General features: G+C 44.7%; 50 protein-coding genes and 2 tRNA genes (2 of these 52 cut by a window edge). 23 read left to right on the forward strand and 29 right to left on the reverse strand.

Going from position 1 to position 57,671, the window contains the following annotated elements:
* The 3 genes from AB5627_RS03020 to AB5627_RS03030 form a co-directional block, all read left to right on the forward strand.
* Positions 1 to 2,055: the 3' portion of a glycosyl transferase gene (locus tag AB5627_RS03020; RefSeq protein WP_368369667.1), read on the forward strand. Its footprint begins 405 nt before the window's first position; 2,055 of the gene's 2,460 nt are visible here — the last part of the coding sequence; its start codon lies off the left edge, out of view; its stop codon occupies positions 2,053 to 2,055.
* 26 nt (positions 2,056 to 2,081) lie between these two features.
* Positions 2,082 to 2,594, forward strand: coding sequence for a hypothetical protein (locus AB5627_RS03025; RefSeq protein ID WP_022288158.1), 513 nt, complete (start codon positions 2,082 to 2,084; stop codon positions 2,592 to 2,594).
* Between the two features lie 99 nt (positions 2,595 to 2,693).
* On the forward strand, positions 2,694 to 2,915 hold the full coding sequence (locus tag AB5627_RS03030; protein WP_242843639.1) for a DNA-binding transcriptional regulator: 222 nt from the start codon (positions 2,694 to 2,696) through the stop codon (positions 2,913 to 2,915).
* 120 nt (positions 2,916 to 3,035) lie between these two features.
* On the opposite strand, the gene argF is transcribed toward AB5627_RS03030, so the two are convergent.
* The 9 genes from argF to AB5627_RS03075 all read right to left on the reverse strand — a co-directional run bounded on the left by argF (position 3,036) and on the right by AB5627_RS03075 (position 12,596).
* On the reverse strand, positions 3,036 to 3,950 hold the full coding sequence (gene argF / locus AB5627_RS03035) for an ornithine carbamoyltransferase (RefSeq protein ID WP_022288156.1): 915 nt from the start codon (positions 3,948 to 3,950) through the stop codon (positions 3,036 to 3,038).
* A 78-nt stretch (positions 3,951 to 4,028) separates the two neighbouring features.
* Complete coding sequence (locus AB5627_RS03040; protein ID WP_022288155.1) at positions 4,029 to 5,213, reverse strand: aspartate aminotransferase family protein; 1,185 nt, start codon at positions 5,211 to 5,213, stop codon at positions 4,029 to 4,031.
* 32 nt (positions 5,214 to 5,245) lie between these two features.
* Positions 5,246 to 6,103, reverse strand: coding sequence for an acetylglutamate kinase (gene argB / locus AB5627_RS03045; protein ID WP_022288154.1), 858 nt, complete (start codon positions 6,101 to 6,103; stop codon positions 5,246 to 5,248).
* Positions 6,104 to 6,137: 34 nt separating this feature from the next.
* Positions 6,138 to 7,394: a bifunctional glutamate N-acetyltransferase/amino-acid acetyltransferase ArgJ gene (gene argJ, locus AB5627_RS03050; RefSeq protein WP_022288153.1), complete on the reverse strand. Its 1,257-nt coding sequence runs from the start codon at positions 7,392 to 7,394 to the stop codon at positions 6,138 to 6,140.
* Between the two features lie 464 nt (positions 7,395 to 7,858).
* Complete coding sequence (gene argC / locus AB5627_RS03055) at positions 7,859 to 8,806, reverse strand: N-acetyl-gamma-glutamyl-phosphate reductase (RefSeq protein WP_022288152.1); 948 nt, start codon at positions 8,804 to 8,806, stop codon at positions 7,859 to 7,861.
* A 135-nt stretch (positions 8,807 to 8,941) separates the two neighbouring features.
* Positions 8,942 to 9,385, reverse strand: a complete 444-nt coding sequence (locus tag AB5627_RS03060) for a hypothetical protein (RefSeq protein ID WP_022288151.1) — start codon at positions 9,383 to 9,385, stop codon at positions 8,942 to 8,944.
* Positions 9,366 to 10,739: an argininosuccinate lyase gene (gene argH / locus AB5627_RS03065; RefSeq protein ID WP_022288150.1), complete on the reverse strand. Its 1,374-nt coding sequence runs from the start codon at positions 10,737 to 10,739 to the stop codon at positions 9,366 to 9,368. Before argH ends, AB5627_RS03060 begins: the two co-directional genes overlap by 20 nt.
* Positions 10,740 to 10,846: 107 nt before the next feature.
* On the reverse strand, positions 10,847 to 11,281 hold the full coding sequence (locus tag AB5627_RS03070) for a pentapeptide repeat-containing protein (protein WP_022288149.1): 435 nt from the start codon (positions 11,279 to 11,281) through the stop codon (positions 10,847 to 10,849).
* 79 nt (positions 11,282 to 11,360) lie between these two features.
* Positions 11,361 to 12,596, reverse strand: coding sequence for an argininosuccinate synthase (locus AB5627_RS03075; protein ID WP_022288148.1), 1,236 nt, complete (start codon positions 12,594 to 12,596; stop codon positions 11,361 to 11,363).
* Between the two features lie 474 nt (positions 12,597 to 13,070).
* Here AB5627_RS03075 and AB5627_RS03080 point away from each other — a divergent pair, with 474 nt between their 5' ends.
* The 4 genes from AB5627_RS03080 (at position 13,071) to AB5627_RS03095 (ending at position 16,176) form a co-directional block, all read left to right on the forward strand.
* Positions 13,071 to 13,607 (forward strand): flavin reductase, encoded by a 537-nt coding sequence (locus AB5627_RS03080; protein WP_022288147.1) that lies wholly within the window; start codon positions 13,071 to 13,073, stop codon positions 13,605 to 13,607.
* Between the two features lie 30 nt (positions 13,608 to 13,637).
* A complete protein-coding gene (locus AB5627_RS03085) occupies positions 13,638 to 13,835 on the forward strand; it encodes a ferredoxin-thioredoxin reductase catalytic domain-containing protein (RefSeq protein WP_022288146.1) in 198 nt (65 codons plus the stop codon).
* A 17-nt stretch (positions 13,836 to 13,852) separates the two neighbouring features.
* The gene (trxA, locus tag AB5627_RS03090) at positions 13,853 to 14,176 is read left to right on the forward strand and encodes a thioredoxin (protein WP_022288145.1); all 324 of its coding nucleotides are present in this window, start codon (positions 13,853 to 13,855) and stop codon (positions 14,174 to 14,176) included.
* 188 nt (positions 14,177 to 14,364) lie between these two features.
* Positions 14,365 to 16,176 carry a beta-L-arabinofuranosidase domain-containing protein gene (locus AB5627_RS03095; protein WP_022288144.1) on the forward strand — a complete coding sequence of 604 codons (1,812 nt, stop codon included), beginning with the start codon at positions 14,365 to 14,367 and terminating at the stop codon, positions 16,174 to 16,176.
* Positions 16,177 to 16,291: 115 nt separating this feature from the next.
* Here AB5627_RS03095 and AB5627_RS03100 read toward each other — a convergent pair whose 3' ends face one another.
* From AB5627_RS03100 to fabD, 14 genes are all read right to left on the reverse strand, one after another.
* Positions 16,292 to 17,122, reverse strand: a complete 831-nt coding sequence (locus tag AB5627_RS03100) for an AraC family transcriptional regulator (protein ID WP_022288143.1) — start codon at positions 17,120 to 17,122, stop codon at positions 16,292 to 16,294.
* Positions 17,123 to 17,300: 178 nt separating this feature from the next.
* Positions 17,301 to 18,260, reverse strand: a complete 960-nt coding sequence (locus AB5627_RS03105) for an ABC transporter permease (protein WP_022288142.1) — start codon at positions 18,258 to 18,260, stop codon at positions 17,301 to 17,303.
* On the reverse strand, positions 18,253 to 19,359 hold the full coding sequence (locus tag AB5627_RS03110) for an ABC transporter permease (RefSeq protein WP_022288141.1): 1,107 nt from the start codon (positions 19,357 to 19,359) through the stop codon (positions 18,253 to 18,255). The genes AB5627_RS03105 and AB5627_RS03110 overlap by 8 nt, the downstream gene beginning before the upstream one ends.
* The gene (locus AB5627_RS03115; protein ID WP_022288140.1) at positions 19,352 to 20,887 is read right to left on the reverse strand and encodes an ABC transporter ATP-binding protein; all 1,536 of its coding nucleotides are present in this window, start codon (positions 20,885 to 20,887) and stop codon (positions 19,352 to 19,354) included. The genes AB5627_RS03110 and AB5627_RS03115 overlap by 8 nt, the downstream gene beginning before the upstream one ends.
* Positions 20,888 to 21,040: 153 nt before the next feature.
* Entirely contained in the window at positions 21,041 to 22,192 is a 1,152-nt protein-coding gene (locus AB5627_RS03120; protein ID WP_022288139.1) for a BMP family ABC transporter substrate-binding protein, read from the reverse strand.
* 45 nt (positions 22,193 to 22,237) lie between these two features.
* Complete coding sequence (locus AB5627_RS03125; RefSeq protein ID WP_022288138.1) at positions 22,238 to 22,813, reverse strand: xanthine phosphoribosyltransferase; 576 nt, start codon at positions 22,811 to 22,813, stop codon at positions 22,238 to 22,240.
* A gap of 202 nt (positions 22,814 to 23,015) precedes the next feature.
* Positions 23,016 to 23,798, reverse strand: coding sequence for a hypothetical protein (locus AB5627_RS03130; protein ID WP_022288137.1), 783 nt, complete (start codon positions 23,796 to 23,798; stop codon positions 23,016 to 23,018).
* A 122-nt stretch (positions 23,799 to 23,920) separates the two neighbouring features.
* On the reverse strand, positions 23,921 to 26,461 hold the full coding sequence (locus tag AB5627_RS03135) for an EAL domain-containing protein (RefSeq protein ID WP_022288136.1): 2,541 nt from the start codon (positions 26,459 to 26,461) through the stop codon (positions 23,921 to 23,923).
* Between the two features lie 184 nt (positions 26,462 to 26,645).
* Positions 26,646 to 26,774 carry a hypothetical protein gene (locus AB5627_RS03140; protein WP_265290570.1) on the reverse strand — a complete coding sequence of 43 codons (129 nt, stop codon included), beginning with the start codon at positions 26,772 to 26,774 and terminating at the stop codon, positions 26,646 to 26,648.
* A gap of 29 nt (positions 26,775 to 26,803) precedes the next feature.
* Complete coding sequence (locus AB5627_RS03145; RefSeq protein ID WP_022288135.1) at positions 26,804 to 27,319, reverse strand: shikimate kinase; 516 nt, start codon at positions 27,317 to 27,319, stop codon at positions 26,804 to 26,806.
* A 26-nt stretch (positions 27,320 to 27,345) separates the two neighbouring features.
* Positions 27,346 to 28,194, reverse strand: a complete 849-nt coding sequence (locus AB5627_RS03150) for a shikimate dehydrogenase (protein ID WP_022288134.1) — start codon at positions 28,192 to 28,194, stop codon at positions 27,346 to 27,348.
* Between the two features lie 166 nt (positions 28,195 to 28,360).
* Entirely contained in the window at positions 28,361 to 28,840 is a 480-nt protein-coding gene (locus AB5627_RS03155) for a dCMP deaminase family protein (protein ID WP_022288133.1), read from the reverse strand.
* 18 nt (positions 28,841 to 28,858) lie between these two features.
* Positions 28,859 to 29,386, reverse strand: coding sequence for a hypothetical protein (locus AB5627_RS03160; RefSeq protein ID WP_022288132.1), 528 nt, complete (start codon positions 29,384 to 29,386; stop codon positions 28,859 to 28,861).
* 18 nt (positions 29,387 to 29,404) lie between these two features.
* Positions 29,405 to 30,328: an ACP S-malonyltransferase gene (fabD, locus tag AB5627_RS03165; protein WP_022288131.1), complete on the reverse strand. Its 924-nt coding sequence runs from the start codon at positions 30,326 to 30,328 to the stop codon at positions 29,405 to 29,407.
* 413 nt (positions 30,329 to 30,741) lie between these two features.
* On the opposite strand from fabD, the gene AB5627_RS03170 reads away from it, so the two are divergent.
* The 11 genes from AB5627_RS03170 to AB5627_RS03220 all read left to right on the forward strand — a co-directional run bounded on the left by AB5627_RS03170 (position 30,742) and on the right by AB5627_RS03220 (position 39,957).
* On the forward strand, positions 30,742 to 31,749 hold the full coding sequence (locus AB5627_RS03170; RefSeq protein ID WP_022288130.1) for a beta-ketoacyl-ACP synthase III: 1,008 nt from the start codon (positions 30,742 to 30,744) through the stop codon (positions 31,747 to 31,749).
* Positions 31,750 to 31,839: 90 nt separating this feature from the next.
* On the forward strand, positions 31,840 to 32,778 hold the full coding sequence (fabK, locus tag AB5627_RS03175; RefSeq protein WP_022288129.1) for an enoyl-[acyl-carrier-protein] reductase FabK: 939 nt from the start codon (positions 31,840 to 31,842) through the stop codon (positions 32,776 to 32,778).
* Between the two features lie 18 nt (positions 32,779 to 32,796).
* Entirely contained in the window at positions 32,797 to 33,531 is a 735-nt protein-coding gene (gene fabG, locus AB5627_RS03180; RefSeq protein ID WP_022288128.1) for a 3-oxoacyl-[acyl-carrier-protein] reductase, read from the forward strand.
* Between the two features lie 230 nt (positions 33,532 to 33,761).
* Entirely contained in the window at positions 33,762 to 34,994 is a 1,233-nt protein-coding gene (gene fabF / locus AB5627_RS03185; RefSeq protein WP_022288127.1) for a beta-ketoacyl-ACP synthase II, read from the forward strand.
* 15 nt (positions 34,995 to 35,009) lie between these two features.
* Complete coding sequence (gene accB / locus AB5627_RS03190; RefSeq protein ID WP_022288126.1) at positions 35,010 to 35,486, forward strand: acetyl-CoA carboxylase biotin carboxyl carrier protein; 477 nt, start codon at positions 35,010 to 35,012, stop codon at positions 35,484 to 35,486.
* Positions 35,487 to 35,506: 20 nt separating this feature from the next.
* Entirely contained in the window at positions 35,507 to 35,938 is a 432-nt protein-coding gene (gene fabZ / locus AB5627_RS03195; protein WP_022288125.1) for a 3-hydroxyacyl-ACP dehydratase FabZ, read from the forward strand.
* Positions 35,939 to 35,976: 38 nt separating this feature from the next.
* A complete protein-coding gene (locus AB5627_RS03200) occupies positions 35,977 to 37,347 on the forward strand; it encodes an acetyl-CoA carboxylase biotin carboxylase subunit (RefSeq protein WP_022288124.1) in 1,371 nt (456 codons plus the stop codon).
* Positions 37,347 to 38,225 carry an acetyl-CoA carboxylase, carboxyltransferase subunit beta gene (gene accD, locus AB5627_RS03205; RefSeq protein ID WP_118124127.1) on the forward strand — a complete coding sequence of 293 codons (879 nt, stop codon included), beginning with the start codon at positions 37,347 to 37,349 and terminating at the stop codon, positions 38,223 to 38,225. Before AB5627_RS03200 ends, accD begins: the two co-directional genes overlap by 1 nt.
* Entirely contained in the window at positions 38,218 to 39,033 is an 816-nt protein-coding gene (locus AB5627_RS03210) for an acetyl-CoA carboxylase carboxyltransferase subunit alpha (RefSeq protein ID WP_022288122.1), read from the forward strand. The genes accD and AB5627_RS03210 overlap by 8 nt, the downstream gene beginning before the upstream one ends.
* A gap of 110 nt (positions 39,034 to 39,143) precedes the next feature.
* Positions 39,144 to 39,377, forward strand: a complete 234-nt coding sequence (gene acpP, locus AB5627_RS03215) for an acyl carrier protein (RefSeq protein ID WP_038672418.1) — start codon at positions 39,144 to 39,146, stop codon at positions 39,375 to 39,377.
* A 175-nt stretch (positions 39,378 to 39,552) separates the two neighbouring features.
* Positions 39,553 to 39,957 carry a bis(5'-nucleosyl)-tetraphosphatase gene (locus AB5627_RS03220; RefSeq protein ID WP_046439839.1) on the forward strand — a complete coding sequence of 135 codons (405 nt, stop codon included), beginning with the start codon at positions 39,553 to 39,555 and terminating at the stop codon, positions 39,955 to 39,957.
* A 609-nt stretch (positions 39,958 to 40,566) separates the two neighbouring features.
* On the opposite strand, the gene AB5627_RS03225 is transcribed toward AB5627_RS03220, so the two are convergent.
* From AB5627_RS03225 to AB5627_RS03235, 3 genes are all read right to left on the reverse strand, one after another.
* On the reverse strand, positions 40,567 to 42,060 hold the full coding sequence (locus AB5627_RS03225) for a sodium:solute symporter (RefSeq protein ID WP_265290590.1): 1,494 nt from the start codon (positions 42,058 to 42,060) through the stop codon (positions 40,567 to 40,569).
* 241 nt (positions 42,061 to 42,301) lie between these two features.
* Entirely contained in the window at positions 42,302 to 42,406 is a 105-nt protein-coding gene (locus AB5627_RS03230) for a DUF3789 domain-containing protein (RefSeq protein WP_022288118.1), read from the reverse strand.
* 80 nt (positions 42,407 to 42,486) lie between these two features.
* The gene (locus AB5627_RS03235) at positions 42,487 to 43,635 is read right to left on the reverse strand and encodes an SLC13 family permease (protein ID WP_265290574.1); all 1,149 of its coding nucleotides are present in this window, start codon (positions 43,633 to 43,635) and stop codon (positions 42,487 to 42,489) included.
* 160 nt (positions 43,636 to 43,795) lie between these two features.
* Here AB5627_RS03235 and AB5627_RS03240 point away from each other — a divergent pair, with 160 nt between their 5' ends.
* The 3 genes from AB5627_RS03240 to AB5627_RS03250 all read left to right on the forward strand — a co-directional run bounded on the left by AB5627_RS03240 (position 43,796) and on the right by AB5627_RS03250 (position 48,159).
* Positions 43,796 to 44,416 carry a TetR/AcrR family transcriptional regulator gene (locus AB5627_RS03240; protein ID WP_270760338.1) on the forward strand — a complete coding sequence of 207 codons (621 nt, stop codon included), beginning with the start codon at positions 43,796 to 43,798 and terminating at the stop codon, positions 44,414 to 44,416.
* Between the two features lie 255 nt (positions 44,417 to 44,671).
* On the forward strand, positions 44,672 to 46,420 hold the full coding sequence (locus AB5627_RS03245; protein WP_265290591.1) for an ABC transporter ATP-binding protein: 1,749 nt from the start codon (positions 44,672 to 44,674) through the stop codon (positions 46,418 to 46,420).
* Positions 46,421 to 46,422: 2 nt separating this feature from the next.
* On the forward strand, positions 46,423 to 48,159 hold the full coding sequence (locus AB5627_RS03250) for an ABC transporter ATP-binding protein (RefSeq protein ID WP_022288112.1): 1,737 nt from the start codon (positions 46,423 to 46,425) through the stop codon (positions 48,157 to 48,159).
* A 61-nt stretch (positions 48,160 to 48,220) separates the two neighbouring features.
* On the opposite strand, the gene AB5627_RS03255 is transcribed toward AB5627_RS03250, so the two are convergent.
* Positions 48,221 to 53,989, reverse strand: coding sequence for a DUF3320 domain-containing protein (locus AB5627_RS03255; protein WP_368369668.1), 5,769 nt, complete (start codon positions 53,987 to 53,989; stop codon positions 48,221 to 48,223).
* Positions 53,990 to 54,224: 235 nt separating this feature from the next.
* Between AB5627_RS03255 and AB5627_RS03260 the strand changes: the two genes are divergently transcribed.
* Positions 54,225 to 56,975: a glycoside hydrolase family 3 C-terminal domain-containing protein gene (locus AB5627_RS03260; RefSeq protein WP_022288110.1), complete on the forward strand. Its 2,751-nt coding sequence runs from the start codon at positions 54,225 to 54,227 to the stop codon at positions 56,973 to 56,975.
* A gap of 146 nt (positions 56,976 to 57,121) precedes the next feature.
* Here the strand turns inward: AB5627_RS03260 and AB5627_RS03265 are convergent.
* A tRNA-Met gene (locus tag AB5627_RS03265) sits at positions 57,122 to 57,198 on the reverse strand.
* A gap of 150 nt (positions 57,199 to 57,348) precedes the next feature.
* On the opposite strand from AB5627_RS03265, the gene AB5627_RS03270 reads away from it, so the two are divergent.
* Positions 57,349 to 57,425, forward strand: a tRNA-Pro gene (locus AB5627_RS03270).
* A gap of 24 nt (positions 57,426 to 57,449) precedes the next feature.
* On the opposite strand, the gene AB5627_RS03275 is transcribed toward AB5627_RS03270, so the two are convergent.
* On the reverse strand, positions 57,450 to 57,671 hold the 3' portion of the coding sequence (locus AB5627_RS03275; protein ID WP_265290579.1) for a site-specific integrase. The gene runs 687 nt beyond the window's last position; 222 of the gene's 909 nt are visible here — the last part of the coding sequence; the start codon falls outside the window, past its right edge — the gene reads right to left on this strand; the stop codon is at positions 57,450 to 57,452.

Below are 57,671 nucleotides of genomic sequence, written 5' to 3' on the forward strand. Positions count from 1 at the left end.
AACGAGAGCAATGAAGAAAAAACATTCTCATTCTTCTCATTTGCAGAGTGGTGCCTTTGGGACGCTCAGGACGACTGCACAAACTTCCAGAGAAACTTCAGCACAGGTCGTGTTGAGGTAGTAGGTTCAACTATCTATCACAAGACAGAATACAGAGACAGAAGAGATCACTTTGCATTCTATACAGTAAATGACGAGATAGACGGCTATGATACAGACAGAGATTCATTTATCGGTCTTTATAACGGCTTCCATAACCCACAGGCTGTTGAAGCAGGCAAGGCTAACAACTCATTTGCAGACGGTTGGTCACCTATCGCTTCACACTACAAGAAGATAACACTTGCTCCGGGCGAGTCAAAGACTCTTGTATTTATCCTCGGCTATGTTGAAATGCCTGTTGACAAGAAGTTCGAGGCTGACGGAGTTACTATCAATAAGGAAAAGGCTCTCGCAATGATCGAGCAGTATAACACTCCTGAAAAGGTAGCCGCAGGTCTTGAAGAGCTCAAGGCAACTTGGGACAGACTTCTCAGCGTTATCAATGTTGACACACCTGACGATAAGGTAAACAGAATGGTAAATATCTGGAACCAGTATCAGTGCATGGTAACATTCAACCTTTCACGTTCCGCATCATATTTCGAGAGCGGTATCGGCAGAGGAATGGGCTTCAGAGATTCAAACCAGGATATCCTCGGTTTCGTTCATCAGATACCGGACCGTGCAAGACAGCGTATCATCGACATCGCTTCTACACAGCTTCCTGACGGCGGCTGCTATCATCAGTATCAGCCTCTTACAAAGAAGGGCAACTCCGATATCGTCGGCGACTTCTCAGACGACCCACTGTGGATGATCCTTTCAGTTTCCGCATACATCAAGGAAACAGGCGACTGGTCTATCCTTGACGAAATGGTACCATACGATAATGACGAGTCAAAGGCTAAGCCAATGCTCGACCACCTTAAGGTATCATTCTATCACATTGTAAATAACCTCGGCCCTCACGGTCTGCCACTTGCAATGAGAGCTGACTGGAACGATTGTATCAACCTTTCATGCTATTCTGATACTCCGGGCGAGAGCTTCCAGACTTATACAAACCCTAAGTTTGCAGCTGAGGGCGGCTACTCAAAGGTAGCTGAGTCTGTAATGGTGGCAACACTCTTTACATACACAGGCCCTAACTATGTGTCTATCCTCAAGCACCTTGGCAAGGACGATGAGGCTGCCGCAGCACAGGCTGAGATAGACAAGATGAAGAAGAACGTTATGGAATCTGCATTTGACGGCGATTGGTTCCTGAGAGCTTACGATTCCACAGGCGCAAAAATGGGTTCTAAGGAATGTGAAGAGGGTAAGATATTCATCGAGCCACAGGGCTTCGCAGTTATGTCTGAAATAGGCAAGGACGAGGGCGCTGACATCAAGACACTTGATTCTATCGACAAGTACCTCAATACAAAGTATGGTCTTGTTCTTAACAACCCTGCATACTCAAAGTATTATATCCAGTATGGTGAGATATCCACATACCCAGGCGGATATAAGGAGAATGCCGGTATCTTCACACACAACAATGCTTGGATAATCTGTGCAGAGGCATATGCAGGCAGAGGCGACAAGGCGTTCGAGTATTACAGCAAGATAGCTCCTGCATTCAACGAGGAGATATCTGATCTTCATAAGACAGAGCCTTATGTATACGGTCAGATGATAGCTGGTAAGGACGCAAGCAGATTCGGCGAGGGCAAGAACAGCTGGCTCACAGGTACAGCCGCATGGAACATGGTAGCTATCTCACAGTACATTCTCGGAGTACAGGCTGACTTTGACGGCTTGAAGATAGATCCATCTATCCCTCACGAGTGGGACGGCATGACAGCAACACGTCAGTACAGAGGTGCAACATACAACATCACTGTTAAGAACCCTGACCACGTTTGCAAGGGCGTAAAGAGCGTAACTGTTGACGGCAAGGCAGTAGAGGGCAATGTTCTCCCTGTAGCTGAAAATGGTGCAACAGTAAATGTTGAGGTAGTAATGGGCTAAGCCATACAAATTTTAAAGGCGAGATTATGTTTTTTGGAAAGACAAAGAAAAAAAATAAACCAACTACAATTGAGCATCCTGTATTAGGAACTTTGATTAAAAAAACAGATTGGTACACAAAGAAGAGCTTTATCATTACATTATGGGATAAAACTTTTGACCTGTATCTATGTATATACTCAAATCAAAAAGATGCTGTAATTTCATTTGAACAAGAAGAAGCAATCAGATATTATCTTGATAATCAGATTCAAATCGAACGAGATATTCAAAAAATGTTGTTGAATTTTTTTCACACTTCAGATTGTTCTTTGATTGAAAAGAGTATACAAATTGAAGGATTGAATTTTACAAGGAATGGAGCTATCAGCATTGGTTTAATATCTGATTTTTCTGATGAGTTTCTTGAAAAACATATTGGAGAAGATGTTATTTTTACAGATTCTTTTGGGATGTCAGTTTATCCGATTAAGGCAGTGCTTCCAAATGAGAAAGTATATTACAACTTCAATAATAAATACGAAGGAGACCAGCTTTAATATGAATGTGTTTGACAGCATAATTACTGGACTTAACGAGGCAGTTGACTACGAAAAAGGTAAAATTTCTGCTAAAAAACAACTCTTAGAATAGAGCCTTTGCCTGATATATCTGCTGAAGATATAAAAGCGATCCGAAAAAAGCTGGGATTTACGCAGGCGGTATTTGCCGCAGTGATCGGAGTTTCGACAAAAACTGTTGAGGCGTGGGAAACAGGTACGAACCAGCCTATCGGTCCTGCACGCAGAATGATCTCACTCATTCAGTTTGACCCAGAAATTCTGCAAAGCTACCATATCGTAAATGAAAATGTTATTTAACTATGACCGCAGTTCTTTGAGGACTGCGGATCTTTTTATCCCGTCACATCAAAGACCTTTTTGATGTGTTCAACACAAAAAAGCCGCCCACCAGCGTGGACGGCTTTTGTCATATGCGAATTATTCCTGCGGACCCATTACCTTGACCATAACGGCTTTCTGTGCATGAAGTCTGTTTTCAGCTTCCTCGAATATCTCATTTGCGTGAGCCTCGAATACCTTTTCTGTTATCTCCTCCTCACGGTGAGCAGGCAGACAGTGCTGAACCATTGCGTCAGCCTTTGCAACAGCCATGATATCGTCATTTATCTGATAGCCCTTAAATGCGATCTTTCTCTTCTCTGTCTCAGCTTCCTCGCCCATTGAAGTCCAAACGTCTGTGAACAGAACGTCAGCGTCCTTTGCAGCCTCAAGAGGAACGTCTGTCATTGAGAACTTGTCGCCGTAGCCCTTGGCAAATTCAAGAACCTCAGCAGCAGGCTGATAATCCTTAGGGCAAGCGATAGAAACTTCCATGCCTACCTTAAGTCCACCAACGATAAGCGAGTTTGCCATGTTGTTGCCGTCGCCTATGTAGCACATTTTCAGACCCTCGAAGCGTCCCTTGAACTCTCTGATAGTCATAAGGTCAGCAAGCACCTGACAAGGGTGGCAGAAGTCTGTCAGACCGTTTATTATTGGGATAGAGCCATATTTAGCAAGATCCTCAACCTCTTTCTGCTCAAAAGTACGGATCATGATGCCGTCAAGGTAACGTGAAAGAACACGGGCTGTGTCCTGAACAGGCTCGCCTCTGCCTATCTGGAGGTCACGGTTTGAAAGGAAAAGTGCCTGACCGCCAAGCTGATACATACCTGTTTCAAAAGAAACTCTTGTACGGGTAGAGGACTTCTGGAATATCATTCCGAGAGTTTTGCCTTTAAGAATGTGATGCTCGATACCGTTTTTGTTTTCGTATTTGAGCTGGTCTGCAAGATTGAGAATGTCGAGAATTTCCTCCTTGGAAAGGTCGAGCATTTTAAGTAAATGTTTCATAATATTTCCTCCGTAATTTGATTTTTATTTGGTATTGCGTATCAAACGGGCGAACACTGTTCGCACCTACACACTTTGTTATTTCTCGTCAAGAACTTTTTTCAGTATAGCAAGTCCCTTGTCTATCTGCTCATATGAGATATTCAGCGGTGGCAAAAATCTCAGCTTATCCTTTGCTGTGAGAATAAGAAGTCCGTTTTCAAAGCACTTGTTAAGCACATCAGCGGCTTTCTTTGTTTTGAGCCTTACGCCTATCATAAGACCAAGTCCGTCAACGCCTTCAACTTCGTCTATTTCTGCGAGCTTTTTTCTGAAATATTCGCCCTTTTTGCGAACTTCTTCAAGAAACTCAGGCTTTGTCACCTTGTCAAGAACTGCGTTTCCACCTGCACAGGAAATAGGGTTTCCGCCGAATGTTGAGCCGTGTGTACCCTTGCCAAGTACCTCGCTGCACTTCTTGTTAGCAAGGCACACGCCTATTGGAACACCGCCTGCAAGACCCTTTGCAAGTGTGGTTATGTCAGGCTTTACGTTGTAAAGCTCAGATGTTAGGAGCTTGCCGGTTCTGCCAACACCTGTCTGTACCTCGTCTGCGATAGTGAGGATATCCCTCTTTGCACACTCAAGCATGATAGTGTTCACAAAGCTCTGCTGAAGAGGTATAACTCCGCCCTCGCCCTGAACAAACTCGAACATTACTGCGCAAACCTTGTTGTCAAGCTTGTTGAGCTTGTCCATAAGATCGTCAATATCATTAGCGATAACATTCTCAAATCCACCAACGAACGGGAAGAAGTAGTTGTGGAAAACCTCCTGACCTGTTGCAGAAAGAGTGCAAAGCGTTCTGCCGTGGAAACTGTTTACAAGGGTGATGATGATATTTCTCTCAGCGTCTTTGCCGTATTTGTCAAAGCTGTATTTTCTTGCAAGCTTGATAGCGCACTCGTTAGCCTCTGCGCCCGAGTTGCCGAAGAACATTTTCTCATAGCCTGTTGCCTCGCAAAGTCTTTTTGCAAAGTCAGCCTGTACCTTTGTGTAATAGTAGTTTGAGGTGTGCTGTATCTTGTGTGCCTGATCGCAGATAGCGTTCACCCAATCCTCGTCGCAGTAGCCAAGGCTGTTTGTGCCGATACCGGAGCCGAAGTCGATATACTCTTTTCCGTCCTCGCCAACAGCCGTCTGACCATGACCGCTTTCCATAACAAGACCTATTCTGCCATAGGTCTGCATAACGTGTTCGTTGAACTGTTCTATGGTGTTCATTTTTATCACTCTTTTCAATATGTATTGATATTTTATATAAACTGTGTACCGATACCCTCGTTAGAGAGCAGCTCGATAAGTATCGAGTGCGGTACTCTGCCGTCAATGATAGTGGTCTTTTTAACGCCACGTCTTACGGCTTCAACACAGCAGTCTATCTTTGGTATCATTCCGCCGCTTATGATGCCTTTCTTTTTGAGATAAGGCACATCGCTGACGTTTACCTGTGGGATAAGTGTGGAATCATCGTCCTTGTCCTCCAGCAGACCAACTATATCCGTCATAAGGATAAGCTTTTCCGCTCTCAGGCAGGAGGCTATCCTAGCCGCCGCAGTGTCAGCATTGATATTGTAAGACTGTCCGTCCTCGCCAACGCCAACTGTGGAGATTATAGGAACATAACCGTTGTTAAGTGCGTCAACTATAGGCTTTGTTGTTACCTTTTTGATGTCGCCCACAAAACCAAGGTCAACTTCGCTGTCAAGCTTCTGCGCAAGTATCATCTGACCGTCACAGCCGCAAAGACCGAGAGCCTTTCCGCCATGAAGCTGCAAAGCGCAAACAAGCTCCTTGTTTACCTTGCCGCAAAGCACCATTTTAACGATATCTATAGTTTCAGCGTCAGTGTATCTCAGACCGTTTATGAACTTGCTTTCAATGCCGACTCTTTTGAGCATTGCATTTATCTCAGGGCCACCGCCATGAACAAGAACTACCTTTATGCCTACCTCGCTTAGAAGCACGATATCGCTCATAACAGCTTCTTTAAGCTCAGCGTTTGTCATAGCGTTGCCGCCGTATTTTACAACGACTATCTTGTCGTGGTATTTCTGAATGTGCGGCAGAGCGTCAATAAGTATCTGACTTCTGATTTTATTGCTTATGTCCATTTCTCATTCTTCTTTCCTATACTGATTTTATGTCTTAGCTTCTGTAATCGCCGTTTATCTTAACATAATCATATGTAAGGTCACAGCCCCATGCAGTGGCAGTGCCGTTGCCGTCGCCGATAGAAACGCTTATTGTGATCTCGTCCTCAAGAAGAACGGTCTTAGCCACTTCCTCAGAGAACTCTATGCCTGCACCATTGTGGCAAACGTGTATCTCTCCTGCCTTTGATGACAGTGAAACGTCCACCTTGTTTATGTCAAAATCAGCTTCAGCGTATCCAACAGCGCAGAGTATCCTGCCCCAGTTAGCGTCAGCACCGAACATTGCACACTTGAAAAGCGGCGAGCATATAACGCTCTTTGCAACGATTATGGCGGTGTCAAGGTCTTTTGAACCGGTAACAGTACATTCAAGAAGCTTAGTTGCGCCCTCGCCGTCCTTTGCGAGCATTTTAGTAATGTTCATCATAACGATATAAAGAGCCTTTTTGAACACCTCGTAGCTCTCACCCTCGGCTGTTATCTCAGGGTTTCCTGCAAGTCCGTTAGCCATAATAGCACAGGTATCGTTCGTTGACTGGTCGCCGTCAACAGACAGGCAGTTATATGTTATCTTGACGATATCAGTAAGAGCCTTTTTGAGCATTTCGGAAGATACAGCACAGTCCGTGGTGATAACATTGAGCGTAGTTGCCATGTTAGGGTGTATCATACCGCTGCCCTTGCCCATGCCGCCAACGTGGCAGATCTTGCCGTCAAGCTCAAACTCAACAGCCACTTCCTTTTTCACTGTATCAGTAGTCATGATAGCAATAGCGGCTTTTTCGTTTCCCTCATAGGAAAGTCCCTCATAAAGCTCGTCTATCTTAGCTTCGATAGGCTCGAGAGGGAGTATCTGACCGATAACGCCTGTCTGAGCGATAAGAATTTCCTCAGGCTTAACGCCCATTTTAGCGGCAGTCATCTCGCACATTTTGTAAGCCTTTTCCTCGCCGTCAGCGTTACAGGTGTTAGCGTTTTTGGAGTTGAGGATAAAGCCCTTAGCCTTGCCGCCTGTTTTAGCAAGATTTTTCTGAGAAACAGTAACAGGAGCACCCTTGACCTTGTTCTGAGTAAAAACGCCGGCGGCAGAGCACATAACGTCAGACTCCACAAGGCAGAGGTCAGGTTTTTTTGTAGGGTTTTCCTTTATGCCGCAATAAAGACCGTTAGCCTTAAAGCCCTTTGCAGCACACACGCCGCCGTCTACATACTTATAGCCGTCGAAATTTTTCTTTGATATCTCTTTCATATTCAAAACTCCTTACAAAATTTTCACACTAATTAGATCAGGACAGATTTTTTCTATTAATTATTTCTGTAGGGGCGAACAGCGTTTGCCCGCTTATTTTTTCCGCACTTTTATATTCGCACTCATTGGTCGGGGATTGCTCTCCTTTGTGGGGGAGCTTATTGTCGCCGTTGGCGAGTCATTTGAAGACGCTTCGCTGTTCAAATGACAAAAGCGGCGGAGTTTTGTTGGTTTTTAGGCTTGGTTGAGAAATTTTACTTCGGTTTGTTTTATTTTTTTGTCCGCCGCTTTTTTTAGACCGTACTTTTGTGGAGGGGGCTCTGCCCCCTGTTGGGTTTGATTTTGCTTTTGGCTTTATTTTGCCCCCGCTGGGGCTGCTCGCCCCCGTCCCTCGGCAGGGCTAACGCCGCCCTGCACCGGCGATTTTTTTGTGCGGTGCTTTTGGTTTGTTTTTTGCTTTTTTGTTATTCCAGCCCCGTTGCTTCGTTTATCCCCAACATTATATTCATATTCTGTATTGCTGCGCCGCTTGCGCCTTTTCCAAGGTTATCAAATCTCGACATAAGCAATATCTGATCCTCATTTCCGCAGACGAATATCTGCATATTATTTGTTCCTGCCAATGTATTCGCTGCGATAAATCCGTCAGGAAGCGTTTTTGTTCCACCAAGCTCCATTACCTTAACGAAATGCTGACCAAGATAATGCTCCGCCATTATTTCATGGATATTCTCAGGTGTATACTTTTTTGTCAAACATCTTGTCACCAGCGGCACAGAAACAACCATACCATTATAATAGTCATCCACTATCGGATTGAACATAGGCTTATATTTAAGTCCGCACACCGCCTGCATTTCAGGGATATGCTTGTGCTTCTGCCCAAGTGCATACTGACGTGGAGAATACATTTCCTTTGTTTTATTTTCGCTTTCCATAGCGGCTATCATTTTCTTTCCGCCGCCGCTGTAGCCTGAAACTGCGTGGCAGGTAACAGGATAATCCTCAGGAAGCACTCCTTCCTTTACGAGAGGATAAACAAGGCTTATAAAGCCGCTTGCATAACAGCCTGGGTTTGCAACTCTTTTTGAATTGCGGATATTCTCTCTATGCTTTTCAGAAAGCTCAGGAAAACCATAGTCCCAAGCAGGGTTTGTTCTGTGGGCGGTAGAAGCGTCTATTATCCTAACATCAGGGTTTGTGCAAAGTGAAGCCGCCTCTATTGCCGCTGCGTCAGGCAGGCAGAGAAAAGTGATATCCGATGAGTTTATCATCTTTGCTCTCTCGTTCACGTCCTTACGCTTTTCCTCGTCAATGAGCATTATCTCAACGTCATTTCTGTTCTGAAAACGCTCATATATCTGAAGTCCCGTTGTTCCCTCTTTGCCATCAATAAAAACTCTTGTTTTCATTTTTCTTCATATCCTTCTATAAAACTTTATGATTTTGTCTGTCAATAATCTGTATGCTCATGCAAATGCAAACTTTTGTAGGGGCGAACAGTGTTCGTCCGTTTGGCTGACAGCTCTTTAGCCGTCTGCATACTTTTAATTATCGTCCAAAATGTTCTTGTATTCAGGTTCTTTTTTCAGCTTTTTACGCTTTTTATCTTCCTTTGCGGCGTTTATTGCGTCCTTATCCGCAAAGCAGTTTCCAATACCTGCGGCAAAGCCTGCGGTCAACACAGTGAGTACGATAAAGTTCGGCACTACCGACCTTGCTTCCTCCACGAAGATATATTCTATCACCGAAACCCCTATCATCACAGGCGCAACATACCATTTCAAGCCGTAGTTCTTAGCGTGTCGGTAGCAAGTCCACCATGTACACACAGGGTACACCACCGTAAATCCCACCGCAAACAGCGGATATATCACAAAAAGCTTAGCCGTAAAAAGCCACATTATAACTGTCGCAAGCTCCCACAGCACAAGATATAGCAGTGCCGTCTTAACAGGGGAGCGGTGTTTATCAAAGCTTATTTCTGACATATTCTATCTGAGCTTTTACAGACTCAGGAGCAGGACCGCCTGCCGCTTTTCTCTGCATTACGCAGGTGTCAAGGCTGATAGCGTCATAAACGTCCTCGTCAAAGTTGTCAGTGAGCTTCCTGTACTCCTCCAATGGGAGAGTTTCAAGTGTGCAGCCCTTTTCAATACAGGTGTGAACGAGAGTGCCCGTTATCTTGTAAGCGTCTCTGAAAGGCATACCCTTCTTAACAAGATAGTCAGCGCAGTCTGTAGCGTTTATAAAGCCCTTGGCTGCGGCGTTTCTCATGTTCTCAGGGATAACTCTCATTGTAGCAAGCATCGGGTCAAACGTTTTAAGGCAAAGCTTAACAGTGTCGATTGCGTCAAAGATAGCTTCCTTGTCCTCCTGCATATCCTTGTTGTATGCAAGTGGCAGACCCTTCATCATAACGAGCAGTGTGTTAAGGTCGCCGTAAACTCTGCCTGTCTTGCCTCTGATAAGCTCAGTAACATCAGGGTTTTTCTTCTGTGGCATGATAGACGAGCCTGTTGCATAAGCGTCGTCAAGCTCGATGAATTTGAATTCCCATGAGCACCAAAGTATTATCTCCTCTGAAAATCTTGAAAGGTGCATCATAAGCAGTGAGATAGCTGAGCAAAGCTCGATGCAGAAATCTCTGTCCGAAACGCCGTCAAGTGAGTTCTGTGTTATCTCGTCAAAGCCAAGCAGATCGCACACTCTCTGTCTGTTTATAGGGTAAGTTGTAGATGCAAGAGCACCGCTTCCCAAAGGCATGATGTTTGTTCTCTTGTAGCTGTCCTCAAGTCTTGAAATATCTCTCAGAAGCATATTTGCATACGCCATAAGGTGGTGAGCAAATGTGATAGGCTGTGCCCTCTGAAGATGAGTATATCCCGGCATAACAGTTGTGAGATTTTTCTCTGCAATGTCAAGGATAGTGTGCTCAAGCTTTTTCACAAGCTCGATTATCTCTTTTGTTTCGGCTCTGAGTATCATTCTCACGTCAAGTGCCACCTGATCGTTTCTTGATCTTGCCGTGTGAAGTCTTTTGCCTGTGTCGCCAAGCCTTTTGGTAAGCTCAGCCTCAACAAACATATGAACGTCCTCTGCAGTAGGGTCGAACTGTAATTTTCCCTCGTCGATATCCGCAAGAATACCCTTAAGTCCCTGGACTATTTTTTCGCTTTCGTGCTTTTCGATTATACCGCACTCGCCCAGCATTGTGGCGTGCGCCATAGAACCCTCTATATCATAGCGGTACATTCTTGCGTCAAAGGAAATAGATGAATTGAAATCATTGACTCTTTCGTCAACTTCCTTTGTAAATCTTCCTGCCCACATTTTTCCTGCCATTTTAAAACCGTCCTTTATGTTTATTTCAAGTTATCAAATATAAAAAATGTATGGGCAAAATGACCCCAAAGGATCATCCTGCCCCAATACATTTCAATAAGTGCGGATCAAATTTCCTTTTCGTGCTGTTCAAGCAGCTTCTGGATATCCACGCCGTTGATCTTCAGACCGTCTATCTTGCAATCGTTTATCTCAACGTTTGTAAGGTCACAGTGAATGAACTGTGAGTTCTTAAGATCAGGATTTTTAAACTCAACATTGTTCATGATAGAGCAGCCAAATCTCGAGTTGCTGAGATTTACGCCCAAGAACTTTGTGTTTACCATATACATATCTGCAAAGTCGCTTTCTTTCATGCTGACGTTGTTGAAATGTGTCTCGTCCATGTTAACGTCATCGAAAACGGCTTCCTTAAGATTTACGTTCGAGAACTTTGCTCCGCCGAGGTTTACGTCCTCAAAAGAGGAGTTCGGCAGGCTGTCATAAGAGATCTCGACCTTCTTGTCTATTGCAGGCTCAAAAATGCTGTTGTTATCTGACATATCAAAACCTCCGTGAAAAATATTATACAAACTTTTTAAGGTTATACACCTTTATGCTCTGCTGACCAGAGCGTCGCTATTAGTCTTTCTTAGCGTTTCTCTTCTGCTCGAGCTTAGCTCTTACCTTGATAGGCAGACCGAAGAGGTTGATGAATCCTGCTGAATCAGCCTGATTGTAAACATTGTCCTCATCAAATGTAGCAACTTCTTCATCATAAAGTGTGTATGGAGATGTTACACCTGCGTTTATCATGTTGCCCTTGTAAAGCTTGAGCTTAACGTCACCTGTAACAGTCTTCTGTGTTTCTGTAACAAATGCGCTCATAGCCTCACGGAGAGGAGTGAACCACTGACCATTGTAAACAATGTCAGCAAACTTGATTGAAAGATACTGCTTAACTCTTGCAGTTTCCTTGTCAAGTGTGATAGTTTCAAGAACTTCATGAGCCTTGTAAAGGATAGCTCCGCCTGGAGTTTCATAAACGCCTCTTGACTTCATACCAACAAGTCTGTTCTCAACAAGGTCAGCAAGACCGATACCGTTTGCACCGCCAAGCTCGTTAAGCTTTGTAACAAGCTCCTTGCCGTTCATCTCAACGCCGTCAACTGCTGTTGGGATACCCTTTTCAAAGTGGATAGTTACATAAGTTGGCTTGTCAGGAGCCATGATAGGTGAAACGCCCATTTCAAGGAAGCCCGGCTTCTCATACTGTGGCTCGTTTGCAGGATCTTCAAGATCCAGACCTTCGTGTGAAAGGTGCCAAAGGTTCTTGTCCTTTGAGTAGTTTGTTTCTCTGTTTATCTTCAGAGGAATGTTGTGTGCCTCAGCATACTCGATCTCCTGCTCTCTTGACTTAAGATCCCAGATTCTCCAAGGAGCGATTATCTCCATATCAGGAGCGAAAGCCTTGATAGCAAGCTCAAATCTAACCTGGTCGTTGCCCTTACCTGTGCAGCCGTGGCAAATAGCGTCAGCTCCCTCTTTGATAGCGATCTCAGCTATTCTCTTTGCAATGATCGGACGAGCAAATGAAGTGCCGAGGAGGTACTGGTTCTCATAAACAGCGCCAGCCTGTACTGTTGGATATACATAATCCTCGATGAACTCTTCTGTAAGGTCCTCGATATAGAGCTTAGAAGCGCCTGTCTTGATAGCCTTTTCCTCAAGGCCGTCAAGCTCTGTGCCCTGACCAACGTTTCCTGAAACAGCGATTACTTCGCAGTTGTTGTAGTTTTCCTTGAGCCACGGAATGATGATAGATGTATCAAGTCCGCCGGAATAAGCAAGGACAACCTTTTTGATCTCTTTTGCCATAACAAAATTCCTCCATTGTTTGTAGTAAGTATGTTTGTATAATATTTTCACGGCTCTCATGCCGATAAAATTATTATACACCTTTATACAGCATTGTCAAGTGCTTTTGCATAAAAATTTTATATTTATACACATTTTAAGGCTTTTTAATGTATATTTTTAGACAATATACAATTTATTCTGTATAAACTTCAAAAGATATACATATCAAGTATTGTAACGGCATAAAATAAAACAGCTAAACCAAAAACACAAAAACAGCTTTACAAATACTTAATTCAATTATATCACTATTCTTCAAAAAAAGCAACACAAAAAAGCCCTGTTTAACGATTTTTGTACAATATTTCAGTGTTTTCAAGGGGTTGCAATTTCATAAGAAATGATATATAATATACTCAGACGTTTTCTATACGATATTGGTGTACAATAAGTATGATAAGTCTGACATAATACTGAAAGGCGGTAATGAAAATGAGCAGTTTCAACGGTTTCAAAGAGGTAACAGAAAAGCTTGACGCTATTGACTTCAATCCATACAAAAAGATAGGCAAGGAGTGGTTTCTTGTAACAGCAGGCGACGAGAGTGGCTGGAACACAATGACAGCTTCATGGGGCTTTGCAGGCGTTATGTGGGGAAAGAACACCTTCACCACAGTTATAAGACCACAGAGATATACAAAGGAATTTATCGACAAGGCAGAATATTTCACCATAAGCTTTTTCAAAGAGGAGTATAAAAAGGCACTTTCATTCTGTGGCTCACATAGTGGACGTGACTGCGACAAGGCAAAGGAAACAGGTCTGACCCCTGTGTTCGTGTCTGAAAACGGCGTGGAGGTAACAGCTTTTGCGGAAGCTGATATGGTGCTTGTGTGCAAAAAGGCTTATGTTCAGGAGATGAAGCCTGAGTGCTTTGTTGATACTGAAAACGATGAGAAATGGTATTCTGACAAGGATTATCACTATCAGTATATCGGCGAGATAGTAAAGGCATTTGTCAAGGAATAATCTAAGCATATCTGCAAAGGATAGGTAGTAATGGTACGTCTTAATGATGATAAAGAAATGGTAAAGAGCATAAAAGAGGGGCTTAAACGCACAGGTGGCTATTGTCCGTGCAGGATACAGCGCACAGAGGAAAACAAGTGTATGTGCAAAGAGTTCCGTGAGCAGATAGCCGACCCGAATTTTGAGGGCTTCTGCCATTGTATGCTCTATTACAAAAGCAAGGATTAGAAAAGGAGCTGTGAAAAATGTCAGTAAAGGTCATAACAAAGGATAATTTTGAAAACGAAGTAATGCACTCGGAAAAGCCTGTCCTGCTTGACTTCTGGGCAGCATGGTGCGGTCCGTGCAAAATGCTTTCACCGCTGGTGGATAAGTATTCTGAGGAGGACAGTTCTGTAAAGGTGGGGAAGGTCAACGTTGACGATGAAAACGAGCTTGCAGCCGCTTTCGGTATCTCGAGCATACCTGCCCTTTTTGTTGTGAAACATGGCAAGGTAGTTGCTTCAACTGTCGGCTATATGTCTGAGGAGGAGCTCAAATCTTTTGTGGCTTCGGCAAAGGCGAAGTAAAAACAGTTTATCATAACATAACAAAGCGTATGGGCGACCTGTGGTCGCCCATTTCTTTTGTTGTATCGTAATTGGGCTATGAATACCTAAGCTTTGTCCATAAAATCTCGGGTTTTGTCCACTTGAAAGATATGCGGTTTGCTGTTATAATCAAGTATAGAAAAAATAAAATTTCGGAGGTATCTTCTATGCTTGATAAAGTGAACAGTCATAATGTGTCGCTTCTTTCAGGACTTTTTCGTGAAAGAGCCGACCTTAACAGAAACTACCTTTTTGAGCTTGACTCCACTTGCCTTTTGCAGAATTTCTACCTAGAAGCAGGCGTTGTAATGCCGGGGCTTCAGGTGGCGAACGATCCTGAAGGAGCAAAGCTCCACTGGGGCTGGGAAGCTCCTACCTGCCAGTTGAGAGGTCATTTTCTCGGTCATTGGTTGTCTGCGGCGGCAGCTTATTGCGCTTCAAATGAGGATATTGAGCTTAAAGCAAAGCTTGATAAGATAATAAGCGAGCTTGCACGCTGTCAGAAGCTCAATGGCGGCGAGTGGATAGGCTCTATCCCTGAAAAGTATTTCGATTTGATGGCAAGAGGTCAGTATGTGTGGTCACCTCAGTATGTAATGCACAAAACTGTCATGGGTCTTACTGACGTGTATAAATACACAGGCAATGAGCAGGCTCTTGACGTTGTGGGCAAGCTTGCAGATTGGTATGTTCATTGGACAGACGAGATGCTGAAACGTTCACCCGACGCCATTTATAAGGGCGAGCAGGGCGGTATGCTCGAAGTCTGGGCTGACCTTTACGGCATAACAAAAGACGAAAAGTATATGAAGCTTGCCGAACGCTACAGCGGAAACTGCGTTTTCGATACTCTTGATAAGGGCGGCGACGCTCTCACAAACGACCACGCAAACGCAGGTATCCCGCTTTCTCATGGTGCGGCAAGAATGTATGAGATAACAGGGGATGAAAAGTGGAAAACGCGCACAGAGAGATTTTTCAAGTGCGCTGTCACAGACCGTGGAACATACGCCACAAGCGGTGCAAACTCAGGTGAGTTCTGGGTGCCACCTCATCAGCAGGGTCATTTCCTTGGTGCGTCAGATCAGGAGTTTTGCACTGTATACAACCTCGTAAGAACTGCCGACTACCTCTTCAAGTGGACAGGTGACACAAAGTATGCAGATTATATCGAGCGTTGCCTTTATAACGGCTTCCTTGCACAGCAGAACGCTTCTACCGGTATGCCAACATATTTCCTGCCTCTTAAACACGGCTCAAAGAAAAAATGGGGCAGCAAGACCCACGATTTCTGGTGCTGTCACGGAACAATGGTGCAGGCTCAGACTCTTTATCCTGACCTTGTCTATTTTACAGACAGTGAGGGCGTTATTGTCAGCCAGTATATACCTTCAAAGGCTGATATCACAGTATCAGACAAGCCTGTTCATATTGAGCAGACAACTGATATGAAAAACTACAACAGCCAGACTTTCTTTGACGAACATTCTGACTTCACAATGTCACGCTGGTCAATGAAGTTCACAGTAAGCTGTGAAGAAAAGACAGCTTTTGTTCTGAAGCTTCGCCTGCCTGAATGGGTAAGCGGTGAGCCTGAAGTGACAGTGAACGGCAATGCAGTAAAGGCTGAGATCGCAAACGGCTATATAAAGCTGGCAGGTGAGTGGCAGAACGACACAGTTGGTCTTTTCTTCCCGTCAGAAATAAGAATGGAGCGTCTTGAAGATATGCCATACCTTGCGGCAGCAGTTGACGGGCCGATAGTTCTTGCAGGCATAACAGGCTGTGACTGCGGTCTACACGGTGACTACTCAAAGCCTGCCGATATTTTCGAGCCACAGATAGAACACACCTACAGCACATTCCCATGGAAGCAGAACGAGTATATCACAAAGAGACAGGAATATAACATCACATTCAAGCCACTTTACGACGTTATGGACGAGGAATACACAGTTTATTTCTCTGAGAAGAAGTAAGTTTTTATCAAACCTCCTGTAGGTGCAACCAGTGTCCGCTCACTTGTTTTATCAACCTTTAGTTAATATAAAATAAAGGCGATACCGCACAAAAAGCCGTGTGGTATCGCTTCTTTTATTTACTGTTTATATTCCTTTTCCTAAATGCCTCACGATATTGCATAGGCGTCATGCCCTCAAGCTTGCGAAAGGTCCTCATAAAGTATTTTTCGTCAAAAAAACCGCTTGAATAGGCGGTTTCCTTTATACTTATGCCCTCCGTTTCAAGAAGCCTTTTGGCGATGTCTATTCTAGTGCGGCTTAGATATTTTATAAGCGTACAGCCTGTTTCCCTCTTGAAGATAAGGGAAAGATATTCAGCGTTGTAGTGAAAATGCCGTGCTATCATCTCTGCCGTGAGCTTTTTCTGACAGTTCGATCTTATCCATTGGCAGATGTTGTATATCTTCGGGGATATCTCATGTTCATTCCCAGCGGCAAGATATTGCTGTGTTATCTCCATAAGAAGCATTGAAAGTGTGCAGACAGGGAGCATTTCAGTGTAAAGCCTTTCCTGTCGCTGATAGTCAAGAAGCTGTCTGAAAATGATGCTCACACGTCCAGGGTCTGCGGCGGTGAAATGCTCAGGGATAACGTATGCAAAGCCGCTCTCAGGGCAGCTTTCTCCACGGGTTTTCGGAGCAGAGAAGTGTACCCACATATATGAAAGCCTGCCTGCGCATGGCTTTGTGCCCCAATGTTCTGTGCCGGAGGGCAGGAGGACATATTCTCCCGGACACACGGCAAGATCGGTGTCGTTCATTGTGATAAAAAGCGTCCCCTCTGTCACAAAAATAAGCACATCACAGTTAAGCGTTCTCCTGATGTGCAGAAAACCGCCATCATTCTCAAGACAGCCGCAGGTGAAAAACCTAGGTTGTGGGCATTTTTCGTATATATTGAGCATTTTCTCACCCCTTTTTATCTGATTATATCACATCTTTTGCATTTTGTCACTAGGGCAAAAATAAAAGCCCTGCAAAACGCAGAGCTTTTAAATATGTTGCTTTAGGTATTATCTGTAATATATTGTAGGGGCTTGAGAATTATTTTACACTTTGAAAACAATGCCAAGCTTCGAGATCCTATCTCTCCTCACGGAAATAATTTATACCGCAGGATTGTGGCTGTGAACGCTCTCTTGATTTTTTCACTGAAGTGATGATAAGAACAAGAGCCGTTACAAGGTATGGGAGCATATCAAAGAATGACTCAGGAACAGTGAAGCCGAGGTTTTTCGGGAAGTAGTATTTCAGCACCATGAATGCACCAAAAATATACGCTCCGTAAATAGCCCTTGCAGGATTCCATACAGCGAAGATAACAAGCGCTACAGCTATCCAGCCAAGACCGTTCACGCTGTTTGCCATCCAAACACCGCCGTTTATTACCATTGAGCAGAACGCTCCGCCTATTCCGCATATTCCTCCGCCGATAAGAACGTTTATGTATTTGTATTTCACAACGCTTATTCCCACAGCGTCCGCAACAGCAGGATTCTCACCGATAGTTCTAAGGTTAAGACCCACCTTAGTCTTTTTCAGATAGATAAACATTATCACAGCGATAACAATGCTCAGATATGTGAAAATGTTCTGTGAGAAAAGCACCTCTCCAAGAACAGGTATCTTGCTGAGAAGCGGTATGTCAATGTTTTTCAGACTGCTCATCACTCCGTCAGGCAGTTTGAGGTTGCCTGTAGGTGAAGCAGATATCATCTGCTCGCCTATGAAGTTTGAAAGTCCCGTACCGAATATAGTCAGTGTAAGACCTGTTACGTTTTGGTTCGCCATCATTGTTATGGTAAGAAAAGCATAGATAAGGGAAACAAGCGCACCCATAAGAAATGCCGCAAGTATGGAAAGCCAAAGGCTTCCTGTCTTGTATGCTACCATAAAGCCTGCGCAAGCGCCCATTGCCATTGTTCCCTCAACGCCAAGGTTAAGGTGTCCCGCCTTTTCGTTTTGTATCTCTCCTACTGTGCCGAAAAGCAGAGGAGTACCCATATATACCGCATGGGCAAGGAATGAAATAAGTCTAGTCATTTTTCCTGCCTCCTCTTGTTACAAATCTGTATCTGATGAAGAACTCACAGCCAAGCACGAAGAACAGGATTATTCCCTGCAAAACGTCCGAGCAGTAAGGTGAAAGAACAAATTCAGACGATACCACGGTGCTGCCCTTTTCAAGGACTGCGAATAAGAATGACACCACAAGTATGCCGAATGGATTGAGGTTTGCAAGCCATGCAACTATGATAGCCGTGAAGCCTACTCCGCCTGCAACAGATGTTGAAAGTGTGTGTTCTGTTCCGCAAGCCTGCACCATTCCTGCGATACCGCAGATAGCACCGCTGAGGAACATCGTTCTTATCATTATCTTGCTAGGGCTCATGCCTGCATATCTTGCAGTTGCGTGGCTGTCTGATACTACAGTTATCTCGTAGCCCTGCTTTGTGTATTTAAGATAGATAAATACCAGTACCACAAGCACCAGACCTATCAACCAGCCTATCTGCACACCGCCCAGCGAGTCAAGCCATGCGTTAAGGTCAAATCTTGCTATCTTAGGATATCCCTTTGACTCAGGATCCTGCCATGCGCCCTTTGTGAGCCAATCTATAACGTAAAGTGCAATATAGTTTAGCATAAGGGTGAGCAAAGTTTCGTTTGTGTCGAATTTTGCCTTGAAAAATGCAGGGATAATGCCATACAGTCCTCCGCCTATCATCGCCGCAACGAACATCACAATGAAAAGCAGATAGTGAGGCATATCGTAATGATAAAGAGCGAAGTATGAAGCGAAAACTCCGCCCATTATTATCTGACCCTCTGCACCGATATTCCAAAACTTCATCTTAAACGCAAGCGTAATGCCAAGAGAAGATATAAGAAGCGGTATCATTATCTTTATGGTCTCTTTGAACGGCATAAAAGGGCTTGCGGCGTTCTTGCCGATAAAAGCACCCTTTACCATTTTCGCATAGTAAGAAAACGGATCTTTGCCAAGAATAAGAATGAATATTCCGCCTGCACAAATAGCCAGAAGCACCGACAGAAGCCTTATGATAAGCTTTTGCTTGTTTGAGCGTTCAGCACGCTTGGCTATTCTTATAAGTGGCTCTTTTTTTATAATATCAGCCAATGCCCAGCACCTCCTCCATTGTCGAGCCTGTCATCATCATGCCCACCTGTTCCTTTGTGACCTTTTTGGCGTCACAAATACCTGTTATCTTGCCGTGACAAAGCACCATTATCCTGTCGCAAAGCTCCAGAAGAACGTCAAGGTCCTCGCCTATGAAAAGCACAGCCGTGTTCTTTTTCTTCTGCTCGTTAAGAAGCGAGTATATAAGATATGATGAGTTGATGTCAAGTCCACGAACAGGATATGCGGTTATGAGCAGGTCAGGCTCACTGTGTATCTCTCGTCCAAGCAGGACCTTCTGAACGTTTCCGCCCGAAAGCATTCTTACAGGAAGTTCCGTTGACGGAGTTTTTATTTCAAGCTTTTCTATAAGCTCCTTTGAAAGCGCCTTAGCAGGCTTTCTGTCTACAAAGCAAAGCTTGCCCTGCTTGTATGTTTTAAGAAGCATATTGTCCGTCATACCCACCGAAGCGATAAGACCCATTCCAAGTCTGTCCTCAGGGATAAAGCTCATGCTTATGCCGAGATTTATTATCTCCTTAGGTGTCTTGCCTATGATGTTCTCCTTGTTGTAAAGCACTGCGCCCTTTTCTATCTTCTGAAGCCCTGCGATAGTCTCGCAAAGCTCTTTCTGACCGCTTCCTGCAATGCCTGCCACACCAAGTATCTCGCCCCTGTTTATAACAAAGCTTACGTCATCGAGAGCAATGCTTCCCTCAGAGTTCTTTACCGTCAGATCGACTACATTAAGTATCGGCTTTACGTTCACAGGTTCAGGTCTTTCTATTGAAAGCTCCACCGCCTTGCCTACCATAAGCTCAGTGAGCTGTTTTTCACTGCTCTCTGCTGTGTTTACAGTTTCAACGCTCTTGCCCTTTCGCAGTATGGTCACTCTGTCAGATATATCCATTACCTCGCCCAGCTTGTGGGTGATGATAATGATAGCACAGCCCTGAGCTTTCATTTTTCTCAGGATGTTGAAAAGCTTTTCAGTTTCCTGCGGAGTAAGAACCGCCGTAGGCTCGTCAAGAATAAGTATTTTAGCACCCCTGTAAAGCACCTTCAGTATCTCAACTGTCTGCTTTTCACTGACGGACATATTGTATACCTTTTTGTCAGGGTCAACTTCAAGACCAAGCTGTTCAGATATCTTTTTTATCTCATCTCTTACAGCGCCCTTGCTCTTAAGCTTGCCCTTTGTGCCTGCCACAATGTTGTCTGCGGCGGAGAACACCTCCACAAGCTTGAAGTGCTGATGTATCATGCCTATGCCAAGTTCGATAGAATCCATAGGTGAATTTATCGCCTCAGGCTTGCCGGCAATGTAGATATTGCCCTTGTCAGGGTGATAGATACCCGAAAGCATATTCATCAACGTGGTCTTTCCTGATCCGTTTTCGCCCAGCAGTGCAAGTATCTCACCGTATTTTACTTCAAGATCAATGCCGTCGTTTGCAACCACGCTGCCGAAAACTTTTGTTATACCGCTGCATTTTACAGCGATCTCAGCAGATATTTCTTCACTCATACTTTCAGCTCCTTTTTATGAACTTCCTTAGATTTGCTAATGTCATCAGAAACCGACAGCAGAATTACCTGCTGCCGTATGCTCATATCATTAACAAAACAGGCGGCAACCTGCACCGCCCGTATAAATGTTTTGTTATGCTGTTAAGCCTTATTACTTGACCTCAACGTTCTTGAAGTACCAGTTGATTCCGCCTGTGATAGTAGCGTCGTCAAGAGTTTTGCCCTCTTCACCAACTGTTTTGCCGTCGTTTGTTTCGATAACGCCGTCAAATACGTTGAATGAGCCGTCTTCGATCTTAGCCTTAGCCTCGTCAACAGCCTTCTGCATATCCTCTGTGCAGATATCCATGTTCAGAGGAGCGATGTCTACAAGACCGTCAGCCATGCCGCCGTAGTAGTTCTCACACTTCCAGTTGCCATCTACGATCTGCTTTACCTGATATGTGTAGTATGCAGACCAGTTCCAAAGAGTTGAAGTAAGTGTAGCCTTAGGAGCGTCCTTAGACATATCTGTGTTGTAGCCTACGCCCCACTTGCCTGCGCTTTCAGCCTCGAGCTGTGGGTTAGGTGTGTCGCAGTGCTGAGCGATAACGTCGCAGCCCTCAGAAAGAAGAGCCTTTGCAGCGTTTGTTTCCTCTGTTGGTGAATACCAGCTGTTTGTTACCTTTACATAAACCTTAGCGTCAGGATTTACAGAATAAACGCCCATTGCGAAAGCGTCGATACCGCCTGTGCACTCAGAGTTCTCGCTGCCCATAGCGGAAACGTAACCGATAAGATTTGACTCTGTCTTCATACCTGCAACGATACCGGTGAGATATCTTGCCTGATAAATTCTTCCGAAGTAGTTGTTAAGGTTCTTGCCGTTGTTCTTGTAGCCTGTGCCGTGGCAGAAATAAACGTCAGGATATTCCTCAGCGAGGGATTCCATTTTGTCCATATAGCCCCAGCTTGTGCCGAAGATGATGTTGCAGCCTTCCTCGATGCACTCACGGATAGCTGTTTCTGTAGCAGCAGGGTCGCTGTCTGATACGTTGTTCTTTCTTACGATCTGATCGTCTTTAAGTCCAAGCTCCTTCTGCATACCAACGATACCCTGATCGTGAGCATATGTGTAGCCTGAACCGTCGGCAGGGTTGCCGATGTGTATAACACCGATCTTTACAGTGTCATAGCTGAGAGTTGTCGTCTGCTTGTCAGCCGACTTCTGTGATGCTTCGTCCTTAGCAGATGTACAAGCTGTAAGAGCTGTTACAGCAAGAGCCGCAGAAAGAACGAGCGCAAGAATACGTCTTACCTTCATGTTTGATCTTCCTCCATAAAATATTTATTGGTAACGCCTTGTGCGTTAGTCCCTGAAAGTGATAGTGCCGTTGTCCATAGAGTCAACGATAGCAAGAGATTCGAGCTTTACACCCATGTCACGGATAGTCTTTCCGCCAACCTGGAAGCCCTTTTCGATAACGATACCTGCTCCCGCAAGCTCAGCCCCTGACTGCTTTACAATATCTATAAGTCCCATAAGCGCACAGCCGTTAGCAAGAAAATCGTCTATAATAAGCACCTTGTCACCCTTGCCGAGATATTTTTCAGATACCATTACGTCATATGTAACGCCCTTTGTGTAGGACTTTACTTGAGTAACGAACATTTCGCCGTCAAGATTTTTGCTGAGAGTTTTCTTTGCAAAAATAACAGGGCAGTTGTTAAAATGCTGTGCCGCAATGCAGGCAATGCCGATACCGGATGACTCGATAGTGAGTATCTTGTTTACGCCTGTTCCTGCAAATCTCTTTGCAAACTCCTCACCGATATCGTTGAAAAGCTTGACGTCCATTTGGTGGTTAAGGAATTTATCGACTTTGAGAACGTTTCCTTCCTTTACTACTCCGTCCTTAAGAATACGCTGTTTTAAAATTTCCATGATCTTTTCCTCACGATACAAAAAATAGTTAAATATATTATTTTACATCAAAAAACAACTATATAAGAAAATTATACTACACTTTCGACGATTATTCAATTGCTATGACACGTTAAAAGTTTAACATTCTATTAATTTTCAACGTTCTTTTCTATATTGTGCAATAAAAAAATCCGCCTGAGATCTCAGACGGATAAAAGTTTTATTTTTCTTTTACTTTTCTTGAAGCTATCTTAGCCGTGTTCGGCATACAGAGCATCGCAGCGGAGCTTTCGTAAATTGTGACATATATAGGAGAGTTCGTCAAATTGCAGAAAATAAGGTTTTTCGTGTCACAGTCATAAAACTCCATAAGCTCGCTGTCGATATAATATCTCCCCAGCGTATCCCATAAATCCAGCTTTTCCTCGCTTTCCGCAAGCCCCACAGAATCAATGACCAGCCCAACGGTCACATATGCAAAAACAGGCACTACCATATCTTCATTTTTGTAGAACATCTTGTTTCCATGTGGGTCAGTGCCGTAATAGCATATAACAAGAGTATCTTCAGGTAACTCATTTGCAACGTCAGCCTGTTCATTATCACAAAGCCTCTGGCAGATCGTGAAAAATTTATCAAGCTGTGCCCTGAGCTTTTCTCTCTGCATTTTAGCTGTTTCAGCAAGCTCACTGCTTCCTGTTTTTTGTGCGGCATTTTCAGCAATATCGCAGTCAAAATAATCGCTTGGCGTTTTAAGCTCATAAACGTTGTTTATTGTTTTGGCAAAAAGCTTTCCGTCCTCAGAGTATACCGAGGTCACAGGAGAACTGCGTATGAATTTTCCGTCAGGGAACTTTTGACTGCCATATACAAGACCTTGAACGCAGTAAAACACTGTGTCGTCCGTGATAGGGTCAGGGAAACAGCTTTGAGCCGTGTTTGGATATGAAAAAAGCGAATTTTTCAAATTTCTTATTGCCACACGCCACTTGTCAAGATACATTTTTTCTCCCTCGCTTTCAGCATTCATACCTATATAATATCAGATAGTGTATATTTTGTCAATAAAGCTGACTGCTTAACAAGAGAAAAAAGTCCTCCGTTTATCTCAGAGGACTTTTCAAATCATTTAGTTCGGCTGAAATATTTTTCGTTTGCACTGCCTGAAATATTGATCTTTATAAGATTGGTCGTTCTCAGGCGTACCAGCTCATCTATATACGGCTTCATAACAAAGTCGGAAACTCTGTTCTTCAATTTTGTCATGCCTTTAAGTACGCCGTGAGCCTGGGTTATAGCAATAACAGGAAGTCTTCTTTCATCAATGTCAAGAGGAAATTCATCGTCCTTGGAAATAAGCTGTATGTCAAAATAAATAAGGTCGATATCCTCGTTAAGAAGAAGCTTTTTTCCTGCCTGAATGGTTTCTGCAGTGAAAACAGTATTTTCCTGAGAAAGTATCTCTTCTAGCTGACAGCGTGCGTCGCTGTTGTTGCTGACGATAAGGATCTTGTGCTTTCGGTCTATTTCATCTTGGATATAGTTCTTATAGTCGTTTATGCGTTTATCCGTCAACACCATGTCGGTCACGTCCGTGAAATACGCTATAAGTACAGAGCTTACACCCATTTCGCTGACAAATCGTAAATGCGTCTTGAACCAGTGCTTCCTGCCGTTTATCTCGTGCATACTGAGAACACATTCTGCTCTGTCCTTGCTCTCTATTGCCTTGTTTACAGAGCTTTTGAATTTCTCTTTGCATTCGCTGTCAATGCAGTTCATAACATTGAGTTTGCCGTACACACTGCTGTCATAGCCGTATTTTTGTAAAAACGCCTTGTTTGAACATACCATTACCACTGTGCCGTCCGGAAAACATTCATATATCGTAGCAGGCTGGTCGATGCTGTCGATATATGCCAGCAATCCTCCGCTCTTGCCCCACAGCAGGTCGTTTACTGATGTCCCGTTCTCAGGCACAGGCTGTTCCTCCTGATCTGAGATAAGCTTTTCATACTCTGCCACAGGCAAAGGCTTTGAAAAATAGAAGCCCTGAATGTAGTCACAGCCTACGCTTTTCAGAAATTCTACCTGCTCCGCTTTGTCAACGCCTTCTGCTATAACAGGGATATTGAGCCATTTGGCCATTCTGATAACAGAAGAAATTATAGTTTCTGCACGGCCGTCATACTTTGCCTTGAACATGAACATCATGTCCATTTTTAGCATATCCACCTGAACATCTTTGAGTACGTTCAGGGAAGAATAGCCACTGCCAAAATCGTCCATGAGGATAGTAAAGCCATTATTTCTGAGCTGGCTAGTGATATCATCTATCATTACATTGTCGTCAGTATAAACGCTTTCCGTTATCTCGATGTTGAAATACTTAGGCTCAACGTCATACTTTTTCGTAAGTTCGATTATTATTTTTGAAAGATTAGGGTTGTAAAGGTTTACCCTTGAAACGTTTACAGAAACAGGGAAGAGCGGAACTCCGCTGTCTTTCCATTCCTTGAGCTGTTTGCATACGCATTCCCATATGTAGAAATCAAGCTTTGAGATAAAGCCGTTCTTCTCAAATATCGGGATAAACACACCAGGTGAGATAAATCCCTTGGTAGGGTGTATCCACCTTGCAAGAGCCTCCGCACCCACAGGCTTGTTTGTCTTTACGTCGTATTTAGGCTGATAGTAAGGTACGAACTCATTATTTTCAAGAGCGTCGCTCATTTCATTTATTATATTCTGCTCATTTTCAATAGAAAGCCGCATTTTGTCATCATAAAAAGCATAGCTTTTCATATAATGCCCTTTTACAGTTTTAGCGGCAAGAGCGGCACGGTCGCACATGAAGGATATTGGCAGGCTTCTGTCAGTCACCACATAAACGCCGTAAACGATCATGATGTTATAGCTTGCGGACAGTTTTTTCATGTTTTCAACAGCCTGCTCTATCTGCTTTACTGTTTCTTCCTTGCCCTGATAAGGGGTGAAGATACCGAAAACGTCAGCGTCTATCCTACCGAAGGTACAGCATTCCGTTGTTTTTGCAAAATCTCTTATACGTTTTGCAACATGCTTTAGCAGTCTGTCTCCATACGCAGTGCCGAAAAATGAATTTATAAGCTTGAAACGGTCGATATCTAGTCTTAGAAAAGCGAACTGCTTGTCAGGATTAGCCTTAAGAAGTGCCTTTGACGCACTGAAAAATTTATTCTTTGAATATATCTCCGTAAGAGGGTCGTAGTTCATAACGTTATTAAGCTCTTTGAGCAGCGATACCTGACTTCTTGCGATAACGTTTTTGAGCCTTAGCTTTATAATATCAGCGTCATAAGGCTTTGGAACAAAGTCCCACGCACCGCTTTCAAGCACCTTTTTTTCAGTGTCTCTGTCTGATTTTTCTGTTAGTATAATAACAGGTATCTGAGATAAGGTTTTATCCTGCTTTATTTTATCCATGAACTCATATCCGTCCATTTCGGGCATTATGATGTCCAGTATTATAGCGTCAACTTTTTTATCCTGTTTTTTTAGCTTTGTAAGAGCCTGTATGCCATTTTCTGCTTGGATCACAGAATAGTCAGAATGTAGTATGTCGCAAAGTATAGATCGGTTCGTTGTGCTGTCGTCAACGACAAGCACGGTTTTCTGTATGTCCATTTGCAGCTCCCTTCTGTCATATGGCAGTTTAATATAACGTCTTCATATCATAAGTATACAACATGTCGGTAGGATTTTCAACATTTTTTATCAGTGCTTGCAGACTTTTTGGATTATTCGTTATAAATAGCTATTTTTGATTATCCAAGATACAAATAATTTGGTACTGTTTGCACAAGCCGTACTATTTATTATGACAAAGCTTTTCCGTTTTTGGCATCATCACAAGCAGAAGTATGAAGAAAAATGCAAGATAAACGGGCATAAGCTTAAGGCTCGCATGGTTTGCGATAAGCCCGAAAACAGGGGGCATGAAGGTCGCCCCTGCAGGGAAGAGATAAATCAGCCCTGCCCGAAATCAAATCTCTTGTAAAGCTTTTGTATCTTAGAAGCGATGACGATAGGCGGATAACCACCGCTTATGACATAGTGTGAGTGGGCAAGATATAAAGGTCTTCGATAGTCAAACCGCTCTAAAAGCTGTTCTCTGGTGGAGTTGTAAGCGATAGGTCTGTTAGGGTCGTTTTTTATGCGTCCGTAGCAGGTGTTGAAATATGTGTCGATAAAGACCACCATGCCCGATCTTTTAGCCACCTTGCCGTTCTCCTCCGAAAGCAATGCTCCGCCGCCTGTTGCAACAACGCCGCCAATGTCAGCAAATGCTGCAAGAGCCTCGGTTTCAAGCTTCCTGAAATGCTCCTCACCGTATTTGTCGAATATTTCAGGTATGCTCATTCCTGCCGTATTTTCGATATACTTGTCAAGGTCAACGCACTGACAGCCCATTTTTTTCGCCAAGATCTTTCCCACAGTAGATTTTCCGCAGCCCATAAAGCCGCACAAAAATATTGGTCTCATATTTACTATCCTTATTATAATGTATTTTACTTAAAATCCTTCTCCACAGCGATCTCCATTTCGTCTATGATAGATTGAACTTCCTCGTCTGTGTATTCGTCGCCGTCCCATATCTCGTGAGCGGAAACCGCCTGCCAAACTAGCATTGCCATGCCTCCGACAGCGTTCTTGCCCATAGCCTTGGCTTTCTGCATGAGCAAAGTCTCACGAGGGTTGTATATAACGTCAAATACCGCACCGCTCGCCTTTATAACTTCATCAGGAACAGGGCAGGCGTTTGTCTTAGGATACATTCCCACAGGGCAAGCGTTCATAAGCAGCTCGTAGTGAACGTCGGTCGGTATCTCAGTGTTTAGAACAATAGTTATCCTAGCGTCAGACTTCATAGCCTTTATTTCTTTCTCTACCTGCTTAGCCAAAGGCATATCGCTCTCCAGTACAGCAATGTAAAGGTCAGCCCCGGCAAGAGCCGCCTCAATTGCCATCATTCTGCCTACTCCGCCGCAGCCTATAAGCAGTATCTTTCCCGTGAAGTCGATATTCATTGCACGAACAGTCCTGAGAAAGCCGTCGCAGTCAGTGTTGTAACCAACGTGCCTGCCGTTTTTGTTGTCAACGCAGTTTACAGAGTGATAACGCTTTGCCGATTGGTCAAGCTCATCAGTGTAGTCGATAATGCCTATCTTGTGGGGAATAGTGATGTTGTAGCCGTTAAGAGAATTAAGATACTCCGCCTTGTCCTTAAGCTCCTCAGGCTTTACCTCCAGTATCTCGTACTCGTATTCACGGTTTTTTAGTTCAAAAAGCCTGGCGTGAATAGGCGGCGACATAGTGTGTTTAAGCGTTTCTCCAAGTATAGCGTATTTTCTTGACATTTTACATTCCTTCTTTATAAAAAATTTCCGCATATTAATAATGTATATCTGTAGGGGCAACTTGCAATTTATTGCACAAATCTTAATAACCGCACAATGTACAGTAGGGGCGAACAGTGTTCGCCCGCATTGTCGCCTGAAACTGTTTCGGCAGGATAATTGCCTTTTACAGCCTTATAGTTATCTCACGGTTAGTAGGTATATACCTGCGTATCTTTACCCCCGTCAGCTCAAACATTTTCTTAGAAGCCTTAACTCCGTCAGTGTCAGCGTATTTGTCTTCCCAGTAAACGACTTCCTTTATGCCGCTTTGAATGATAGCCTTTGCACATTCGTTGCATGGAAAAAGTGAAACATATATCTTGGCATTCTGTAAGCTTCCTGCCGCATGGTTGAGAATGGCGTTAAGTTCGGCATGACACACAAATGGATATTTCGTGTCAAGAAACTCTCCGTTCCTGTCCCACGGCATCTCATCATCAGAACACCCGGTAGGCATACCGTTGTAGCCTACTGACAATATCTTGTTGTCCTGAGAAACTATGCAAGCCCCTACCTGCGTGTGAGAATCCTTGCTCCTCTGTGCAGATAGCAGTGAAATGCCCATAAAATATTCGTCCCATGATATGTAGTCATTGCGTTTCATTTTATACACCGCCTTTTATCAGGTATCTTCATCATCAATGTCTGATATGCTCAGCATTGTCACCTTGCCGTCATCATCAAAAAAGAAAGTCGCCAAAAAGCTCCTTTTCTTGTATTTCCATGCGTCTGCGTCAGGACTGTCAGGCTCGCCGAAAACTTTTTTGACTTCCGTCTTGTCATCACCGCATTTTACCCCTGCAATGCTCATTCCCTTTTTATCGGAACTGCTTTGCGCCGCACTTATCTGACGTATCTTCGACTTCCTGTCAATATTGTCAACACTGTCCGCTTCTACCTTAACAGTGCCTATTATACTGCCGTCCTGCATAAGCGCCACCGAGAATATCCCCTTGCCGTTTGAGTTTCCCGAAAAAGGATAATCCAGCGTGTATTCATATTCCTCGCCAATATCGTCCAGAGTGCATGGTATCTGTATATCCTTGCCGTTTATCTTTATCTCCCACGCACATTTTCCACAGGCACTCAGACAAACAAGCATTGCCACCGCCAATGCCAACAGCAAAGCCCTTTTCATAGCCTTTTTCATTTTTCTCCCCTCGATATTTTAGCTCAGAGAAGCAAGAGCCTTTTCCATTGTGGCATTGTTCTCAATGTTCACAGCGTTCTTGCCCTTGAGAGTTTTCTTTACAAGACCCGTAAGCACCTTGTTAGGACCAAGCTCGATAAAGTTTTCATAGCCTGCCTTTTCCATTTCTGCAAGCTCAGAAGTGAACTTAACGGGTGAAACGATGTGCTTGGCAAGCATATCAGGCATAGCAGAAAAGTCCTCAAGCTTTGTTCCAAGAACGTTTGAGTAAAAATCTACATTTGCAGTCTTGAATTCAACTGTCTTTGCAGTTTCGATAAATTCATCAGCCGCACTCTGCATGAGCTTTGAGTGGAAAGCGGACGCAACATTGAGCTTTATAGCCTTTTTCTTCATCTCCGCAAACTTTGCCGCAGCCGCCTCGCAAGCCGCAGTATCACCAGCGATAACAGTCTGAACGGCTGAGTTGTAGTTTACAGGAACAACATAGCCCTCTGTTTCCTCGCATATCTTCTCGACCTCTTCAGCAGGCAGACCGATTATAGCATACATTGAGCCACTGTTAGCCTCTGCGGCTTTCTGCATTGCAGCCGCTCTCGCCTTGATGAGCTTGAAGCCGTCCTCCATAGTTACAACACCTGCGGCTACCATAGCAGCATATTCGCCCAGTGAGTGACCTGCTACGCCGTCAAATGTGATGCCCTCAGCCTTTGCGGCTTCAAAAGCGGCAAGCGAGCAAGCCATTATAGCAGGCTGTGAGTTCACTGTTTTGTTAAGCTCAGTGTCAGGGCCGTCAAATGTTACCGCTCTCAGGTCATATCCCAGCACCTTTTCCGCTGTGTCGAAAACCGCATTTGCAGCATCATACTTTTCGCAAAGCTCCTTAGCCATTCCTACATACTGTGAGCCTTGCCCAGAAAATAAGAAAATGTTTTTTGACATAAAATTTTACTCCTTTGTGGTTAAATTTATACATAGCCGCCTGATAATATCAAAGCCGCCTTATCTCATATCTGTAAATTTCTGAAAGCTATCTCCGCTCAATTATTGTTTTATGATTTAATTTTTGCAAGATATTTTCAAAAATGGACACATAATATTAACTAACGCCCTAAAACTTGTGAAAAATTCTCTAAATGTTTAAATTCATCAAGAGTTGTTCATAATTTGTTATTGACGTATCTAAAAAAACAGTTTATAATTATAATGTTATGATATGTGTTATATAGTTAAAAAATTAACTAATTATATTTTGATATAATATATTTTGACTTGCTCCATAGGAACAAGAACATTATAGCACAAATTACGGAAATATACAATATATAATATAGAATTTTCAGGAGGAAAAATCAGTGGGAAGTAAAGTAACAGGCGTAAAGATCAAGGGCATAGGCAAATATGTGCCTGAAATGGTCGCAACAAACGAGGATTTCACAAAGATCGTTGAAACAAGCGACGAGTGGATAACTCAGAGAACAGGCATCAAGCAAAGACACATCACAAATGGCGAGCCTACATACTATCTTGGAGCAATGGCGGCAAAGGCTGCAATGGCTGACGCAGGAGTAAAGGCAGAGGATATCGACCTTATTATTGCCACAACAGTAACAGGGGATTATTTCACTCCGTCACTTTCCTGCCTTATCCAGAGAGAGATAGGCGCGATAGGCTGTATCGCATTTGACCTTAACGCTGCTTGTGCAGGCTTTGTTTACGGCTTTGATACCGCAAAGAGATATCTCCAGACAGGAGATGGAATAAAGACCGTTCTCTTGGTGGCTTCTGAGGAGCTTTCAAAATTCGTTGACTATACCGACCGTTCTTCCTGCGTGCTTTTCGGTGACGGCGCAGCCGCTTTCGTCCTTGAAACAGCAGAGGATACTACATACTCAAGTTTCCTTGGCGCAGACGGAAACGGTGCAAAGTATCTTGCTTCCCGTGCTTTGAAGTCTGAGAACGCTTTCAGAACCAATACCGAGGAATTTGATATGGATATGCCTGAAACAAAGGATTATTTCTTCAAGCAAGACGGCAAAGAGGTCTATAAGTTTGCCACAAAGGCACTTCCAAATGCAGTTGAGCAGGCTTGTGCAAAGATCGAAATTTCCCCTGATGACCTTGATTGGATAGTGCCGCATCAGGCAAATATAAGAATAATCGAAACTGCCGCAAAGCACCTTGGCGTTTCAATGGACAAGTTCCCGGTATATATCGACCGCTATGGAAACACATCTTCCGCATCTATCCCTATCGCATTTTGCGACGCAGTTGCAGAAGGCAGGATAAAAAGAGGCGACAAGGTTTGTCTTGTAGGCTTCGGCGGTGGACTTACTTATGGTGCGGCTGTTTTCGAGTATTGATAATAAATATACAGTTTATATTCGGTACATAATAAATTGTTATTATGTATTATGGCATAAAATTTGCTTTTGACAATAAGGAGAACTACTATGACTACTACAAAGACAAGAATAACTGAACTTTTGGGTATAAAATACCCTATCTTTCAGGGCGGTATGGCTTGGATAGCTGAGCATACTCTCGCTTCCGCAGTTTCAAACGCAGGCGGACTTGGCATAATCGCAGGCGGCTCTGCACCTATCGACTACCTGAGAGATCAGATAAGACAGACAAAGGCGGCTGTAAACGGCAAGCCTTTCGGTGTTAATATCATGCTCATGAGCCCTAATGCCGACGACCTCGCTCAGCTCGTTATAGATGAGGGCGTACCTGTCGTAACAACAGGTGCAGGCAACCCAGGCAAGTATATGGCTGCATGGAAAGAAGCAGGCATAAAGGTGATACCTGTCGTTCCGTCAGTTGCTCTTGCAAAGAGAATGGAAAGAGCAGGCGCTGACGCTGTTATTGCAGAGGGAACAGAGTCAGGCGGACATATCGGTGAGAACACAACGATGTGTCTTGTACCACAGGTAGTTGACGCAGTTGAGATACCTGTTATCGCCGCAGGCGGAATAGCAGACGGCAGAGGAATAGCCGCTTCATTCATGCTTGGCGCAGAGGGCGTACAGCTCGGCACACGTTTCCTTGCCGCAGAGGAGTGTCAGATAAACCCTGTTTATAAGGAGCTTGTTGTAAAGGCTAAGGATACAGACAGCATCGTAACAGGCAGATATACAGGTCACCCATGCAGAAACGTTAAGACAAAGTTCTCAAAGAAGCTTGCAAGCGGCGAAGCAAACGGCACGATCACACCTGAGGAGTTTGAAGAGATAACCCTCGGTTCACTGAGAAAAGCCGTTCAGGACGGCAACCTTGAAGAAGGTTCTTTCCTCTGCGGAGCTATCGCAGGCATGGTAAAGAAGGTCGAACCTGCAAAGGATATGATAGAGGAAATGTTCACAGAAGCAGAAAAGCTTCTCGGCAAGTAAAAGACGGAGGAAGATAAAATGGCAACAGCATTGATAACAGGTTCCGCAAGAGGAATAGGTGCAGCAATAGCACTCAGACTTGCAAAGGACGGCTATAATATTGCTCTCAACGACATCTCTGAGGCAATGTTTCAAGATAACGATATAATGGATAAGATAAAGGCAGAGGGTGTAGAGTGTGAAAAGTTCATCTGCGACGTTTCAAGCTATGCACAGGTAGAGGAAACAGTCAAGGCAGTAAAGGCTCGTTTCGGCACTATCGACGTTCTCGTAAACAACGCAGGAATCACTCGTGACGGTCTTATGGCTCGTATGAGCGAGGAACAGTACGATATGGTAGTTGCTGTAAACCAGAAGAGCGTGTTCAATATGTCAAAGTTCGTTGGCAGCGTTATGATGCGACAGAAGTCAGGCAAAATAATAAATCTTGCTTCCGTTGCAGGACTTTACGGCAATCCTGGACAGATAAACTATTCCGCAACAAAGGCGGCTATCGTCGGCATGACAAAGACAGTTGCAAAGGAGCTTGGCTCAAGAGGTATCACCTGCAATGCAGTTGCCCCTGGATTTATCAAGACCCCTATGACGGACAAGCTTACAGACGCTCAGAAACAGGCTATGATAAATCAGATAGCTATGAAACGTTACGGCGAGGTAGATGAGATAGCAGGCGTTGTATCATTCCTTGCCTCAAAGGACGCAAGCTACGTTACAGGACAGGTAATAGAAATAAGCGGCGGACTTATGATGTAGTCACTCGGTCACTCGCCGTGACGGGCATTTTACGCCGTGCGTTTCGGTATGATGTAATTTGTGTCCGCTCAGCGAAAATATGCAGACCGAATAAAAATATTGTTTGGCTTTATATCAAGCAATAATGTAGGGACGAACAGCGTTTGCCCGTTATCCCACAAGCCATGTGCTCGATATGTGCCGTGGAAAGATAAGATATATCATTGTTTCAGAAATAAAGGAGTGTTTAAATGAGAAGAGTTGTTATCACAGGTATGGGTACAGTAAACCCTCTTGGAAAAAACGTAGAAGAGTTCTGGGAGAACATCAAGGCTAACAAGAACGGTCTTTCATATGTTGACCAGTTCGATACTGAGAATTTCCCTGTAAAGATAGTCGGAGCTGTCAAGGATTTTGACTGCACAGAGTATATAGACAAAAAAGAGGCAAAGAGAATGGATAGATTCACACAGTTCGCTGTGTGCTCTGCAAAGCAGGCTCTTGCCATGGCCGGCACTGATTTCAAGGACGTTGATCCTTTCAAAGCAGGCGTTATAATCGGCGTTGGTATCGGCGGTCTTAACATGACCGAAAAGGAAGTCACAAAGTTCAACGAAAAGCCTGACAAGGTGTCCGTATTCTTTATCCCTATGATGATAGGCAATATGGCTGCCGGCACTGTTGCAATGCAGACAGGCTTTAAGGGCGATAATTTCTGTACCACTACAGCTTGCGCTTCAGGTACTCACGCTATCGGCGAGGCTTTCAGAAAGATAAAGGACGGCTACCTTGACGTTTGCCTTTGCGGCGGCTCAGAGGCTTGTATCTCTCATTTCGCACTCAGCGGCTTCAACAATATGAAGGCTCTCTCAAAGGCAACAGAGCTTGACAAGGCTTCAACTCCATTCGACCTGAACAGACAGGGCTTTGTCCTTGGCGAGGGTGCAGGCATACTTTGCCTTGAAGAGTATGAGCACGCTAAAGCAAGAGGTGCAAATATCATAGCTGAAATAGCAGGCTATGGCGCAACAGGCGACGCTTATCACATGACAAGCCCATCACCAACAGGTGAGGCTGCCGCTCATGCAATGAAGTATGCCTATGAAGAAGCAGGTCTGAAGCCTGAGCAGGTGAACTACATCAACGCTCACGGCACATCAACAGGTCTTAACGATAAGTATGAAACAACAGCTATCAAGCTTGCTCTTGGCGAAGAAGCCGCAAGAAAGACGGTCATAAACTCCACAAAGTCTATGACAGGTCACCTTCTTGGTGCGGCAGGCGGCATGGAAGCTATCGTTACTGCACTTTCTGTACAGAACGACTTTGTTCATAAAACAATAAACTACACCACTCCTGACCCTGAGTGCGACCTTGACTACTGTGTTGAGGGCAACAGAGAAATGCCTGTCTATGCAGCACTTTCAAACTCTCTGGGCTTTGGCGGACATAACGCTACTATCTGTATCAAGAAGTGCGACTAATAAGGAGAAACTGATATGAGCGAAAAAATTTATGGTCAGTTTGACCTTGAAACAATAGAGAAGCTTGCCGATATCGTGAAGAATAAAGACCTCGGTGAGATAACAATAGCTGACGGCGACAAGGTGATAACAGTAAAGGGCAAGAAATGCCCTCCTCCTGCACCAATGGGAATGCCTATGCCAATGGCTGTAGGCACAGCTTTACCTGCTACCCAGACAGCACCAGAAGCGTCGGCAACATCAGCGCCGGTAACAGGCGGCAAGGCAGTTAAAGCCCCTATCGTGGGAACATTCTATGCCGCTCCGTCACCTGATTCAAAGCCGTTCGTAAGCGTTGGCGACAAGATAAAGAAGGGCGACACTATCTTCATTATCGAGTCCATGAAGGTAATGAGCGAAGTACAGAGCGAATTTGACGGCGTGGTAAGAGAGATATGCGTAAACAGCGGCGACGCTGTTGAGTTCGATCAGACCATAATGATACTTGACTAAACTGATTTGGAGGAAAGACAATGGCAGTTGTTTTGAATAAAGAGCAGATCATGGAAATAATCCCTCACCGTGACCCTTTTCTGCTTATCGACGAGGTAAACGAGCTTGAAGTGGGCAAGCGTGTAAAGGCTACAAAGTATATAAAGGCTGAGGACTTTTGGTTCAAGGGACATTTCCCGAACTATCCTGTTACCCCAGGCGTACTTATGGTAGAGATGTGTGCGCAGGCAGGTGCAGTTGCACTGCTTTCACTTCCTGAGAACAAGGGCAAGATAGGTCTGTTCGGCGGCATAAACAACTGTAAGTTCCGTCAGCAGGTAGTGCCTGGTGATAAGCTGGATATCGAGGTGGAGATAATCAAAGTCAAGGGTCCTATCGGCGTTGGAAAGGCACTTGCTTCTGTAAACGGCAAGAAGGCTGTTTCCGCTGAGATAACTTTTGCGATAAAGTAAGGTATCTCTTATTCTAGTCATAATTAGTGAGGCATAATATGTTCAAAAAAGTATTGATAGCGAACAGAGGCGAGATCGCTGTCCGCATTATAAGAGCCTGCCGAGAGCTTGGCATACATACTGTTGCGGTATATTCCACCGCCGACAGAAACGCTCTCCATGCTCAGATAGCAGACGAAGCAGTCTGCATAGGTCCTGCACCAAGCAAGGACAGTTATCTTAATGTCAGGGCGATAATCTCCGCCTGCGAGATAACAGGTGCAGACGCTATCCACCCGGGCTTTGGCTTTCTGTCTGAAAATCCGTCCTTTGCGAGAATGTGCGAAAAGTGCGGCATAACTTTCATAGGACCGAGAGCCGAGTCTATTGAAATGCTTGGCGATAAAGCGCAGGCAAAGGAAACAATGAAAGAAGCAGGTGTGCCTGTTATAATGGGTTCAGACGGTGCTATCTCAAATATCCATGCGGCGCATACCCTTGCAAGAGATCTTGGCTACCCTGTTATGGTAAAGGCTTCAGCAGGCGGCGGAGGACGTGGCATAAGGATCGTTCACTCCGACGATGAGCTTGAATCACAGATGACCGCCGCAAAGCAGGAAGCTCTTGCCTGCTTCGGCAATGACGAGATCTATATCGAGAAATTCATAGAAGACCCTAAGCATATCGAGATACAGATACTTGCGGATAATTACGGCGATGTTATCTATCTGGGCGAGCGTGACTGCTCCATGCAGAGAAGAAATCAGAAGGTCCTCGAGGAAGCCCCTTCCCCTGCAAGCTTTATGAATGAGGAGCTTCGTGCGAAAATGGGCAAAGCCGCTTGTACAGCCGCTAAGGTCTGCGGCTATAGGAATGCAGGCACTATTGAGTTCCTTGTGGATAAAAACGGCGAGTTCTATTTCATGGAAATGAACACCCGTATACAGGTGGAACACCCTATCACAGAAGCTGTTACAGGCGTTGACCTTGTAAAGCAACAGCTTCTTATCGCATCAGGACAGAGATTGTCTATAAAGCAGGAGGATATAAAGCTGACAGGTCATGCAATAGAGTGCCGTATAAATGCGGAAAATCCGCTTCTTGATTTCAGACCGTCACCTGGCAGGATAAAGTCGCTCTTTATCCCAGGAGGACCAGGAATAAGAGTAGATACCGCAGTTTATCAGGGCTATGAGATACCGCCTTATTACGATTCAATGATAGGCAAGCTCATCGTTCACGGTAAGAACAGAGAAGAAGCTATTGCGAAAATGACATGGGCGCTGTCTGAGTTTATCGTAGACGGCGTTGCAACCAATGTTGATTTCCAGCTCAAGCTTATAAGACGCCCTGAGTTTTTAGAGGGCAATTACGATAACGGTTTTCTTAACCGTACCGACATTTTGGCAGATGAGAGGAGTAAGGAATAATGCTTGAAGATCTGTTTTCTGTCGTTAAAGTAAGATTTAACGGCGATAAGGCGGACGATGACAAGAAAAAGACCGATATCCCAAAGGGTCTGCTTTTCAAGTGTCCAAGATGCAGAAACGTCACTTTTATGGAGGAGTTTCAGGCAAACGGCAAGGTTTGTCCTCACTGTAACTATCATTCAAGACTTACCGCAAAAGAACGTCTTGATATAACCATAGATAAGGGCAGCTTTGAGGAATTTGATAAGGATATGGTATCAAAAAATCCTATAGATTTCCCTGACTATGAAGCAAAACAGCAGGCTTTGAGGGAAAAGACAGGACTTAAAGACGCTGTCCTCACAGGAAAGGCTGCCATAAGAGGCGAGAAGATAGTTATAATCGTTATGGATTCTAACTATATGATGGCTTCCATGGGCAGCGTTGTGGGCGAAAAGATAACACGAGCTATCGAATATGCCACCGCAAATAAGCTCCCTGTTATCGCATTCACAGCCTCAGGCGGAGCAAGAATGCAGGAGGGTATAGTTTCCCTTATGCAAATGGCGAAAACAAGCGGTGCTGTGGCTAGACATAACCAAGCAGGTCTGCTTTATATCGCAGTTATGACCGACCCTACCACGGGCGGAGTAACAGCTTCCTTTGCGTCACTGGGCGATATCATAATCGCAGAGCCAAAGGTGCTTATCGGATTTGCAGGCAGACGTGTTATAGAGGGTACTATCAAGCAGAAGCTTCCTGACGATTTCCAGTCTGCCGAGTTCATGCTTGAAAACGGCTTTGTTGATATGATAGTTGAGCGAAAGAAAATGAGAAGGGTTCTCGCTCATATACTCAGACTTCATAAGCCAGCAAAGGAGGTGTCCTCAAATGAGTGAGCTGACAGCTTGTCAAAGACTTGATATAATCAGACACAAGGGCAGACCGACTGCCAAGGACTATATCCCTCTTATATTCGACGATTTCTTTGAGATGCACGGCGACAGACTTTTTGGTGATGACGGTGCTGTTATGGGTGGTATAGCATATTTTAAGGGCATACCTGTTACAGTTATCGCAGAGGTAAAGGGCAGAGATCTTGCAGAAAATCAGAAGTGCAATTTCGGTATGCCCCACCCGGAGGGCTATAGAAAGGCTCTCAGGCTTGCAAGGCAGGCTGAGAAGTTCCATAGACCTGTTATATGCCTTGTAGATACAGCAGGCGCATTCTGCGGCGTAGAGGCTGAGAAGCGTGGTCAGGGCGAAGCGATAGCCAAAAACATCATGGAGTTCATGACCCTCAAGACTCCCGTTATCTCCATAATACTCGGAGAAGGCGGATCGGGAGGAGCGCTGGCTCTTGCAGTGTGCGATGAGCTTGCCATGCTTGAGAACGCTATCTATTCGGTAATATCACCGAGAGGTTTCGCAAGTATACTGTGGAAGGATTCCACAAGAGAGCGTGAAGCCTGCGATATAATGAAGATAACCGCCGAGGATCTTACAAGACTTGGCGTGTGCGACCATATAATTTCCGAAGCCGACGGCGGCGCACATAACGACCCACAGCTCACTGCGGAGAATATCTCTGACTATATCGAGGGAGCTTTGAAAAGAAAATTGCAAAAAGGTCTTGACGAATTGCTTGAGGGGCGGTATAATAAGTTTAGAACTGTGGGCGAGTTTGAGGAAAGTTCGCAGGAATGAGTTTTTTTGATGATCATGCCGAATGATTTGCCGACTTATGAGCGGCGGCGGCTGACATAAATGCTGCGCTGAGCGGCAGACCCAGTAAAGTACAGAATGGAGGTAAAGTAATGGTATTTGATAAGATCAAGGACATTATCGTAGAGCAGCTCGATGTTGAAGAGGACGCAGTAACTATGGAGGCTTCTATCACAGAGGATCTCGGCGCTGACTCACTGGACGTAGTTGACCTTGTAATGAGCATCGAGGAGAGCTTTGATGTAGAGATCCCTGATGAAGAGGTCGAGAACATCAAGACTGTTGGCGATATCGTTAAGTATATCGAGAACAAGGTTGAGGAATAATCTTTGACTGTTTCAAAAAGCTGTGCTTTTGCACGGCTTTTTTTATTTTACCTGATTTGTGGAATATGCACAAAATAGGAGTATATTTATTAAAGGGTATAGACAAATGAGGGCTGTTGTGATATAATTAAATCAATGAGTAAATATTGGGGCTAAGCTCCGGAAAGGAAAAATGATGCTGCATGAAAAATCCTGCGGTGCTATCGTTTACAGAAAGTATCACGGCAACACCGAGATACTGCTGATAAAGCATATCAACAGCGGTCATTGGTCATTCCCAAAGGGTCACGTTGAGGGCGATGAAACAGAGGAAGAAACTGCCAAGCGTGAGATCATGGAGGAAACGGGGATAGACGTAAATCTTGATACCACGTTTCGGGAGATAGTGTCCTATTCACCAAGGAAGGACACGCAGAAGATCGTTGTCTACTTTATCGGCAAAGCAAAGAACACCGACTACACTCCTCAGGAAGAGGAGATCGCAGACATACGTTGGGTCGAGATCGGCAGGGCAGGACAGGTCCTGTCTTACGAAAACGACCGCAGTATTGTAAACAAGGCGAAGAAATTTATAATCTGAAAAGAGTTCCATAAAATGCGTTCAGGTGTTGGATGGTGTTTTATGGAACTTTTTGTTGTCTGTATACACATTAATAATGTGGACCCCCAAAAGTTAGTTCAGGTAGGAAAACGGGCGAACACTGTTCGCCCCTACAGTGGATATTATACAAAATTCATGTGGTCAATTTGTGCAAACAAATGATTTATGATTTAATTTGGCAATAATCCATTAATTGTTGCATTTTTTATGCAACAAAAAGAGCATTTTTCAGGGATAAGTAGAAGGCGTCTTAGATACTTGCGGGCACGTACAAGCCCTGTGACTTAGTGAATACGATGAGAGATTCTGGAACAGGCTGTAGAGTACTTGTATCAGGACGTGGGCGTGCATTGTGATATTTTGTGTATACAAAACCTAGGGCATAATACCCAGTGTCATACTCCGAATGCAATTTGAAAATTGAATAAAAAAGGCTAAAACCCACGGCAACAAAATCGTAGGGGCGAACACCGTTCGCCCGCTTGTTTTGTCGTTTCGCTCACTATATCATTTGCATTATCCGCATAAAAAACAGGAACGAACAAAGTCCGTCCCTGTCTGCGTTTCAATTATGTAAGCCATGTGAAATCATATTTCGCTGTCATTATAACACTCGAACACCTTTTCAGCATGAGCCTTGTCAGCGTCGCTCTGCCTTGTGATAAGGCTAACGATAGGTACAAGAACAAGTCCGAAAAGCATCGCAAATGCGCCTGCGTTGATAGGCGAGGCAAGGTTTATGCCCCAAAGTGTTCCTGTGTGTCCTGCAAGGGTGTAGTATGCCATGTGTACGACCGTTATGCCTACTCCTGCGATAAAGCTTGCCATGCAAGCCGCCTTTGTTACGCCCTTCCAGAAAAGTCCGTACATAAATGGTGCAAGAAATGCTCCTGCAAGTGCGCCCCATGAGATAGACATGAGAGTTGAAATTACTGTCTGTGGATTTTCAAGGGTGATTATTGCAAGCACAACTGAGATGATAAGAAATACGGCAATGAAAATTCTCATTGTGATAAGCTGTTTTTTCTCGTCCATTTTTTCTTTCATTATAGGCTTGATAAGGTCGATAGTCAAAGTGGAGCTTGATGTAAGCACAAGCGATGAAAGTGTTGACATTGAAGCAGAAAGCACAAGAACGATAACAAGTCCGAAAAGCAGTGAAGGAAGCTTTTCCATCATAGTCGGAACTATTCCGTCAAAACCGCCCTCAGGAAGTCCGTCAGCGCTCTTGACAAAAAGTCTGCCGAAGCCACCAAGGAAGTAACAGCCGCCTGCTACCACTACTGCAAAGAATGTGGATACGATGGTGCCTGTTTTGATAGCCTTGTCGTCTTTTATTGCGTAGAATTTCTGCACCATTTGTGGAAGTCCCCATGTGCCGAGAGAGGTAAGAATAACAACGCCTGCAAGGTTTATAGGGTCAGGGCCGAATAGTGACGAATATGCACCCTTGTCGCCATTTGCGTCAGAAATATCACCAAGCAGGTCAAAAGAATTTCCAAGGCCGCCGTTTTCGCCAAGCACTGCAAGAACTACCGCCGCAATGCCCACAAGCATTACTATTCCCTGAATAAAATCGTTCAGTGCTGTAGCCTTGTAGCCACCCATGATAACATACACCGCAGTGAAAACTGCCATGCCGATTATACAATATTTGTAAGGGATACCAAAGCCCTTCTCAAAAAGTCTTGACAAGCCGTTGTAGACCGAAGCCGTATAAGGGATAAGGAATACGAACACGATAAGTGCCGAAACTATCTTCAAAGGCTTGCTGTTGTATCTCTTTTCAAAATACTCAGGCATGGTCTTTGCCTCAAGGTGTTTTGACATTATCCTTGTACGTCTGCCCAAAACTTTCCATGCAAGCCATGAGCCTATGACGGCGTTTCCAATTCCTACCCATGTGGAAGCTACACCGTAATTCCAGCCGAATTTTCCTGCGTAGCCTACAAAAATTACTGCCGAGAAGTATGAAGTTCCATATGCAAAGGCTGTGAACCATGCTCCAAGACCTCTTCCTCCCAGTACAAAATCATTGACGCTTGCCGATTTTCTGCGGTAATAAACACCTATGCCTATCATAAGTGCAAGGTATAATACCAATACTATCCACCTTGCTGTCAATCCAATACACTCCTTTTACTTCATGTGACGCTTTAAAGCTTTTATGCTTTTGCGTTTTTACTTGCTAAAGTACAATGATATTATTATAGTACAAAGCGGAGTATTTGTCAATACGGACAGGCATAAAAAAAGCCACCGCAAAGGGAAATTTTGCGGCAGCTTTTTTGGTGAAAATCACGAAGTTTACCTGAGTAAAACATCATCGTTCATCGTGACGGTCGCTTTCGCCTGCGGTGATACAAAGGCACATTGTCACAACGCCCACAAAACCGCCTACCAGCGTTCCTGCAAAAAATTCAAGCATAAAAACACCTCCTGCGGATAGTGTGGGCATTTAGCGAAAATGTTATGCAGATAAAGTGGGCAGGGTATAGAAAACTTATTTCAGTATGCGATCGTTACAGTCAGAGCCATTACAGCGAGAAAAGCGATATTTGCGGCTGTGAAATATGCGAAATATCTGCCTTTGATATGGGGGTGGCTGCGGCATATCTGCTTGTAGGATATAAGGCTTGCCATGGAGGCGATAAGAGTGCCAAGGCCGCCTATGTTCGTTCCTATTATAAGTGCGTTCAGCTTGTTGGTGAAGCCTGAAAGGAGTATAGCGCATGGAACGTTGCTTATTATCTGACTTGCGGCAACGGCAATAAAAAGCTCGTGACCGTTTATTATGCTGCTGAGTACACTGCGGAAAATCTCTACTCTGCCCATATTTCCGATAAAGATGAAAAATCCGCAGAATGTAAGAAGCAGTGAGTAATCAACTGTTTTAAGCACGTTTCTGTCAGCAATGGCAGAGAAAGCAAGTGCGCAGAGGGTTGTTATCTGCCATGGGATAAGCCTTGCAACTGTAAGCAGGCAAAGGACAAAAAGTAGGACGTATCCTGAAAGCTTTGTCTTGTCTTTAGTCGAATATGTATCGAAGTTTTCAGCAGTTATATCTGTCTTGACAGACAGCTTTCCTGATTTTTTACACACTGCAAGCGTCCACAGAAAAAGCATCGCTCCTGCAACAATAGTAAAGGGAAGCATAAGTACAAGAAAATCTTTCAGCTTCATATCCGATACACCAAAAAGGTATAGATTCTGAGGATTGCCTATAGGCGTGAGCATACTGCCAAGATTTGCGGCAATGGTCTGCAGAACGACAATGGGTATGAGAAGCTTGTTACCTGCTTCACCGAGAGTTGAGAGGGCGGTGAGAGTGAGGGGAACAAAGGTCAGAAGTGAAACGTCATTTGTTATGAACATACTTGAAAAGAAGCAAAGCCCCACAAGCACTATGGAAAGCTGAAATGCGGTATTGACTTTGCTTATGATAAATTTTGCACTGCGTTCAAAAATGCCAAGACCTTTGCAGCCCTCGGTCACTGTCATAAGAGAGAACAGAAGTCCAAGTGTTCGGAAGTCGATATAACTTGCATATGCTTTGTCGGGTGTGACGAAAAATGCAGATATAACGGCTAAGAGCATTGCCACTATCAGGACGGTTTCTTTTTTAGCGAAAGTGATCGCTTTGTTTATGTTTTTCATTTTATCATTTCCTGTCGTTAATCATATGATAAAATTATATCATGAAAATGATATTATTACAAGATTTTGAGCTGCTTTAAGAAAAAAACTTGACAAGTTTAAATAACCATGTTATAATAACACTGTTATTATAACATGGTTATTTTCAGGCAGGTGCAAAATGAGAACGGAAACAGCAGGAGTTACAGAAACTCTTATAGAGAGTGCAAAAAAAGAATTTCTTGAACACGGCTTTCAAAATGCAAATCTTCGCAGGATCTCTTCTGAGAGCGGAGTAAGTACGGGGTCTATATATACACGCTTTGGGGACAAGGCTGGACTTTTTTCGGCGGTGGTAAAGCCGGCTGCAGACGGACTTATGGAGTTGTATCTTGAAAGCATAACCGCTGCCACGGAGAGCGGCGACCCTGCGGAGGCGACAAGTCAGGGCAATGAGGGAACTGAGCTTGTGCTGAAATATATTTATGAAAACTTTGACGTTTTCAAGCTTATCTTCTGCCGCTCAGCAGGAACGGAGTATGAGCATTATTTTGACGAGCTTGCTGAGATAGAGGAAAAGTATTACAGGGAGTTTGTAAAGCAGTTTTCAAGGCGTGAAAACATGGTGAGCGACTTCTTCGTACACGTTATCTGCCGAACAGGCTGGTCTTATATTTACGAGGTGGTCTCTCATGATCTTTCTTATGATGAGGCGCAGATCTTTATGAAAAGCATAAGAGAGTTCTGCTTCGCAGGCTGGGGGAAAGTTCTGGGGCAGAATTATGAGGATCTGGGCTTGTAGGGTCTTGGTGTTGTTCGGGTTTTTAGTAGAACTTTGAGCAGGGAGCGGGACGTCGTATTTCTGCAAAGCAGAAATTGCGCCGCTCCCCTACAGAAAAGATGTCAAAATCATTTGACTTTTTTAACATTTTCAGCAATCCCTTATAGGGTGTTGCTTTTTAAATGGCAATAAGTTAGTTAAACCTAACTTTATAAACAAACAGGAGGTATTGTTGTGAAAAAGAAAGAGAAAAAGAAAAGTTCCTTTGCAGTTCTTATGCACTATGCAGGCGGACATAAGTATTATTCCTACGCTTCTGCTGTTCTTGCTGTAATAAGTGCATGGATAGCACTTATACCGTTTTATGATGTTTGGCGCATCATAAAAGAGATATTCAGGGTAAGACCTGATTTTTCAAAGGCGGAGAACATAAGCCGATACGGCTGGGAGGCTGTGGGCTTTGCACTTCTTGGAATGGTGTTTTATATCGCTGCGCTCATGTGTTCTCACAAGGCGGCATTCAGGGTGCAGGCTAACATGAGGGTGAGCATGATGAAGCATATTATGAAGCTTCCACTTGGTTATGTTGAAGCTGAGGGAACAGGAAAGATAAGAAAGATAGTTATGGATTCAAGTGCGTCAACGGAAACCTATCTTGCCCACAATTTCCCTGACAAGGCTGTTTCAATGGCGACCCCTGTGGGTCTGCTTGTTATGATGTTCATATTCGACTGGCGGCTTGGACTTATTAGCCTTATCCCTGCGTTCATCGCATTTGTGCTTATGGGCACGCTTATGATGGGTCCTAAAATGGCGGAGGATATGAAGCAGTATCAGAATGCACTTGAAAAAATGTCCTCTGAGGCGGTGGAGTATGTTCGTGGAATACCTGTTGTAAAAACCTTTGGTCAGACGATATTTTCTTTCAAGCGTTTCAAGCTTGCTATTGACGAATATGAAAAGTGGACTCTTGGATACACAAAGAACATGATGCTTCCGATGATATGCTTCACTACTGCGGCAAACGGCATTTTTGCGGCGCTTATAATTGCGGCTTTCAAACTCACTTCCCATGGAGTTACGGACGAGTTTGTTCTTAATCTTTTCTTTTATGTGATAATAACTTCTATTCTTACTGTAACGCTTATGAAGATAGCATATGCAGGAGAGTCACAGATGTTGGTGGACGACGCTGTGAACAGAATGTATTCTATTCTTGAAACTGAGCCGCTTGCTGAGACAAAGAGCGGTGAAACTCCAAAGGACTCATCTATCCAGCTTGACAATGCGGTGTTTGCTTATGACAATGCAGAGAGCAACGCTGTTGACGGAATAACGATGAACATAAAGGCAGGAGAGCATATTGCGGTAGTAGGTCCTTCAGGAGGAGGAAAGACCACCCTTTGTTCGCTTATCGCACGTTTCTGGGACGTAAAGAGCGGCTCTATAAAGATAGGAGGGGCAGACGTGAGAAACATTCCGTCAGAGGAGCTTATGAAGTATGTTTCATATGTTTTCCAGGACAGCAAGCTTCTTAAAATGAGTATTCTCGACAACGTGCGAATGGGCAGACCTGACGCCACGGACGAGGAAGTTATGCAGGCGCTTCGTGACGCACAGTGCATGGATATAATCGAGAAGTTCCCTGAGGGTGTTGATACTATGATCGGCTCAAAGGGCATATACGTTTCGGGGGGCGAGTGTCAGAGGCTTTCTATTGCAAGGGCGTTTTTGAAAAATGCGCCTGTGCTTATACTTGATGAGGCGACGGCTTTTGCCGACCCTGACAACGAGAGGTCTGTTCAGCAGGCTTTTGAGAGGCTTTCAAAAGACAAGACAGTTATAATGATAGCACACAGGCTTTCAACGGTAACAAATGCAGACCGCATTTACGTTCTTTCTGAGGGCAGGATAGCAGAGAGCGGAAAGCATGAGGAGCTTATAGAGCAGGGCGGGATCTACAGCCGTATGTGGAACGAATACAACAGGTCTGTAAGTTGGCAGGTCAGAAAGGCAGGGGTTTGATTATGAGCTTCACGGAAAAATTAAAACACAAATATGCCCTTTCAGACAAGGGTGCAAAAGGCATGATAAGGGCTTTTATTGCTGTTACGCTTGCTAACCTTGTGCTTATGCTCCCTGTGGGGCTTTTATATGTGCTTTCCTCATATCTTCTTGAGGGAGAGCTTCCAAGAGATAAGTTCTGGCTTTTTATGGGGGCGATAGTGGGAGTGCTTTTGCTTATTGCCCTTACAACGCTGTTTCAGTATAAGTCCACGTTTTACTCTACATATGTTGAAAGCGGTGTAAGACGAAGGACGCTTGCGGAAAAGCTCAGGAAGATACCCCTTTCATACTTTGGCAAGAAAGACCTTGCCGACCTTACAAACACTATCATGACGGACTGTGCAATGATAGAAACAGGCTCTTCGCATTGGATACCTGAGCTTGTGGGCGGTATCGTCTCCACTACTATCATTGTTATAAGCTTGTTTTTCTTTGACTGGAGAATGGCTCTTGCTTCAGTTTGGGTAATGCCGGTAGCATTTATGATAGTTATATCTTCAAAGAAGGTTATGTCAAGGATACACGAAAAGACGATGAAATATCGTATAGATTGCATTGACGGCATTCAGGAGGGGCTTGAAACTCTCCGTGACCTGCGTTCATACAACATGACAGAGAAATACTCTGAGGGGCTTGAAAAGAAGATAAAGGCTGTGGAAAAGCACGCTATCGTGGCAGAGTTTGCAAATGCGGTGTTCGTATGCTCAGCGCAGATGATATTAAAGCTCGGTATTGGAACTGTGGCTGTTGTGGGAAGCTCGCTTCTTGTAAAGGGTGAGATAACGGTGCTGACGTTCTTTATGTTCCTGCTGGTGGTAACAAGAATGTATGAGCCACTTCAGATAGCGCTTCAGAATTTGGCTGCTATAATAAGCCTAGACGCAAACTGCAAGCGTATGGACGAGATACTCTCGCACGAGGAGCAGTCGGGCAGTGATAAGCTTGACAACAAGGGTTATGATATCACATTCGACCATGTTGCTTTCTCATACAAGAGCGAAGAGCAGGTGCTTTCCGATGTAAGCTTCACTGCAAAGCAGGGGGAGATAACAGCGCTTATCGGTCCGTCTGGCGGAGGAAAGACCACTGTTGCAAGGCTTGCGGCAAGATTTTGGGATAATGACAAGGGTAAGATAACTGTTGGCGGAATGAATGTTGCAGACGTTGACCCTGAGAAGCTTTTGTCACTTTACTCTATCGTTTTCCAAGATGTAACGCTGTTTAACAACACTGTTATGGAGAATATCAGGATAGGCAGAAAGGACGCAACGGACGAGGAGGTTATGGCGGCGGCAAGGCTTGCACACTGCGAGGACTTTGTTGAGAAGATGCCTGACAAGTGGAACAGCATGATAGGAGAGAACGGCTCGGAGCTTTCGGGTGGTGAAAGACAGCGTATATCCATAGCGAGGGCATTTCTAAAGGACGCTCCTATCATTCTTATGGACGAGGCTACGGCTTCTCTGGACGTTGACAACGAGTCGCTTATACAGGAGTCTATTGCAAAGCTTATACAGAACAAGACTGTGCTTATAATAGCACACAGAATGAGAACTGTTGACGGTGTGGACAAGATAGTTGTGCTTAAAGACGGCAAGGTGGCTGAGACAGGCTCGCCTGAGGCGCTTAAAAAGACCAACGGTATCTACAAGCACATGGTTGAGATGCAGATTTGCTCGGAGAAATGGAAATACTGATATGAATAGAAACCACCGCTGGGAGGAAAACTCTCGGCGGTGGTTTTGGTTTGTTTGCGTATTATTTTGCGGAGATGTTTCCGCTTTCTGATTTTTTGATAAGACCTGCGGTGAGAGCTTTTTTCAGGGTGTAGCTTATTACGCTCTCCGTTATGCCCACAGCTCTTGTGTAGCCGAATTTCTTGGCTGTTTCTCTTACGAGGTCGGTTTCTGAAAGGCTTATCTGCTGGCAAAGCACTTCTTTCACGGCGTTTATTATCTCCTCGGAGGGGATATCCTCCATGCTTCGCTTGTTGGTATCGTCGCTTGTACGATAGATAGAATAGCTTTCAGGGGATTGCCCCTCTTTCCAAAGGAAAACTCTGTTTTCATCGGCTGTGGCAAATGGTGAAACGCCTTGTGCGGCATCGGCAAAGACGCTTTCCACTCTTGAGCCGCTTCGTGTTATGCCCCATGCGGTGAAAACTTTTCTCATGAAAAGCTTCTCGCTTATTGGTGCTTCGACAGCGATTATCTTTTCGGCTGTTTCCCTTATTTTCTGCTTGTTTTCGGGTTTATAAAAGTCATCAGATGTACCCATTATGCCAATATCTGCGGTCACATAGGGCTGTGCAAAGGCTGATGTGAGGGCGGAAGCTTCTTCTCTTTCAAACTGCGATGTGGAATAGACGGCAGGCTTTGAGGGGGGAGCGGTTTCGGCTTCATGCTTTGGTGCGCTGTCTATGGCGGCTTTTATGTTTCCCAGAACTCGGTCCTTATCGTCAAACCAATCGAGCGTCCACACTCTCAGGATATTCCAGCCAAGACCGTTAAGCACGCTTGGCTGTAGGATAAATCTATCCTGTGCGGTTGAGCTGTGGAGAGTGTTTTCGCCGTCAAGGAGTATTCCCAAGAGATACTCCTTTTCGTTGTCAGGGTCGATTATGCCGATATCAACTTTGAACTCGGAGCTTCCGATGTTGCATTTCACCCCATAGCCAAGCTCTTTTATGGCTTTTGCGATACACTCTGTTACAGTACTGTCGCTTGTGCTTTTTGTGGTGCTGTGGGCTGTTACGGCAAGCTTTCCACGCTCGGCAAACTCCAGGAAGCCTTTAAGTCCTGCAACGCCCTCGGAACGTGTTCTTGAAAGGTCTATCTGCTCAGGACGGAGGACAGAGTAGACTATCATGGCTTTTCTTGCACGGGATATTGCTACATTAAGTCTTCGCCAGCCGCCGTCACGGTTGAGAGGGCCGAAGTTCATTGAAACCTGTCCCTTTTCGTCAGGACCATAGCCGACGGAGAAGAGTATAACGTCACGCTCGTCGCCCTGGACGTTTTCAAGGTTTTTGATGAAGACCGGCTCTGGTGACTTTCTGTCAAGCTCTTCAAGCTCAGGGTGGTTTGCCCACTCTTCGCAGAGCATATCGTCAATGAGATTTTGCTGAACGGAGCTGAATGTTACAACACCTATGCTGTCATTGCGGAGCGTTTCATCGCTCATTCGTCTTATTATCTCGTCAACAACGGCTCTTGCTTCCGCCTTGTTCTGCTTTGTTCTGCCCTTGTCATAGTGACCCTCGGGGTGGATGATGCTCACCTTTGAAATGAGGTCGTTATGGGACGGGAATGTGAGAAGCTTATTGTCATAGTATTTCATGTTGCTGTAGGCAATAAGGCTCTCGTGGCGTGAACGATAATGCCATTTGAGATACTGCTGTGGCATGGAGATAGCAAGGCAATCGTCAAGGAGGCTTTCAAGGTCTTCTTTTTCGCTGTTTTCTTCGTCTATCCGATTTGAGGAGAAGAAGTTTGTTGGTGGGAGCTGTTTAGGGTCGCCCACAATAACAACGTTCTCGCCCCTTGCGATAGTGCCTGCGGCTTCGGCTGTTGGAAGCTGTGAAGCTTCGTCAAAGATAACAAGGTCAAATTTCGGGAATGACGGGTCTATATACTGTGCAACTGATATGGGGCTCATGAGCATACAAGGGCAGAGCTTGCGGAGAAGATTTGGTATCTTATCGAAAAGGCTTCTAAGTGACATCATTCTGCCGTTGCTCTTTATGGCACGTTTGAGTATGCCCATTTCAGAGGTGGAAGCGCAGGCTGAGCCTTGGGCAGGTATTTTTGCGGAAAGACGAGCCAAAAGCTCCTGTATAGTCAGGCGTGAGAATTTATCGAGAGTGTCTTTGAACTGTGTGATAAGGTCGTTTGCACTGTTACTGCTGAACTGGCTAAGACGTTTATCGCTGTTTATTATCATAAGTGCAAGCTGATAGTTTAGCGTGCAGGAGAATGCTTTTTCTACGTTTTCGCTGTCAACATTGCCTGTGCGGTAGCTTTCGCTGACACCTGAAAGTCCGTTGTCTGAAAGCTCTTTGTCAACGCTGTTGAACTGGGCGGCGTATCTAAGCTTATCGGCGTTTTCGGCATAGGTATTAAGCTTTTCTGTAGATAAGCCAAGCCAATCTGCACTTGCTTCTATGGCGGTCATGTTGGCTGAGAAGCTGTCCTCAAAGGCTGAAAGTTTTTCAAGGAACGAGGAGAGAGCCTGTACCTCAGAAGTGCAGTTTGCTTTTCCGATAGTCTGAGCCATTTGTGCAGGGTCAGCACCCGCTTTCTGCTTAATGGCATTCATAATGCTGTCGGTTTTTGAAACGGCTTTTTCAAGGACATTCCAATCGGTCTGCTCGTTCATGTAAATACCTGTGAGAAGCGCTGTTACATCTGACGGCAGGCTTCGCAGGAAGTCTTTCTTTTCGCTTATGGTGCAAAGCTTATCGAGAATTTCACCAAGGTTTGCTTTTGTAACGAAAGCAGGGTCTTTGGCGTGGAGCTTTATTCTCTTTGTGAGCTTTCCAAGCTTCATTGCTTTTGGCAGGAACCAGCTTTGAACTGCCTGCTTGTATACCATTCTTGACTCTGAGGCAGGGAAGTCAAAGACGCTTTTTTCAAAATGGCTGAGGATATCGGTGCAGAGAGCGGTATACTCTTTTCCTATGGCAAGAGTATCTTTGATCTTTTGCAGGGTGATATCATAGTGAGGTGCGCAGAGAAGTCCGTCAAGAAGTTCACCGTCAGCGGTGGAAGCTTTGTATATGTGTGAAAGCATTTTTACTGCTGTCTTGTCAAGGTCGCCGCTGTAGCTATAAGCCTGTGCGAGAGTTTGTGCGCACAGAGAGGAAGCGGTGGCTTTTTGGGCAAGGTCGGCGGCTTCGGTGTGGAACTTGTCACGCTGTTCCATAGAATATGATGTAATGCCGATATCTTTAAGTGGGAAGTTGGCAAAGTCGCCTGTTTCGGCTATGGCTATTGAATATCTATGCACAAGGTTGCTGAAGCGGTCGAGAGTTTCTTTTGCCAGGTTTGCGAAGATATCTTTTGAAACTGATATTTTGTCTTTTTCGGATATACTGCGCTCATAGGCTGATATAGCTTCATAAAGGGTCACACCACAGTTACGCTTTTCGTGAAGTGCGGTTATGGTATCGTTGAGCTGGGCTTTCTGAGCTTTGAGCCTTGCGGCTTCGGCTGAATACTCCTCGGGAGATTTTATTTTGCCCACTTCAAGGGCTTTGTCAAGCTCTGCAAGGACAGTGGTCTTGTTGGTTTTATTGGAGTGGAGTTCAAGGCAGAACGGGTCAAGCCCTAGGTTTGCAAGACGTTTCTGCACCACGTTGAGGGCTGCCATTTTTTCTGCAACGAACAGCACAGACTTGTCATTGTAGAGGGCATTTGCTATCATATTTGTGATAGTCTGAGATTTTCCTGTTCCCGGAGGGCCGTGGAGGACAAAGCTTTGTCCGCTTCCTGCTGCGGCAATGGCGGCAAGCTGTGAGGAGTCTGCACTCATTGGCACTGCCATGTTTTCAAGGTCAAGGTCGGAATCAATATTCTCAGGGGTTATGCTTATATCCTCGGGGGCATAGGTGAGAGAGCCAGCCATAAGGCTGGACACCACCTTGTTTTGGCTTATCTCCTCTGAGCGGTTGCGAAGGTCGTTCCACATTACGAACTGGCTGAACGAGAACAGACCGATAAAGGCATATTCCTCGATGTTCCAACGCTTTTTGCCCATAACCGCCTGACGGATAGTATTGAAAACAAGTGGCAGGTCTATGCCGTGTTCGTCAAGTGGGAGAGGGTCAAGACCTGTGATACTTATGCCGTGGTCTTGGCGGAGATATTCAAGAAGCGTGACGTTTATTTGAGTTTCTTCCTGTCTGCTCCTTATTATATAGCCCTTATTGCGTGTGTTGCGGACGATGTCTATAGGGATAAGCACCAAAGGGGCATAGCGTGGCTTTTCGGAAAGGTCGCTTTCATACCAGCGGAGAAGTCCCAGAGCGAGGAAAAGGGTGTTGCTGCCGTTTTCCTCCATGCTTACTTTTGCGGAGCGGTAGAGGCTTTTAAGGGCGGAGTCAAGGTCGGCTTCATTAAGGAACGTTCTTATGCGGTTGTTTTTGAACTCGTTCTCGGCGATATTTGTCACAAGGTCCTTTTCGTTCTCGATAGCGAATATTTTTGCGTCACGAGTGGAAACTGTCCACTCGGTAGGTATTTCCATGATACGGAAGTCACTTCCGCTTGCAAGCTCGTCCTCAAGCTTTCCAAGGTCGGCGGTCATAAGCTGCATGGTGTTCTTTGTGACACGGAAGTTCAAAAGAGAATTTCGCAGGCTGAAATCAAGAAGCTTTCTTTCCCATATGCGCATTTTTGTGACGGGTTTATCGTTGCCCTCTGCCACTTTGCCAAGAAGCGAGCTGTTAAGCTCGGAGGGGGCGAGCATCTCTTTTGGCTTGTCGGATTCTTCTGCAAGCTGCAGACCTGAATAGGTTTGCTCGGGACGCAGTGGGATAGGTCTTATGCCACTTCCACGGGTGCGGATAATGTCTATGACGCATTGAAATTCCATGTTGCTTATATGGTCTTTGCCGTGTTTCATGGCATGGTCGAAACGCTCGACATCGTGAACGTTGCTGTCAACAAAGTCTGTACACTCCACAAGGAGCATTTCTTCGGCATTTTCTGCAATGCGCTTTTCAATGGCGGAAACATCGTCAACGCAACAATCTGCGAAAGTTTCGTTTTCAAGCCAACAGCCGCAGAATGCGTGACCTGTCATGAAAAACAGCAGAGGGTGAAGTCCCACCGCTTCAAGGCAGGCGGCATAAAGCACTGCAAGGTCAAGACAAGTGCCCATTTTTTGCTCCAAGACCTTATGCGGCAGGCGTATCCTCTGACCTATGACTTCATAGCTTGCAGGGGGATCGTTGTAGACTATTTTCTGCTGAACAAGGGCGGCAAAAATTGCTGCCATTTGAAGCTTCACGTTGTTTGGGTTGTTGGTCTGATAGCCTGTGAAAGAGGGGTCGCCTTTCCACTTTTTCAGGAACGTGGAAGCGTCATGAATGACTGGGGAGAGCGCAGGGTGATTTGGCGTAACAAATGCGGCTATCATCTCAGGCATTATGTTCAAACCGCTCCACTGATCGCAGGCGAGAAGCTCTATAGTGTTCTGATAGGTGAAGATATTTTCACCCTTTTGAAGCACCTCAATGGTGATATTGCCCACCATTTTTTCTGTAAGAGAGAAAAGAAGATCTGTGTTGGTAGATATTCTCACAGGGGATATCTCGGCAGAACTTTTTGCGGGGATAGAGCCGATATAATATGTAAATTCCTTTGCAAACTCAGGCTCAAAGGTTATTTTAAGGCTGATATTCTCAAGGACTTCCTCTGAGTTGTTATTTACTACAAGGCTTCTTATGACAGGGACATAGTTTTGCTGCATGGCAAAGTTTATAGATGCGTTTATGTGTCCGCCGACAGTGACGATATTATCCACTTTTACCCCTCCGACAATAATTTTTTTAATAAGGAACACCGAACAAGAAGCGTGCGGTGCAGTCATATATACTCATTATAGCACAAATAAACACATTGTGCAATATTTTTCCTTAGGACAGGATATGTTATATAAAAAGTAAACCCATTGTTCATAGTATCTTTATTGAATAGGTGGGAGGGTTGTGCTATAATACACTTTGAAATTCAATAGAAAATTTGGAAAGGTGAAAGCTATGGAAAGAATACTTGATTGGAACAAATATCTTGATACTGCGGCGAAAATGGTTTCTGAGGGAATCGTTATGCTCAAAAATGAAAATAATGCTCTGCCACTTGATACAGACAAAGAGGTGGCTGTTTTCGGACGCATACAGTTTCATTATTATAAAAGTGGAACAGGCTCGGGAGGAATGGTGAACGTTACTAAGGTAGTGAACATTCTGGACGGGCTTATTGATAATGGCGTAAAGGTCAATGAGAAACTTCTTGACACATACAGAAAATGGGACAAGGAAAACCCATTCGACTTAGGCGAGGGCTGGGGCGGAGAGCCTTGGTCGCAGAAAGAGATGCCACTTGACGAGGGGCTTGTCAAAGAAACTGCAAAAAGCTGTGAAACTGCCATTGTGATAATAGGCAGGACGGCAGGCGAGGAGCAGGACAACAGGCTGGAGGCAGGCTCTTATTTGCTAAGCGATGACGAGATAGCTATGCTCACGGTGGTGAGGGAGAATTACAAAAAAGTTGTTTTGCTTCTTAACGTGGGAAATATCATTGATATGACCGACATAAACAGAATTGCCCCTGACGCTGTGCTTTATGTTTGGCAGGGGGGAATGACAGGCGGAAAGGGTACGGCAGACGTTTTGACAGGAAAGGTCAGCCCAAGCGGAAAGCTTCCTGACACTATCGCATACAAGGTGTCGGACTACCCTTCGGACGCTAATTTCGGCAGGGAGGAAAACAGGGATATTTACGCTGAGGATATTTATGTGGGATATCGCTATTTTGAGACTTTTGCTAAAGAAAAGGTGCTTTATCCGTTCGGATTTGGTCTTTCATACACTGCGTTTGAGATAAAGACGGAAAAGGCTGAGATAACAGAGGGGGCTGTGAAGCTTTCTGTATCGGTGAAAAATATCGGTTCTTACAAGGGCAAAGAGGTAATAGAGGTCTACTGCGAAGCTCCGCAGGGAAGGCTCGGCAAGGCGGCTAGAGTGCTTTGCGGCTTTGAAAAGACCAGGGAGCTTGTACCGCAGGAAGAGCAGGTGGTTGAGATAGCAGTGGATATCGCAAAGCTTGCTTCTTATGACGATTCGGGTGTGACGGGCAACAAGTCATGCTATGTGCTTGAAGCAGGGGAATATAAATTCTATGTGGGCAGTGACGTGAGAAGTGCTGAATATGCTTGCAGTTTTGAGCAGGGTGAGGATCTGGTAACAGAAAGGCTCACTCAGTCGCTTGCTCCTGTGGAGAGTTTTGAGAGGATAAAGCCTGTTTGCGAGGGCGGAGCTTTCAGCATTGGCAGAGAGGCTGTGCCTGTATCTGAGGTAGACGAAAGTGCAAGGCGTTTGGAGAAGCTTCCGAAAGAGATAGCATACACTGGTGACAAGGGCATAAAGCTTTGGGACGTTAAGAACGGCAAGAACACAATGGACGAATTTATTGCACAGTTTTCAGACTATGACCTTTCCTGCATTATAAGGGGCGAGGGCATGGGAAGCCCTAGGGTCACGGCTGGTACGGCATCGGCGTTCGGGGGAGTGTCGGAAAATCTCAATGGCTTTGGCATACCTGCTGGCTGCTGTTCGGACGGTCCGTCGGGCATGAGACTTGACTGCGGCACAAAGGCTTTCAGCCTGCCGAACGGTACTATGATAGCTTCTTCGTTCAACAAGGAGCTTACAAGTGAGCTTTTCACTTTTATGGGGCTTGAAATGGCGGCTAACAAGGTGGATTGTCTGCTTGGCCCTGGAATGAACATTCACAGACACCCTTTGAACGGCAGAAACTTTGAGTATTTCTCGGAAGATCCTTTTCTTACGGGCAAAATGGCGGCGGCTGAGTTAAAGGGCATGGCTGGTGCAGGGGTGACAGGTACGATAAAGCACTTCTGTGCGAACAATCGTGAGACAAACAGGCATTTTATCGACTCGGTGGTATCGGAAAGAGCACTCAGGGAGATATATCTAAAGGGTTTTGAGATAGCGGTAAAAGAGGGAGGAGCTTCCTCTGTTATGACCACATATGGCATAGTAAACGGCTTGTGGACGGCAGGAAACTTTGACCTTAACACAGTGATACTTCGTGAGGAATGGGGCTTCAAGGGCTTCACCATGACGGACTGGTGGGCGAACATAAACGTTCGTGGAAAAGAGCCTGACAAGACGGATCTTGCAGCTATGGCTAGGGCGCAGAACGATGTTTACATGGTTTGTCCTGACGGAGAAAAGAATGACGACAACACGCTTGTTGCCCTTGAAAATGGCGGTATAGAGAGGTGTGAGCTTCAGAGAAATGCGGCGAACATATGCGGATTTCTTCTTCACACTAATGCTCTTAAGCGTGCGGAGGGTATAGGAGATACTGTCAAGGTGATAAACCGAGAGGACGAGGAGCAGGAGGACGACAAGCCTGTACAGTTTTATAAGGTAGACCGTGACATAACTCTTGACCTTAGTGATGTTGACACAAAGAAAGGCACTTCTTATAGCTTTGCTCTTGACCTGTCAAACTTCGGTATTTACAGGGTGATAGTTACGGCAAGTTCTACGCAGAGTGAGCTTGCGCAGATACCTATGACGCTGTTCAGCATGGGAACTGCGGTGGGTACGTTCACGTTCAACGGCACTGGCGGCAAGGCTGTTTCAATGGAAAAGGAAACGCCTATGTTCTCACGCTTCACAACTTTCAGGATATACTTTGCGCAGAATGGGCTTGACCTGCACAGTATCAGGTTTGAGCTGACGGACAAGGAACGTTGATTTAAGGCTGGCGTTATGTTTTGTGCAAGTGAATAAACAGCAAGATCGGTCAGTAGATCCAAAATGGGATTACTGGCCGATCTTTTTGTGGTATTTGTGGGTGATCTGGGCATGAAAAAAGGACTATCAAACGATAGTCCTGAAACTGGTTGCGGGAGCTGGATTTGAACCAACGACCTTCGGGTTATGAGCCCGACGAGCTACCGAACTGCTCCATCCCGCGATATTTTACTGCTTTTTTACTGCTCTCTCCTGAGTGCTTATTTATTATATCACAAATGAATGTGAATGTCAATACCTTTTTTGCAATTTTTTTATTTTGACTGAAAACTCTTGACTATTGTATCCAAATCGGGTATAATATATACGATATCGGGGTGTGGCGCAGATTGGTAGCGCGCTACCTTGGGGTGGTAGAGGTCGCCTGTTCAAATCAGGTCACTCCGACCAAAAGCCCTCGGTGCGGTTGTTAAATTAATTATCTAATTGTATCTTATCGACCGCCTGACGGCGTAAATCATCATAAGAGTGCAAATAAATATTTGTGGTGTCAAGCTTTGTGTGCCCGAGCAGGTCGGCAACTGTCTTGACATCAGCTCCATTAGAAGTAAGCAGACTTGCGAAAGTGTGACGGAATTTGTGCGGCGTGAGGTGTGGCAAGCCCTCTGAGTGTGTCTTTTTCCATTCCTCATTCTT

Source organism: Ruminococcus sp. RTP21198st1_G1_RTP21198_201120, assembly GCF_040924265.1.
Lineage (GTDB): Bacteria > Bacillota > Clostridia > Oscillospirales > Ruminococcaceae > Hominimerdicola > Hominimerdicola aceti.

Bases quoted from the DNA above. Each gene is read 5' to 3' on its own strand.
- AB5627_RS03025 (WP_022288158.1), top strand. From the start codon at position 2,082: ATGTTTTTTGGAAAGACAAAGAAAAAAAATAAACCAACTACAATTGAG.
- argF (WP_022288156.1), bottom strand. From the start codon at position 3,950: ATGAAACATTTACTTAAAATGCTCGACCTTTCCAAGGAGGAAATTCTC.
- AB5627_RS03040 (WP_022288155.1), bottom strand. From the start codon at position 5,213: ATGAACACCATAGAACAGTTCAACGAACACGTTATGCAGACCTATGGC.
- argB (WP_022288154.1), bottom strand. From the start codon at position 6,103: ATGGACATAAGCAATAAAATCAGAAGTCAGATACTTATTGACGCTCTG.
- argJ (WP_022288153.1), bottom strand. From the start codon at position 7,394: ATGAAAGAGATATCAAAGAAAAATTTCGACGGCTATAAGTATGTAGAC.
- argC (WP_022288152.1), bottom strand. From the start codon at position 8,806: ATGAAAACAAGAGTTTTTATTGATGGCAAAGAGGGAACAACGGGACTT.
- AB5627_RS03060 (WP_022288151.1), bottom strand. From the start codon at position 9,385: ATGTCAGAAATAAGCTTTGATAAACACCGCTCCCCTGTTAAGACGGCA.
- argH (WP_022288150.1), bottom strand. From the start codon at position 10,739: ATGGCAGGAAAAATGTGGGCAGGAAGATTTACAAAGGAAGTTGACGAA.
- AB5627_RS03070 (WP_022288149.1), bottom strand. From the start codon at position 11,281: ATGTCAGATAACAACAGCATTTTTGAGCCTGCAATAGACAAGAAGGTC.
- AB5627_RS03075 (WP_022288148.1), bottom strand. From the start codon at position 12,596: ATGGCAAAAGAGATCAAAAAGGTTGTCCTTGCTTATTCCGGCGGACTT.
- AB5627_RS03080 (WP_022288147.1), top strand. From the start codon at position 13,071: ATGAGCAGTTTCAACGGTTTCAAAGAGGTAACAGAAAAGCTTGACGCT.
- AB5627_RS03085 (WP_022288146.1), top strand. From the start codon at position 13,638: ATGGTACGTCTTAATGATGATAAAGAAATGGTAAAGAGCATAAAAGAG.
- trxA (WP_022288145.1), top strand. From the start codon at position 13,853: ATGTCAGTAAAGGTCATAACAAAGGATAATTTTGAAAACGAAGTAATG.
- AB5627_RS03095 (WP_022288144.1), top strand. From the start codon at position 14,365: ATGCTTGATAAAGTGAACAGTCATAATGTGTCGCTTCTTTCAGGACTT.
- AB5627_RS03100 (WP_022288143.1), bottom strand. From the start codon at position 17,122: ATGCTCAATATATACGAAAAATGCCCACAACCTAGGTTTTTCACCTGC.
- AB5627_RS03105 (WP_022288142.1), bottom strand. From the start codon at position 18,260: ATGACTAGACTTATTTCATTCCTTGCCCATGCGGTATATATGGGTACT.
- AB5627_RS03115 (WP_022288140.1), bottom strand. From the start codon at position 20,887: ATGAGTGAAGAAATATCTGCTGAGATCGCTGTAAAATGCAGCGGTATA.
- AB5627_RS03120 (WP_022288139.1), bottom strand. From the start codon at position 22,192: ATGAAGGTAAGACGTATTCTTGCGCTCGTTCTTTCTGCGGCTCTTGCT.
- AB5627_RS03125 (WP_022288138.1), bottom strand. From the start codon at position 22,813: ATGGAAATTTTAAAACAGCGTATTCTTAAGGACGGAGTAGTAAAGGAA.
- AB5627_RS03130 (WP_022288137.1), bottom strand. From the start codon at position 23,798: ATGTATCTTGACAAGTGGCGTGTGGCAATAAGAAATTTGAAAAATTCG.
- AB5627_RS03135 (WP_022288136.1), bottom strand. From the start codon at position 26,461: ATGGACATACAGAAAACCGTGCTTGTCGTTGACGACAGCACAACGAAC.
- AB5627_RS03140 (WP_265290570.1), bottom strand. From the start codon at position 26,774: ATGCCCCCTGTTTTCGGGCTTATCGCAAACCATGCGAGCCTTAAGCTT.
- AB5627_RS03145 (WP_022288135.1), bottom strand. From the start codon at position 27,319: ATGAGACCAATATTTTTGTGCGGCTTTATGGGCTGCGGAAAATCTACT.
- AB5627_RS03150 (WP_022288134.1), bottom strand. From the start codon at position 28,194: ATGTCAAGAAAATACGCTATACTTGGAGAAACGCTTAAACACACTATG.
- AB5627_RS03155 (WP_022288133.1), bottom strand. From the start codon at position 28,840: ATGAAACGCAATGACTACATATCATGGGACGAATATTTTATGGGCATT.
- AB5627_RS03160 (WP_022288132.1), bottom strand. From the start codon at position 29,386: ATGAAAAAGGCTATGAAAAGGGCTTTGCTGTTGGCATTGGCGGTGGCA.
- fabD (WP_022288131.1), bottom strand. From the start codon at position 30,328: ATGTCAAAAAACATTTTCTTATTTTCTGGGCAAGGCTCACAGTATGTA.
- fabK (WP_022288129.1), top strand. From the start codon at position 31,840: ATGACTACTACAAAGACAAGAATAACTGAACTTTTGGGTATAAAATAC.
- fabG (WP_022288128.1), top strand. From the start codon at position 32,797: ATGGCAACAGCATTGATAACAGGTTCCGCAAGAGGAATAGGTGCAGCA.
- fabF (WP_022288127.1), top strand. From the start codon at position 33,762: ATGAGAAGAGTTGTTATCACAGGTATGGGTACAGTAAACCCTCTTGGA.
- accB (WP_022288126.1), top strand. From the start codon at position 35,010: ATGAGCGAAAAAATTTATGGTCAGTTTGACCTTGAAACAATAGAGAAG.
- fabZ (WP_022288125.1), top strand. From the start codon at position 35,507: ATGGCAGTTGTTTTGAATAAAGAGCAGATCATGGAAATAATCCCTCAC.
- AB5627_RS03200 (WP_022288124.1), top strand. From the start codon at position 35,977: ATGTTCAAAAAAGTATTGATAGCGAACAGAGGCGAGATCGCTGTCCGC.
- accD (WP_118124127.1), top strand. From the start codon at position 37,347: ATGCTTGAAGATCTGTTTTCTGTCGTTAAAGTAAGATTTAACGGCGAT.
- AB5627_RS03210 (WP_022288122.1), top strand. From the start codon at position 38,218: ATGAGTGAGCTGACAGCTTGTCAAAGACTTGATATAATCAGACACAAG.
- acpP (WP_038672418.1), top strand. From the start codon at position 39,144: ATGGTATTTGATAAGATCAAGGACATTATCGTAGAGCAGCTCGATGTT.
- AB5627_RS03220 (WP_046439839.1), top strand. From the start codon at position 39,553: ATGCTGCATGAAAAATCCTGCGGTGCTATCGTTTACAGAAAGTATCAC.
- AB5627_RS03225 (WP_265290590.1), bottom strand. From the start codon at position 42,060: ATGATAGGCATAGGTGTTTATTACCGCAGAAAATCGGCAAGCGTCAAT.
- AB5627_RS03230 (WP_022288118.1), bottom strand. From the start codon at position 42,406: ATGCTTGAATTTTTTGCAGGAACGCTGGTAGGCGGTTTTGTGGGCGTT.
- AB5627_RS03235 (WP_265290574.1), bottom strand. From the start codon at position 43,635: ATGAAAAACATAAACAAAGCGATCACTTTCGCTAAAAAAGAAACCGTC.
- AB5627_RS03240 (WP_270760338.1), top strand. From the start codon at position 43,796: ATGAGAACGGAAACAGCAGGAGTTACAGAAACTCTTATAGAGAGTGCA.
- AB5627_RS03245 (WP_265290591.1), top strand. From the start codon at position 44,672: ATGCACTATGCAGGCGGACATAAGTATTATTCCTACGCTTCTGCTGTT.
- AB5627_RS03250 (WP_022288112.1), top strand. From the start codon at position 46,423: ATGAGCTTCACGGAAAAATTAAAACACAAATATGCCCTTTCAGACAAG.
- AB5627_RS03260 (WP_022288110.1), top strand. From the start codon at position 54,225: ATGGAAAGAATACTTGATTGGAACAAATATCTTGATACTGCGGCGAAA.